The organism is Methylobacterium isbiliense (assembly GCF_022179325.1).
GTDB classification, from domain to species: Bacteria; Pseudomonadota; Alphaproteobacteria; order Rhizobiales; family Beijerinckiaceae; genus Methylobacterium; species Methylobacterium isbiliense.
Genome location: NZ_BPQQ01000016.1, coordinates 168,346 through 224,418 on the forward strand (window position 1 = coordinate 168,346; position 56,073 = coordinate 224,418).

The 56,073-nt window shown below is 73.0% G+C and carries 51 protein-coding genes and 1 riboswitch (1 of these 52 only partly in view); of the genes, 22 read left to right on the forward strand and 29 right to left on the reverse strand.

The genetic code is table 11. From position 1 onward, the window contains the following. The 5 genes from MFF61_RS07320 to MFF61_RS07340 all read left to right on the forward strand — a co-directional run. Positions 1-124 carry the end of a circularly permuted type 2 ATP-grasp protein gene (locus tag MFF61_RS07320; RefSeq protein WP_238234421.1) on the forward strand. 1,316 nt of this gene lie to the left of the window's left edge, so the window shows 124 of its 1,440 coding nt (coding positions 1,317-1,440); its start codon lies beyond the left edge, outside the window; the stop codon is at positions 122-124. A gap of 69 nt (positions 125-193) precedes the next feature. Next, positions 194-1,138: an alpha-E domain-containing protein gene (locus tag MFF61_RS07325; protein ID WP_238234422.1), complete on the forward strand. Its 945-nt coding sequence runs from the start codon at positions 194-196 to the stop codon at positions 1,136-1,138. Positions 1,139-1,195: 57 nt separating this feature from the next. Continuing rightward, on the forward strand, positions 1,196-2,059 hold the full coding sequence (locus tag MFF61_RS07330; RefSeq protein WP_238234423.1) for a transglutaminase family protein: 864 nt from the start codon (positions 1,196-1,198) through the stop codon (positions 2,057-2,059). A gap of 144 nt (positions 2,060-2,203) precedes the next feature. Next, the gene (locus MFF61_RS07335; protein ID WP_238234424.1) at positions 2,204-2,350 is read left to right on the forward strand and encodes a hypothetical protein; all 147 of its coding nucleotides are present in this window, start codon (positions 2,204-2,206) and stop codon (positions 2,348-2,350) included. Positions 2,351-2,462: 112 nt separating this feature from the next. After that, positions 2,463-3,215: a proteasome-type protease gene (locus MFF61_RS07340; RefSeq protein WP_238234425.1), complete on the forward strand. Its 753-nt coding sequence runs from the start codon at positions 2,463-2,465 to the stop codon at positions 3,213-3,215. On the opposite strand, the gene MFF61_RS07345 is transcribed toward MFF61_RS07340, so the two are convergent. The 9 genes from MFF61_RS07345 to MFF61_RS07385 all read right to left on the reverse strand — a co-directional run bounded on the left by MFF61_RS07345 (position 3,191) and on the right by MFF61_RS07385 (position 13,227). Next, on the reverse strand, positions 3,191-3,832 hold the full coding sequence (locus MFF61_RS07345; RefSeq protein WP_238234426.1) for a thiamine phosphate synthase: 642 nt from the start codon (positions 3,830-3,832) through the stop codon (positions 3,191-3,193). The two genes, MFF61_RS07340 and MFF61_RS07345, sit on opposite strands and share 25 nt — an antisense overlap. A gap of 10 nt (positions 3,833-3,842) precedes the next feature. Beyond that, positions 3,843-4,643, reverse strand: coding sequence for a thiazole synthase (locus MFF61_RS07350; RefSeq protein WP_238234427.1), 801 nt, complete (start codon positions 4,641-4,643; stop codon positions 3,843-3,845). 54 nt (positions 4,644-4,697) lie between these two features. Continuing rightward, the gene (gene thiS / locus MFF61_RS07355; RefSeq protein WP_238234428.1) at positions 4,698-4,910 is read right to left on the reverse strand and encodes a sulfur carrier protein ThiS; all 213 of its coding nucleotides are present in this window, start codon (positions 4,908-4,910) and stop codon (positions 4,698-4,700) included. After that, positions 4,907-6,121: a glycine oxidase ThiO gene (gene thiO, locus MFF61_RS07360; protein ID WP_373324649.1), complete on the reverse strand. Its 1,215-nt coding sequence runs from the start codon at positions 6,119-6,121 to the stop codon at positions 4,907-4,909. The genes thiS and thiO overlap by 4 nt, the downstream gene beginning before the upstream one ends. 65 nt (positions 6,122-6,186) lie before the next feature. After that, positions 6,187-6,315, reverse strand: a riboswitch (TPP riboswitch). 27 nt (positions 6,316-6,342) lie between these two features. Continuing rightward, positions 6,343-7,593 carry an adenylate/guanylate cyclase domain-containing protein gene (locus MFF61_RS07365; protein ID WP_238234429.1) on the reverse strand — a complete coding sequence of 417 codons (1,251 nt, stop codon included), beginning with the start codon at positions 7,591-7,593 and terminating at the stop codon, positions 6,343-6,345. A 172-nt stretch (positions 7,594-7,765) separates the two neighbouring features. Further along, complete coding sequence (rpoD, locus tag MFF61_RS07370) at positions 7,766-9,763, reverse strand: RNA polymerase sigma factor RpoD (protein WP_238234430.1); 1,998 nt, start codon at positions 9,761-9,763, stop codon at positions 7,766-7,768. 191 nt (positions 9,764-9,954) lie between these two features. After that, positions 9,955-11,856, reverse strand: a complete 1,902-nt coding sequence (gene dnaG / locus MFF61_RS07375; protein ID WP_238234431.1) for a DNA primase — start codon at positions 11,854-11,856, stop codon at positions 9,955-9,957. A 57-nt stretch (positions 11,857-11,913) separates the two neighbouring features. Continuing rightward, positions 11,914-12,765: a type 1 glutamine amidotransferase gene (locus MFF61_RS07380; protein WP_238234432.1), complete on the reverse strand. Its 852-nt coding sequence runs from the start codon at positions 12,763-12,765 to the stop codon at positions 11,914-11,916. 81 nt (positions 12,766-12,846) lie between these two features. After that, positions 12,847-13,227, reverse strand: a complete 381-nt coding sequence (locus MFF61_RS07385; protein ID WP_238234433.1) for a VOC family protein — start codon at positions 13,225-13,227, stop codon at positions 12,847-12,849. 210 nt (positions 13,228-13,437) lie between these two features. On the opposite strand from MFF61_RS07385, the gene MFF61_RS07390 reads away from it, so the two are divergent. The 4 genes from MFF61_RS07390 to MFF61_RS07405 all read left to right on the forward strand — a co-directional run bounded on the left by MFF61_RS07390 (position 13,438) and on the right by MFF61_RS07405 (position 20,725). Further along, positions 13,438-15,597 carry a transglycosylase domain-containing protein gene (locus MFF61_RS07390; protein ID WP_238234434.1) on the forward strand — a complete coding sequence of 720 codons (2,160 nt, stop codon included), beginning with the start codon at positions 13,438-13,440 and terminating at the stop codon, positions 15,595-15,597. 487 nt (positions 15,598-16,084) lie between these two features. Continuing rightward, positions 16,085-18,562, forward strand: a complete 2,478-nt coding sequence (locus tag MFF61_RS07395; RefSeq protein ID WP_238234435.1) for a TonB-dependent receptor — start codon at positions 16,085-16,087, stop codon at positions 18,560-18,562. A 94-nt stretch (positions 18,563-18,656) separates the two neighbouring features. Beyond that, positions 18,657-20,096 (forward strand): ATP-binding protein, encoded by a 1,440-nt coding sequence (locus tag MFF61_RS07400; protein ID WP_238234436.1) that lies wholly within the window; start codon positions 18,657-18,659, stop codon positions 20,094-20,096. Then, positions 20,093-20,725, forward strand: coding sequence for a response regulator transcription factor (locus MFF61_RS07405; protein ID WP_238234437.1), 633 nt, complete (start codon positions 20,093-20,095; stop codon positions 20,723-20,725). The genes MFF61_RS07400 and MFF61_RS07405 overlap by 4 nt, the downstream gene beginning before the upstream one ends. Positions 20,726-20,997: 272 nt before the next feature. Here MFF61_RS07405 and MFF61_RS07410 read toward each other — a convergent pair whose 3' ends face one another. Further along, positions 20,998-22,188 carry a PQQ-dependent sugar dehydrogenase gene (locus MFF61_RS07410; protein ID WP_373324652.1) on the reverse strand — a complete coding sequence of 397 codons (1,191 nt, stop codon included), beginning with the start codon at positions 22,186-22,188 and terminating at the stop codon, positions 20,998-21,000. A gap of 110 nt (positions 22,189-22,298) precedes the next feature. On the opposite strand from MFF61_RS07410, the gene MFF61_RS07415 reads away from it, so the two are divergent. The 6 genes from MFF61_RS07415 (at position 22,299) to kdsA (ending at position 28,619) form a co-directional block, all read left to right on the forward strand. Continuing rightward, on the forward strand, positions 22,299-22,994 hold the full coding sequence (locus MFF61_RS07415) for an alpha/beta hydrolase (protein WP_238234438.1): 696 nt from the start codon (positions 22,299-22,301) through the stop codon (positions 22,992-22,994). Between the two features lie 139 nt (positions 22,995-23,133). Then, entirely contained in the window at positions 23,134-23,382 is a 249-nt protein-coding gene (locus tag MFF61_RS07420; RefSeq protein WP_238234439.1) for a hypothetical protein, read from the forward strand. Positions 23,383-23,391: 9 nt separating this feature from the next. Then, positions 23,392-23,640, forward strand: coding sequence for a hypothetical protein (locus MFF61_RS07425; RefSeq protein WP_238234440.1), 249 nt, complete (start codon positions 23,392-23,394; stop codon positions 23,638-23,640). 52 nt (positions 23,641-23,692) lie between these two features. Then, complete coding sequence (locus MFF61_RS07430; RefSeq protein WP_238234441.1) at positions 23,693-26,038, forward strand: sensor histidine kinase; 2,346 nt, start codon at positions 23,693-23,695, stop codon at positions 26,036-26,038. After that, positions 26,035-27,651 carry an ABC transporter substrate-binding protein gene (locus MFF61_RS07435; RefSeq protein WP_238234442.1) on the forward strand — a complete coding sequence of 539 codons (1,617 nt, stop codon included), beginning with the start codon at positions 26,035-26,037 and terminating at the stop codon, positions 27,649-27,651. The genes MFF61_RS07430 and MFF61_RS07435 overlap by 4 nt, the downstream gene beginning before the upstream one ends. A 92-nt stretch (positions 27,652-27,743) precedes the next feature. After that, positions 27,744-28,619 carry a 3-deoxy-8-phosphooctulonate synthase gene (gene kdsA / locus MFF61_RS07440; protein WP_238234443.1) on the forward strand — a complete coding sequence of 292 codons (876 nt, stop codon included), beginning with the start codon at positions 27,744-27,746 and terminating at the stop codon, positions 28,617-28,619. On the opposite strand, the gene MFF61_RS07445 is transcribed toward kdsA, so the two are convergent. Together MFF61_RS07445 and MFF61_RS07450 are read right to left on the reverse strand one after the other, a co-directional pair. Further along, on the reverse strand, positions 28,620-28,820 hold the full coding sequence (locus MFF61_RS07445) for a DUF2256 domain-containing protein (RefSeq protein WP_238234444.1): 201 nt from the start codon (positions 28,818-28,820) through the stop codon (positions 28,620-28,622). 10 nt (positions 28,821-28,830) lie between these two features. Next, the gene (locus MFF61_RS07450) at positions 28,831-29,697 is read right to left on the reverse strand and encodes a formyltransferase family protein (RefSeq protein WP_238234445.1); all 867 of its coding nucleotides are present in this window, start codon (positions 29,695-29,697) and stop codon (positions 28,831-28,833) included. A 174-nt stretch (positions 29,698-29,871) separates the two neighbouring features. Between MFF61_RS07450 and MFF61_RS07455 the strand changes: the two genes are divergently transcribed. Continuing rightward, positions 29,872-30,606: an SDR family NAD(P)-dependent oxidoreductase gene (locus MFF61_RS07455; protein WP_238234446.1), complete on the forward strand. Its 735-nt coding sequence runs from the start codon at positions 29,872-29,874 to the stop codon at positions 30,604-30,606. A 12-nt stretch (positions 30,607-30,618) separates the two neighbouring features. Beyond that, complete coding sequence (locus MFF61_RS07460; RefSeq protein WP_238234447.1) at positions 30,619-32,226, forward strand: cryptochrome/photolyase family protein; 1,608 nt, start codon at positions 30,619-30,621, stop codon at positions 32,224-32,226. On the opposite strand, the gene bcsS is transcribed toward MFF61_RS07460, so the two are convergent. Further along, entirely contained in the window at positions 32,149-32,898 is a 750-nt protein-coding gene (bcsS, locus tag MFF61_RS07465; protein WP_238234448.1) for a cellulose biosynthesis protein BcsS, read from the reverse strand. The genes MFF61_RS07460 and bcsS overlap by 78 nt on opposite strands. 328 nt (positions 32,899-33,226) lie before the next feature. Between bcsS and MFF61_RS07470 the strand changes: the two genes are divergently transcribed. Together MFF61_RS07470 and MFF61_RS07475 are read left to right on the forward strand one after the other, a co-directional pair. Beyond that, positions 33,227-33,496: an usg protein gene (locus tag MFF61_RS07470; RefSeq protein WP_238234449.1), complete on the forward strand. Its 270-nt coding sequence runs from the start codon at positions 33,227-33,229 to the stop codon at positions 33,494-33,496. A gap of 242 nt (positions 33,497-33,738) precedes the next feature. Continuing rightward, a complete protein-coding gene (locus MFF61_RS07475) occupies positions 33,739-34,365 on the forward strand; it encodes an exopolysaccharide biosynthesis protein (protein ID WP_283205976.1) in 627 nt (208 codons plus the stop codon). A gap of 144 nt (positions 34,366-34,509) precedes the next feature. Here MFF61_RS07475 and MFF61_RS07480 read toward each other — a convergent pair whose 3' ends face one another. The 10 genes from MFF61_RS07480 to MFF61_RS07525 form a co-directional block, all read right to left on the reverse strand. Further along, positions 34,510-35,121, reverse strand: coding sequence for a nucleotidyltransferase family protein (locus MFF61_RS07480; RefSeq protein ID WP_238234451.1), 612 nt, complete (start codon positions 35,119-35,121; stop codon positions 34,510-34,512). After that, positions 35,118-36,140 carry a molybdopterin-binding protein gene (locus MFF61_RS07485; protein ID WP_238234452.1) on the reverse strand — a complete coding sequence of 341 codons (1,023 nt, stop codon included), beginning with the start codon at positions 36,138-36,140 and terminating at the stop codon, positions 35,118-35,120. Before MFF61_RS07485 ends, MFF61_RS07480 begins: the two co-directional genes overlap by 4 nt. Continuing rightward, complete coding sequence (locus MFF61_RS07490) at positions 36,137-36,817, reverse strand: XdhC family protein (RefSeq protein ID WP_238234453.1); 681 nt, start codon at positions 36,815-36,817, stop codon at positions 36,137-36,139. Before MFF61_RS07490 ends, MFF61_RS07485 begins: the two co-directional genes overlap by 4 nt. A 28-nt stretch (positions 36,818-36,845) precedes the next feature. After that, positions 36,846-37,169 carry an XdhC family protein gene (locus MFF61_RS07495; RefSeq protein ID WP_238234454.1) on the reverse strand — a complete coding sequence of 108 codons (324 nt, stop codon included), beginning with the start codon at positions 37,167-37,169 and terminating at the stop codon, positions 36,846-36,848. A gap of 47 nt (positions 37,170-37,216) precedes the next feature. After that, positions 37,217-38,404, reverse strand: a complete 1,188-nt coding sequence (locus tag MFF61_RS07500) for a vWA domain-containing protein (RefSeq protein WP_238234455.1) — start codon at positions 38,402-38,404, stop codon at positions 37,217-37,219. Beyond that, positions 38,401-39,303 carry an AAA family ATPase gene (locus MFF61_RS07505; protein ID WP_238234456.1) on the reverse strand — a complete coding sequence of 301 codons (903 nt, stop codon included), beginning with the start codon at positions 39,301-39,303 and terminating at the stop codon, positions 38,401-38,403. The genes MFF61_RS07500 and MFF61_RS07505 overlap by 4 nt, the downstream gene beginning before the upstream one ends. Positions 39,304-39,424: 121 nt before the next feature. Beyond that, on the reverse strand, positions 39,425-40,228 hold the full coding sequence (locus MFF61_RS07510; RefSeq protein WP_238234457.1) for an FAD binding domain-containing protein: 804 nt from the start codon (positions 40,226-40,228) through the stop codon (positions 39,425-39,427). Positions 40,229-40,244: 16 nt separating this feature from the next. Then, the gene (locus MFF61_RS07515; RefSeq protein ID WP_238234458.1) at positions 40,245-42,614 is read right to left on the reverse strand and encodes a xanthine dehydrogenase family protein molybdopterin-binding subunit; all 2,370 of its coding nucleotides are present in this window, start codon (positions 42,612-42,614) and stop codon (positions 40,245-40,247) included. Between the two features lie 68 nt (positions 42,615-42,682). Continuing rightward, positions 42,683-43,177: a (2Fe-2S)-binding protein gene (locus MFF61_RS07520; protein WP_238234459.1), complete on the reverse strand. Its 495-nt coding sequence runs from the start codon at positions 43,175-43,177 to the stop codon at positions 42,683-42,685. 308 nt (positions 43,178-43,485) lie between these two features. Beyond that, positions 43,486-44,871, reverse strand: coding sequence for a peptidoglycan-binding domain-containing protein (locus MFF61_RS07525; RefSeq protein ID WP_238234460.1), 1,386 nt, complete (start codon positions 44,869-44,871; stop codon positions 43,486-43,488). 192 nt (positions 44,872-45,063) lie between these two features. On the opposite strand from MFF61_RS07525, the gene MFF61_RS07530 reads away from it, so the two are divergent. Together MFF61_RS07530 and pbpC are read left to right on the forward strand one after the other, a co-directional pair. Further along, entirely contained in the window at positions 45,064-50,343 is a 5,280-nt protein-coding gene (locus MFF61_RS07530) for an alpha-2-macroglobulin family protein (RefSeq protein ID WP_238234514.1), read from the forward strand. A 293-nt stretch (positions 50,344-50,636) separates the two neighbouring features. Beyond that, positions 50,637-52,655 carry a penicillin-binding protein 1C gene (gene pbpC, locus MFF61_RS07535; protein ID WP_238234515.1) on the forward strand — a complete coding sequence of 673 codons (2,019 nt, stop codon included), beginning with the start codon at positions 50,637-50,639 and terminating at the stop codon, positions 52,653-52,655. 94 nt (positions 52,656-52,749) lie between these two features. Here pbpC and MFF61_RS07540 read toward each other — a convergent pair whose 3' ends face one another. The 5 genes from MFF61_RS07540 to MFF61_RS07560 form a co-directional block, all read right to left on the reverse strand. After that, positions 52,750-53,010 carry a BrnA antitoxin family protein gene (locus tag MFF61_RS07540; RefSeq protein WP_238234461.1) on the reverse strand — a complete coding sequence of 87 codons (261 nt, stop codon included), beginning with the start codon at positions 53,008-53,010 and terminating at the stop codon, positions 52,750-52,752. A 55-nt stretch (positions 53,011-53,065) separates the two neighbouring features. Further along, positions 53,066-53,233 (reverse strand): BrnT family toxin, encoded by a 168-nt coding sequence (locus MFF61_RS07545; protein WP_238234462.1) that lies wholly within the window; start codon positions 53,231-53,233, stop codon positions 53,066-53,068. Between the two features lie 78 nt (positions 53,234-53,311). After that, entirely contained in the window at positions 53,312-54,247 is a 936-nt protein-coding gene (gene hemC / locus MFF61_RS07550) for a hydroxymethylbilane synthase (RefSeq protein ID WP_238234463.1), read from the reverse strand. Positions 54,248-54,322: 75 nt separating this feature from the next. After that, complete coding sequence (locus MFF61_RS07555; RefSeq protein WP_238234464.1) at positions 54,323-54,496, reverse strand: hypothetical protein; 174 nt, start codon at positions 54,494-54,496, stop codon at positions 54,323-54,325. Positions 54,497-54,540: 44 nt separating this feature from the next. Then, positions 54,541-54,840 carry an antibiotic biosynthesis monooxygenase family protein gene (locus tag MFF61_RS07560; protein ID WP_238234465.1) on the reverse strand — a complete coding sequence of 100 codons (300 nt, stop codon included), beginning with the start codon at positions 54,838-54,840 and terminating at the stop codon, positions 54,541-54,543. A gap of 205 nt (positions 54,841-55,045) precedes the next feature. Between MFF61_RS07560 and MFF61_RS07565 the strand changes: the two genes are divergently transcribed. Then, a complete protein-coding gene (locus tag MFF61_RS07565) occupies positions 55,046-55,477 on the forward strand; it encodes an RNA polymerase subunit sigma-70 (protein WP_238234466.1) in 432 nt (143 codons plus the stop codon). Positions 55,478-55,545: 68 nt separating this feature from the next. On the opposite strand, the gene MFF61_RS07570 is transcribed toward MFF61_RS07565, so the two are convergent. Continuing rightward, a complete protein-coding gene (locus tag MFF61_RS07570; RefSeq protein ID WP_238234467.1) occupies positions 55,546-56,013 on the reverse strand; it encodes an Hsp20 family protein in 468 nt (155 codons plus the stop codon). Positions 56,014-56,073: the final 60 nt, after the last annotated feature.

Below are 56,073 nucleotides of genomic sequence, written 5' to 3' on the forward strand. Positions count from 1 at the left end.
GGGCGCCGACGAGATCCGGATCGTGCCGGGGGGACTCACGCGGGTCGCCCTCAAGGAGGGCTCCCTCGTGGTGAATTCGAGCCAGGGAGGCGGCACCAAGGACACCTGGGTGCTCGACGCCTGAGGGGTCGCCGGCACGCCGTCCGGTCCCTCGCCCGCCCTCCGCCCACCCTCCGTTCGAAGTCGCGTCAGCATGCTCTCCCGTACCGCCGACAACCTCTTCTGGCTCTCGCGCTACACCGAGCGGGCGGATTTCATCGCCCGCATCCTCGACGCGGCGCTGCGCCTCACCGCCCTGCCGGCCAGCTACGGCGGCGGGGAGACCAACGAGTGGGAATCGGCGCTGGCCTCCGCGGGCAGCGCCGAACTGTTCCGGCCGCTCTACGACAGCGTCAACGAGCACACGGTGCGGGACTTCCTCGCCTTCAGCCCGCACAATCCCTCCTCGATCCGCTGCTGCCTGCAGACCGCCCGCGAGAACGCCCGCAGCGTGCGCACCGCGCTCACCGTCGAGATGTGGGAGGCGATCAACGAGGCGTGGCTGACGCTGCGCTCCTACGAGGGCCGCGACTTCACGCGCGAGGAATTCGCCCGCTTCCTCGATTGGGTGAAGGGAGTGTCGCTGGCCTTCGACGGCTCGGCCTACCGCACCATGCTGCGCAACGACGCCTACTGGTTCACCCGGCTCGGCGTCGCGATCGAGCGGGCCGACAACACCGCCCGCATCCTCGACGTGAAGTACCACGTGCTGCTGCCCGAGACCGAGCGGGTGGGCGGCAGCCTCGACTACTTCCAGTGGACCACGATCCTGCGCGAGGTCTCGGCGCTCACCGCCTATCACTGGGTCTACCGCGAGAGCATCAAGCCCTGGCTGGTCGCCGACCTGCTGATCCTCAACCGCCAGATGCCGCGCTCGCTCGCCAATTGCTACGAGATGCTGGTGCGCCATCTCGACCTGATCGCCGACGCGTACGGGCGCCGCGGGCCGAGCCAGCGGCTGGCCAGCAACATGCTGAGCCGCCTCGACAGCGCCTCCGTGGAGGCGGTGTTCGCGGGCGGGCTGCACGAGTTCATCCAGGGCTTCATCCAGGACAACAACCGCCTGGGAGGGGCGATCGCCGAGCAGTACCTCGTCTGACCGCGCGCGCTCCGGCCGAGCGACACCCCCTCCCCCGCCCCATCCGCACGAGGCCCCATGCGCATCCGCGTCGTTCACGAGACGGCCTACGAGTACGAGTCGCCGGCCCGCGGCCTGATCCAGATGCTGCGCCTCACGCCGCGCGACCACGACGGCCAGCACGTGCGCGCGTGGCGCATCGAGCCGACCGCCGACGGGCGCCTGGCGCGGCGGGAGGACGGGTTCGGCAACGTCGTGCACGTGTTCAGCGCCGACGGGCCGGAGGTGGCGCTGGTGATGCGGGTGACTGGCGAGGTCGAGACCAGCGAGACCCACGGCGTGGTGCGGGGCGCGGTCGAGCGCCTGCCCGACCCGTTCTACCTGCGCGAGTCGCGCTTCGCCGTCGCCGACGAGGCGATCCGCACCTTCGCGGACGACGCGGTCGGCGGGGCCGGCCCGGATACGCTGGGCCGCCTGCACCGGCTGGTGGACGCGATCCACCGCGAGGTGCGCTACGCCCCCGGCGGGCCGACCGACGCGCACAGCACCGCCGCGGAGGCCTTCGCGCTGCGCGAGGGCGTCGGCCAGGACCTCGCCCACATCTTCATCGCGGCGGCCCGGCACCTGGAGATCCCGGTGCGCTACGTCTCGGGCTACTACTACCGGGAGACCACCACCGCGCAGGAGGCCGGACACGCCTGGGTGGAGGGGCTGGTGCCCGATCTCGGCTGGGTCGGCTTCGACCCCTGCTTCGGCATCTCGGCCACCGAGGCGCATCTGCGGGTCGCGGTCGGCCTCGACTACCTTGATGCCGCGCCGGTGCGCGGCAGCCGCATCGGCGGGGGCACCGAGACCATGCGGGTGCGGGTGACGGTCGACGACGCGCGCGCGCAGCCCCAGGCCGAGACGCAGGCCCAGGCCCAAGCCCAGTCGCAGACCTGAGCCGCGAGGCGCCGTGGCGTGAATGCGACGGCGGCGCCAAATCGATCGGCGCGGCCTTGAAGGCGGGGCGCCTTAACGTCAAGGACAGGGATGCGCCCCGACTCTTCGTGCGCAACGCCCATCCGACCGAACCCCCGCACGATCATGGCCATCCCGTTCGATTTCTCGTTCGCCCATCTGCTCACCATGACGGCCTCCGTCATCGCGGGCGCGGTCTTCGCCGATTCGGTCGAGACGTCGGGCCGCCGCATCGTGGAACGCGCGCTGCGCTTCCTCGGCCTCGGCCGCTGAGCCGCCCGGCAGGCCGGCGACCTGCCGCGCTTGCGTCTGGACCCGTCCCACCAGTTGCGCCAGGGTGAGCGGACGCGTCGTCCGGCGAGAGACTCCAGGGGAGCGCCACGCGATGACCTACTGCGTCGGGATCCTGGTCGAGGACGGCCTCGTGATGATCGCCGACACCCGCACCAATGCGGGTCTCGACGACATCTCGACCTTCCGCAAGCTGCACCTGTTCGAGGTGCCCGGCGAGCGCGTGATGGCGCTCGCCTCCGCCGGCAACCTCTCGCTGACGCAATCCGTGGTCGCGATGCTGGCGGAGGGCGTCGAGGATCCCGAGACGGGCACCCGGGAGACCCTCTACGAGGCACCGACGATGTTCCGCGCCGCCCAGCTTATCGGCCGGGCGATCCGCCGCGTGCGGGCGATCGAGCGCGAGGGCTTCGAGGCGGCGCAGCTGCGCTTCGAGGTGTCGTTCCTGTTCGGCGGCCAGATCGGCGACGGGCCGATGAGGCTCTACATGGTCTACTCGGCCGGCAACTTCATCGCCTGCACGCAGGACGCACCATTCCTGCAGATCGGCGAGCACAAGTACGGCAAGCCGATCCTCGACCGCGCGGTGACCTTCCGGACCGAGATCTATGACGCGCTCAAGGTCGGGCTGATCTCGATCGATTCGACCATGCGCTCGAATCTCGGCGTCGGCCTGCCGATCGACCTCGTGGTGGTCCGCCGCGGCACCGCCCGCACGGAGGTCGTGCACCGGATCGAGGCGGGCGAGCCCTATTTCCACGACCTGCGCGAGCGCTGGTCGGCGGCCCTGCGCGCCGCCCATCGGGCGATCCCGCGCCCGCCCTACGGGCCGCCGAGTTCGTCCTGAGCGTGGCCGCAGGCGGCGAGGAGGTCTCGCGCCGCCGCCGCGGGATCCTCCGCGCGCATCACCCCGCCCATCACGGCGATCCCGGCCGCGCCCGCGCGCAGGCAGGCGGGAGCGGTCGCCGGTGTGACCCCGGCGAGGGCCAGCACCGGCAGGCCGAGGCGGCAGGCCGCACGCAACCCCTCCAGGCCGAGCGCCGGGCCGTAGCCGGGCTTGCTCGCGCTGGCGAAGATCGGGCTCAGGGTGACGTAATCGGCGCCCACCTCGCGCGCGGCCGCGACCTCCGAGAGGGAATGGGCCGAGAGGCCGAGGAGCGCCCGGGCGCCGAGCCGCGCCCGCGCCGGCGCGACGGCGGCGGCCTCGCCGAGATGGACGCCGTCCGCGCCGATCCGCTCGGCGAGCGCGACGTCGCGTCCGATGGTCAGGCGGCCGCCCGCGGCCGCGACCTGCCCGATCAGGGCCGCCGCCAGGGCGGCGCGCTCGTCGTCGGGCAGGTCGCGGTCGCGCAGCCAGATCCAGCGGGCGCCGCCCGCGAGCGCCGCCCCGATGCGGTCGGGGAGCGGCATCGCCGCGCCGTGCCGGTCCGTGACGACGAGGAGCCGCGACGGCAGCGGGTTCATGCGCCGGGCATCACGAGCCGACGAGGCCGAGCTGCGGGCTCGACGGTTCGGCCCGGGCGCGCCGCGGGATGCGTCCGGCGCCATGGGCGAGGCGGCCGGCCTCGACGGCGTGGCGCATGGCGCGGGCCATGCGCACCGGATCGTCGGCCTTGGCCACCGCGGTGTTGAGCAGCACCGCCGCCGCCCCGAGCTCCATCGCGATCACCGCGTCGGAGGCCGTGCCGATGCCGGCATCCACGATCACCGGGACGGGCGAGCGGCGGCAGATCAGTTCGAGGTTGGCCGGATTCGCGACGCCCATGCCGGAGCCGATCAGCGAGCCCATCGGCATCACCGCGGCCGCGCCGAGATCGGCGAGCCGGCTGCACACCACCGGATCGTCGTTGCAGTAGGGCAGGACGACGAAGCCGGCATCGACGAGCTGGCGCGTGGCCTCGATCGTCTCGGCCGCGTCCGGATACAGGGTCTCCCGGTCGCCGATGACCTCGACCTTGATCCAGTTGGTGCCGAGCGCCTCGCGGGCGAGTTCGGCGGTCATCACGGCGTCGCGGGCGGTCTCGCAGCCGGCGGTGTTGGGCAGGAAGCGGAATCCGCCGAGCATCGAGACGGTGTCGGAGCCGTGGCCCTTCAGCGACACGCGCCGGATCGACACCGTCGCCACCTCGGCGCCGCTCGCCCGCACGGCTTCCGCCATGATGGCCTGGGTGGGGTAGCCGGCGGTGCCGATGAGCAGGCGGGAGCGCAGCCGCGTGCCGGCGATCACCAGCGCGTCGTCGGCCTCTCGGGCGATGGGGGTGACGGTGTCGGTCATGCTCGCAACTCCGAAAAACAGGCGCGCCATGCGCGATCGGGCTTGAGAGGGGCCTCACCCGCCCTGCATCGCCCGCACGATCTCGACCCGGTCGCCCTCCGCGAGCCGGGTCCGGGCCCAGTCGCCGCGCCGCACCACGGCGCCGTTGAGCGCGATGGCGAAGCCCTGCGGACCGGGCAGGTCGAGGTCGGCCGTCTCCTGGCGCCAGAGGGCGTCGAGGGTCTCGGCGTCGCACTCTCGGGGCTCGCCGTTGACGGTCAGCCTCATGAGTGCCCCCGCAGGCGGTCGGCGGCGGGACGGAACCGCCCGGGACCGAAGGGAGCGGCCACAGGCGGCAGCGCGCCGCGCAGGATCAGGCCGGCGATGGCGGCGGCGGTGACGGGCGCCAGGAGGTAGCCGTTGCGGTGGTGGCCGACCGCCAGGACGAGGCCCGGCAGCGCCTCGCCGAGGAGCGGCGCGTCGTCGTCGGAGGTCGGGCGGAAGCCGGTCCAGACGCCCTCGACCGGCATCTCCTCGATGCCCGGACAGGCCCGGCGCGCGCCTTCCAGCAGGGCGAACAGGCCGCCGGCCGTGAGCGTCGCGTCGAAGCCGCATTCCTCGACGGTCGCCCCGACGATGAGGTGGCCGTCGCCCTTCGGCGCCATGTGGATCTGCTCGGTCCAGACCACGTGATCGAGCCGCCCGCTGCGCGGCGTCATCCGCAGGGCCAGCGCCTGGCCCTTGAGCGGCCGCACCGGCAGGGCGAGGTCGGGCACCAAGCTCCCCTCCCCGGCCCAGGCGCCGGAGGCCAGCACGACGGTGCCGGCCCGCAGCACGCCCGCCGCGGTGCGCAGGCCGACGACGCGCCCGCCCGCGCGCTCCAGCGCCTCGACCGTGCATTCCTCCACGAGGCGCCCGCCCGCCGCGCGCAGGGCGCGCCGCAGGGCCGCCATGACGCGGGCGGGGTCGACCTGATGGTCCTCTGGGCAGAAGAGGCCGGCCGTGACGGTGGGGCGCAGGCCCGGCTCGCGGGCGCGCACCTGCGGACCGGAGAGCCATTCGGTCGCGAGCCCGGCCCGGCGCTGCAGGTCGTGGCGGAAGCGCAGGCGCTCCACCTCGTCGCGCCCGAGCGCGATCACCAGGGTGCCCTCCCGCCGGTAGTCGATGCCCTGGCCGGAGGCCGCTTCGAGATCGTCGCGGAAGCCGGCCCAGAGGCGCTGGCTCTCCAGCGCCAGGGGCAGCAGCCGATCGCCGCCGGGCTCGTGCTCCGCCGCCGCGGCCAGCATGCCGGTGGCCGCCAGGCTCGCACCGTCGCCCGCCCGGCCGCGCTCCAGCACGGCGACCGAGAGCCCGGCCTGCGCAAGGCGCCACGCGACCGACAGGCCGATCAGCCCGGCCCCGACCACCGCGACGTCGGCGCGCTCGGGCAATCGGTCGTTCGCCGGGGCGGCCTCCTCGCCGCGGCGCCGGCCGATCGGGGATGCAGGGGAGGAACGCAACCAAGGTCTCCACGGTGGCCCGTAGAGAGTGAACGCTGCGCCCGTTCTTCGCTGAAGCGCTAAGGTCCGCGGACCCCGTCCAATCCCTACGCCGGTATGAGCCGGATCAGGTTCGAAGGATTTCCGCGCCGAGCGGCCCGAAGGCGGCTCCAGCGGTGTCTCAGCCCCTTGCCGGGGATCTCCCTGGAACGGACGGAATGTGGGCGAGGGCCGGCCCGCCGTCAACCACCGGGCCGGGCCGGGCGGTAGATCGCGATCTCCTCCGGGATGCCGTCGAGGGGATGGCTGCCCAGCGGCTCAGGATCCCCCCAGAGAAAGTCCACGAAGGGCTTCGACATCAGCAGCGGTTCGCCGAGCTGCTTGTTGAGCTTGGCGAGCCGGCTCGCGAGGTTCACGTCGCGGCCGATCACCGTGAAGTCGAGCCGCGCGCCCGAGCCGACATTGCCGTAGGCCGCCTCGCCGTGGTGCAGGGCGATGCCGGCGCTGATGCGGGCAGGAAAGCGCGCCGCCGCGTTCGCCTCGTCGAGGCGCCGCAGCGCCGTCTGGGCGGCGGTGAGCGCGCTCTGGGCCGCGCCGCCGAGGCCGTCGCCGGTCTCGCGGAAGATCGCGAGCAGGCCGTCGCCCATGTATTTCAGCACCTCGCCGCCCTCGCTCTCGATCGGCGGCACGAGGCAGTCGAAGTAGGTGTTCAGCAGCTCCACCGACGCCTCCGGGGTCAGGGCCGCCGTGAGGTGGGTGTAGCTGCGCATGTCGGCGAACAGGATCGCCGAGCGGATGCGCTCCACCTGGCCCCGCCGGATCGAGCCGGACAGGATCGCGTGGTGCGGCCCGTCGCCGACATAGATCCGCAGCACCTGATCGAGGCGGGTGTTGAGGCCGCGCATCTCCATCACGGCCGAGAGCGTCGGCACGATGAAGCGCAGGATGGCAAGGTTCTCGGCCGAAAAACCCGCGGGCGACCGGGTCGCGAAGGTGACGCCGTTGTTGGTGCCGTTGGTGAAGAAGATCGGAATGGTGAGGTGGTGGCGGTAGCCGGCGGCCTTCAATTCCGCGACGATGCCGAAGCGGTCGTCGGGCGTCTTGTCGAGATCGAGCAGCAGCCACTCGCCGGTCGCGTAGACGACCGCGAAGGGGCTCTCGGCGAGCGCCCGGTCGGAGGCTTCGCCGTGCGGGAAGAGCCGCAGGGTGACCCCGCCCTCCCGGGTCCAGAACCGGCCGACGCCGGTGTATTCCGAATGCAGGGCGTCGATCGCCGTGGTGGCCCGGTCGACCGGAATGCCGAGGTCGTTGAGGCGCTGGGCCAGTCCGCCCAGCAGATCCCCGGATTCGGGCAGCCGCGCGCCCTCGCTGAGCAGCCAGTCCCGCAGGGCGACGCAGGCCCGGAAGAGCCCGATCGGAATGGCGCCGGCCTCCGATCCGTCCGCCTCCGCTGTCGGGTGCTGGGGGGGAGTGGGTGGAGCGGAACGGCGCATGGGCCGGAGATGGGTTGGCCTCACGGCCAAGGCAAGGCTGGCAGGCCCCGGCGGATGGGCGGGGCGATGCGGCCGCGGCGGGCCGATGTGAAAACGGCATCGCCTCTCCGGTGCCGGAGAGGCGATGCCGCGCGACGATTCCGGTCGGCTCGGAGGCGCGGTCTCCCGCGCCTCAGTTGTCGAGGAAGCTCCGCAGCTTGCGCGACCGGCTCGGGTGCTTGAGCTTGCGCAGCGCCTTCGCCTCGATCTGGCGGATGCGCTCGCGGGTGACGCTGAACTGCTGGCCGACCTCTTCGAGGGTGTGGTCGGTGTTCATGCCGATGCCGAAGCGCATGCGCAGCACGCGCTCCTCGCGCGGCGTGAGCGAGGCGAGCACCCGGGTGGTGGTCTCGCGCAGGTTCGACTGGATCGCCGCGTCGATCGGCAGAACGACGTTCTTGTCCTCGATGAAGTCGCCGAGGTGGGAATCCTCCTCGTCGCCGATCGGCGTTTCGAGGGAGATCGGCTCCTTGGCGATCTTGAGGACCTTGCGCACCTTCTCCAGCGGCATCGCCAGCTTCTCGGCCAGCTCCTCCGGGGTCGGCTCGCGGCCGATCTCGTGCAGCATCTGGCGCGAGGTGCGGACGATCTTGTTGATCGTCTCGATCATGTGCACGGGAATGCGGATCGTGCGGGCCTGGTCGGCAATCGAGCGGGTGATCGCCTGCCGGATCCACCACGTCGCGTAGGTCGAGAACTTGTAGCCGCGCCGGTACTCGAACTTGTCCACCGCCTTCATCAGGCCGATGTTGCCCTCCTGGATCAGGTCCAGGAACTGCAGGCCGCGGTTGGTGTACTTCTTGGCGATCGAGATCACGAGCCTGAGGTTCGCCTCGATCATCTCCTTCTTGGCCTGCCGGGCTTCGCGCTCGCCCTTCTGGACCATGTGGACGATCTTCCGGTACTCCTGGATCTCCAGGCCGGTCTCGGAGGCGAGCGAGGTGATCTGCTCGCGAAGCGTCCTGATGCCCTCGCTGCCGCGCTCGGTGAAGTTCTTCCAGCCCTTGCCGCCGAGCTTGCCCACGCGCTCGACCCAGTGCGGGTCGAGTTCGTAACCCTGGTAATGGCGCAGGAACTCGTCGCGGGCCACACCATGGCTCTCGGCGAGCCGCATCAGGCGGCCCTCCTGGGAGATGAGCCGCTTGTTGATGTCGTAGAGCTGCTCGACTAGCGCCTCGATGCGGTTGGCATTGAGCGAGAGCGACTTCACGTCGGCGACGATGCGGTTCTTGAGGTCCGCGTACTGGCGGCCCTGCTTCTCGCTCGCGTCGCCGCCCTGCAGGCGGGTCTCGGCCTGGTCGGCCTGGACCTTGCGCAGCTTGCGGTAATTGTCCGCGATGGCGTCGAAGGTCTCCAGCACCCGCGGCTTCAGCTCGGCTTCCATCGCCGAGAGCGAGACGTTGTTCTCGAGGTCGTCCTCGTCACCCTCGGGTTCGGGGGCCGGCCCGTCGCCGTCGGGCGCCTCGCCCTCGGCCTCCGGCTCGCCCTCGCCCTCCGCGGGACCGCCGCGGCCGTCCGGGCCGGCATAGGTCGCTTCGAGGTCGATGATGTCGCGCAGGAGCACCCGGCCGTCGACGAGCTCGTCGCGCCAGATGATGATGGCCTGGAAGGTCAGCGGGCTCTCGCAGAGGCCCGCGATCATCGCCTCGCGCCCGGCCTCGATGCGCTTGGCGATGGCGATCTCGCCCTCACGCGAGAGCAGCTCCACCGAGCCCATCTCGCGCAGGTACATGCGCACGGGGTCGTCCGTGCGGTCGGTCGGCTCCTTGGTGGTCTCGGTGCGCAGCACGGCCGGCCGGGTCTGGGCCACCTCGGCGACCTCGGTGCCCTCGGCGGGCTCCTCGTCCTCGCTCGCCTCGCCGCCCTCGGCCTGGTTCTCGTCGGCCTCCTCCGCCTCGACGACGTTCACGCCGAGTTCGGAGAGCTGCCCGAGCACGTCCTCGATCTGCTCGGAGGTGAATTCCTCCTGAGGCAGAACCTCGTTGAGCTCGTCGTAGGTGACGTAGCCGCGCTTCTTGGCGAGCTTGATCATCCGTTTGACGGAGGCATCCGTCAGGTCGAGGAGCGGTCCATCGGTCTGCTGCTCGGGAGCCGCTTCGGTCTCTTCTCGTTCCGTTGCCTTCGTCGCCATGTTCAGCCTATGGTTCCGGTGCCGGCCCGCCCGGAACGGGAGAGCGCCCCGCCTCGTCGGCACCGCGATGTACAGACGGGCAGCGGAGCCACCGGCCCTGCCGCCCTCGAATCTCCGTCGCAATCTGCAAGCGCTACGCTTGACTTACTGTTAACTATCCCGCCCCTGGCCCCGAAGTCACGCCTCGCGCGTCAGTGCGGATCGGAGCCCCCGTCCGGCACGTCCGTCTCCGCCTCGGCGGCGGCCACCCGTGCGAGGCGATCCTTCACGTCGCACAGCCATGCGAAATTGGCCTCGGTGTGATCTTCGGCAAGGGCCCGTTCGGCCGCCCGGAGTTCGCTATGTAGAGATCCGGCGTTGCGGTGCAAGATCACGGCCTGCCGGAGCGCGTCTTCGAGCCGCACCGGATCGGCGTGCGGATCGAGCGCCCAGCGGTCGCCCGGGCGCACCAGCGCGGCGATCCGCCCGGCCGCCGGGGTGAGCCCGGCCCGGGCAAGGCGACCGTCGAGCAGGGTCGCCTCGGCCTCGCCCTCCGCCGCATGGCCGATCAGCACGTCGCGCAGGGCCGTCGCGTCGGGGCTCGTCAGGTCGAGATCCGCCAGATCCTCGGCGAGGTCGGCGGCCGCCCCGGAGAGCAGGCCGGGATGGACCAGCAGCACCGCGATGATCAGCGCCTCGCGCGACGAGGAGCCGCCGGAGAACAGCGAGGAGCGCGCGAGCAGCGGACTCGCCCTCGCGGTGAGACGCGGCGAGGCGGCGCGCTCCGGCGCCCCGCGGGGTCGGGGCACGAAGGCGCCCGCCTCGCGGCGCCCCCGCGGTGCGGCGCCGGGCCCGAGCGTGCGCAGCCGCGCCTCGATCTCGTCGCGGTAGAAGCGCTTGAGCGTCTCGTCGCGGATCTGGCCCACCATCTCCCGCAGGCGCTGCGCGAGGCCGGCCCGGCGCTCGGGCGTGTCGACGGGGCTCATCTCGCTCTCGCGCGACCACAGCACGTCCACGAGGGGCCGCGCCCCGGCGAGCACCCGGTCGATCGCCGCCGCCCCGCCCGAGCGCAGCAGGTCGTCGGGGTCCTGGCCCTCGGGCAGCAGGGCGAAGCGCAGGGACTTGCCGGGCACAAGGCCGGGCAGCGCCACATCGAGGGCGCGATAGGCCGCGCGCCGCCCCGCCCCGTCGCCGTCGAAGCAGAGGATCGGCTCGTCGGCCATGCGCCAGAGGAGTGCGAGCTGCTCCTCCGTCAGCGCCGTGCCGAGTGGCGCCACCGTCTCGGGGTGGCCGGCCAGCGCCATGGCGATCACGTCGACGTAGCCCTCGACGGCGATCACCCGGCCGGTGTCGTGCGCGGCCTGTCGGGCGGCGTGGTGGTTGTAGAGCATCGCGCCCTTGTGGAAGAGCGGCGTCTCCGGGGAGTTGAGGTATTTGGGCTTGGCGTCCGGCGCGAGCGCCCGCCCGCCGAAGGCGATCACCCGGCCGCGCAGGTCGCGGATCGGGAAGATCACCCGGTCGCGGAAGCGGTCGTACGGGACTGCGATGTCCTCCCCGCCGATGAGCAGGCCGAGTTCGATCATGGCCTCGGCGGAGACGTCGCGGGCGGCGAGGTGGTCGCGCAGCGCGTAGCGCTCGGGCGGCGCGTAGCCGAGCCGGAAGTCCCGCACCACCGATTCGCCCAGGCCCCGCCGGGAGAGGTAGTCGCGGGCGCGGGCGCCGGTGCGGCCCGCGAGGTGGTCGGCGAAGAAGGCCGCGGCCAGTTCCATCACCTCCAGGGCGCCGCGCCGCCGCTCCTCGGTGTCGCGGCTCTCGCGGCTCGGCGCGGGCAGGGGCACGCCGGCCTCGCCCGCCAGCCGCTCCACGGCTTCCGGGAAGCTCAGGCCCTCGGTCTCCTGCAGGAACCGGAAATGGTCGCCGTGCTTGCCGGACGAGAAGCAGTGGTAGAATTGCTTCTGGTCGTTGACATAGAAGGACGGGGTCTTCTCGGCATTGAAGGGCGAGAGCCCGCGCCACTCGCGCCCGGCCTTCTTCAGGCGCACCTTGCGCCCGACCAGGTCCGAGAGCGGCAGCCGGGTCCGGATTTCGTCGAGGAGATGGGGCGGGTAGCGCACGCGGCGGTCCGGCGACTGAACGGACGGCCCTTATAGCGCGCCAGCCTCCGCAGAGTCCTAACGCCGCTGCGCCCGCACGGGCCGCACCAGCGCGTCGAGGAAGTTGCCGATCTCCCGGCGCCGCCGCACCGTCTCCAGCACCTCCGGGCCGAGGCCGAATCGCCACGCGAGGTCGGCATGGCCGGCCGGATCGTCGTGGAGGTCGCGCAGCGCCCGCGCATGGGCCTCCACCACCGCATCGTCGGCGCAGAACCCCGCGCCGACGATCTCGCGGGCGCTCAGCCGCAGCATCGCCGCGACCTCGTCGAGGTCGAGTTCGGGATGGTATTGCGTGCCCCAGAAGGTGCCGCCCTCGTAGTCGAGCGCGATGGCCTGCACGTCGAGGCGGCCGTTCCCGGCCAGCACGGTGCTGCCGGGCGGGGGCACGACCACCGCGTCGCTGTGGATCGCCGGCGCGTCGTAGGCCGGCGGGCGTCCCGCGAGAAGCGGGTGCTCGCGGCCCGCCGCACTCGGCGCGAGGTTGCGGGCGAACCCGTATTCCGGCCCGCGCGGGTTCTCCCGCGCCTCGCCGCCCGCGAGCGTCGCCGCGACCTGAACGCCCCAGCAGGAGCCGAAGACCGGTACGCCCTGCGCGAGGGCGGCGCGCATCAGCTCCACCTGCCGGATCACCGCGGGGCCGCCCTCGGCGACCCGCAGGGTCGAGCCGGTGAAGACGAGGCCGTCATAGGCCGCGAGCCCCGGCGGCAGCGCCGCGTCCGCGTCGGCGGGCGCCAGGAGGTCGCAGGCCGCGTCGGGGGCGAGCGCCCGCAGCACGCCCGCATAGGTCTCCGCGGAGGTCTTCCCGCACAGGCGGACGTGGCGGGCACGGCCCGCGCGCTCGTTCCCGTCCGCCACGAGCAGACGCAGCATCGATCCCGTTCCCCTCGTCGTTGCCAGGGCGCAACGTGGGGTGTCCGGGGCTGTTCCGGGGCCCGAGCGTCGCAGGCGCGGTCAGACCGGTCTTTGCGTGAAGTACCAGGGATGCCCCTCGGGATCGTGCGCGGTGTAGCTGCGGCCGTAGGGCAGGTCCGTCAGCGGCGAGACGATCGCGGCCCCGGCGGCCTCAGCCCGCGCGCAATGGGCGTCGATGTCGGCAAGGAAGATGAAGACGCCCTGGCTGGCGGGGCCCGACGCGCCCGGCGGGCGCAGGCGCGGATCGGCGGCCCCCTGCCCCATCATGATCCGGCCACCGTCGAGCGACATCTCGGCGTGGATACCGGAGGGCGTCGGCACGCGCAGCTCCTCGCGGAACCCGAAGGCGCGAGAGAGCCAGCCGAGGGCGGCCGGCACGTCGCGGTAGAACAGGTAGGGAATGATCTCGGTACGCGGCACGGCTCGCTCCGGGGCTTGACCCGCGACACCCGATCGCGGCGCTAAGGTTTTATGGAATATCGCTAATTTTTCGGTTAACGCCCCTTAAACCCGCCTCATTTAACGTCTCTCCCAGGACCCGCTCGAACCGATATCGCCGCGCGAGCGGGGCTCTGGAGGCTCCCCTCGCGGCTGCGGGCCGGTTCGCCCGGGATCACGAGGGTGGACGAGATGGCGAAGGGACGCGGTGGTCGGGTCGAGCCGAGATTCGACGCGCCGGAGGGGCGCCCGGATCCGGCCGCGCTCGACCTGCGCCTGACGCGGGGCGACCGGGCGGGGGCGGGCGTGGCACGATCGAAGACGACGGGGGCCAAGCGGGCCGGCGGGCGCCCGTCCGCCCCCGCCCCGCGGCGCAGGCGCTCGCTCCTGGGGCGCCTCGTCTACGGCCTCGTCATCCTGGGGGTCTGGGGCGTGGTCGCGCTCGCGGGCGTCGTCGCCTACCACGCCTCGCAGCTGCCGCCGATCGACCAGCTCGCCGTGCCCAAGCGCCCCCCGAACATCGCCATCCTGGCGAGCGACGGCTCGCTGCTCGCCAACCGCGGCGAGACCGGCGGGCGCACGGTGGCGATCCGCGAGTTGCCGCCTCATCTGCCGCGGGCCTTCGTGGCGATCGAGGACCGGCGCTTCTACAACCATCTCGGCATCGATCCCATCGGTATCGCCCGGGCGCTGTTCCGCAACCTGACCTCGCGGGGCGTGGCGCAGGGCGGCTCGACCCTGACGCAGCAGCTCGCCAAGAACCTGTTCCTCACCCAGGAGCGCACCGCCTCGCGCAAGATCCAGGAGGCGATCCTCGCCCTCTGGCTGGAGCACCGCTACTCCAAGGACGAGATCCTCGAACTCTACCTCAACCGGGTCTATTTCGGCGCGGGCGCCTACGGGGTCGAGGCGGCGGCACAGCGCTACTTCGCCAAGCCCGCCAAGGACGTGACGCTCGCGGAAGCCGCCATGCTGGGCGGCCTGGTGCAGGCGCCCTCGCGGCTCGCGCCCAACCGCAACCTGCCGGCCGCGCAGGCCCGCGCCGCCCAGGTGCTCGCCGCGATGCAGGATCTCGGCTTCGCCAAGCCCAGCGAGGCCAAGGCCGCGCTCGACAAGCCGGCCAAGCCCGCCCGCGCCCCGGGCGGCGGCTCGGCCAACTACGTCGCCGACCTCGTGATGGACGTGCTCGACGACTTCGTCGGCACCATCGAGACCGACGTGACGGTCTCGACCACCGTCGATCCGGTGCTCCAGGCGGCGGCCGAGAAGGCGCTGGTGGACGAACTCAACCAGAAGGGTGCGCGCTTCAACGTCGGCCAGGGCGCGGTCGTGGCGATGCGCCCGGACGGAGCGATCCGCGCGCTGGTGGGCGGGCGCGACTACGCGCAGAGCCAGTTCAACCGCGCCACCACCGCCAAGCGCCAGCCCGGCTCGGCCTTCAAGCCGTTCGTCTACCTCGCGGCGATCGAGCGCGGCCTCACCCCCGACACGGTGCGCGAGGACAGCCCCGTGAGCGTGAAGGGCTGGAGCCCGGAGAACTACACCCGCAGCTACGCCGGGGCGGTGACGCTGCGCGAGGCGCTCGCCCACTCGCTCAACACGGTGGCGGTGAAGCTCGGGCTGGAGGTGGGGCCGAAGGCCGTGGTGCAGACCGCGCAGCGCCTCGGCATCACCTCGCCGCTCCAGGCCAACGCCTCGATCGCGCTCGGCACCTCGGAGGTGACGCCGCTCGAACTCGTGGGCGCCTACGCGGTCTTCGCCAACGGGGGCACCGGGGTGATCCCGTACGTGATCGCCAGCGTGAAGACGGTGGGCGGCAAGGTGGTCTACAAGCGCAGCCCCGCCGGGCTCGGGCGGGTGGTCGATCCCGCCGCGGTCGGCATGATGAACGCGATGCTGCACGAGGTCTTCGTCAGCGGCACCGCCAAGAAGGGCGACATCCCGGGCTACGACCTCGCGGGCAAGACCGGCACCAGCCAGGATTTTCGCGATGCCTGGGTGGTCGGCTACTCGAACACCCTGGTGACGGGCGTGTGGCTCGGCAACGACGACGGCGAATCGACCAAGCGCGTCTCGGGCGGCAATCTGCCGGTGGAGGTCTGGAACCGCTTCATGACGACGGCGCTGCGGGCCGACAAGGTCGCGGCGCTGCCCGGCGCGGGACGCTGGCGGCGGGGCGGCAACGCGGTCGCGGCGGCGGGGTCCGACACCGGGCTGGGCGGCCTGATCGGCGAGCTCATCGGCGACTCGCCCGCGCCCGCCCCGGCCCGGCCGGTGCCCCAGCAGGGCCGCGGCGGCCCGAGCCGCGAGGACCGCAACTTCCTGGAGCGGCTGTTCGGCATCGGCGAGTAGCGCGGGCTCCGGTGCGCCGCCTCGCCCGCGGACCTGTCCCGGGCGACCGGCGCGTCTCGGTCGTGGGCGCCAAAGGAGGCGCCGCGCGGCTGCTCACCGCCGCTCGGCGCCCCACCCGGAACCAGACCAGGCTGCCGACTTGCAGTCTCGGCTTCAAGGGCCGCCCGGTTTCGTGAGCCGCGGGCCGTGCCAGTGCCGGCAACTCAGCTTCCCGAGGGTCCGATCCAGCCCCTGCGAAATCCAGCACCAGGATAATCAAGCAATTCCGATTGCCGAATTATCCCGATTGCCCATTCTCCCGGTCTTCAGCTTGTTGCAGAAAGGGCACGAGGCGTCTCATCCTTCGACCGATCATGCCTTATCTACCATCTCCGACGCAAGTACCAGGGAGGCGGGATTGCGGCGGAACTGAGAAAGTCGCTATCTCCCTGGCCAACGGCGCAGCTGTGCCGATGAGCGAGCAATCGCCTGGGTCTGGAGGGGTCCGATGTCTGCGTTTCGCCGTGGCCTGCTGCTCACGACGATCCTGGTTCCCTGTGCGATCGCGAGCCTGGGCGGACGCGCCGCGGCGCAGGGCGATACGATCGCGCTCGACACCATCGACGTAGTGCCGGTCACGCCGGTCGGCGGGGCGGGCGGCATCGGCCGCTCCGAGACCGGCGCGCGGGTGCCGACAGGGGGCAGCCTGCCCCTGAGCAAGGTCCCGTTCACCGTCGAGACCGTGACCGCGCGCCAGTTCGAGCAGGACCGCGCGACGCTCGACCCGACCTTCACGCTCGCCCGCACCACGCCGGGCGTGAACGTCTCGGACGGCCAGGGCAACAGCTTCCGCCAGACGGTGACCTATCGCGGCTTCGACGCCTCGCCGCTCCAGGGCGCCCCGCAGGGCCTCGCCGTCTACCAGAACGGCGTGCGGATCAACGAGGCGTTCGGCGACGTGGTGAACTGGGACCTGATCCCGCAGGTCGCCATCAACCGCCTCGACATCGTCACCGGCAACCCGATCTTCGGCCTCAACGCGCTCGGCGGCGCGGTCAACATCGAGATGAAGAACGGCTTCACGTGGCAGGGCAAGGAGGTGTCCGTGATGGGCGGCTCCGACGGCCGCATCCTCGGCACCCTGCAATACGGCGAGGTGATCGGGCCCTGGAGCTTCTACTTCGCGGGCGAGGGCCTGCGCGACCGCGGCTGGCGCTTCCAGTCGCCCTCCGAGATCGGACGGGTCTACGCCGATCTCGGCCACCGCACGCCCGATTCCGAGTTCCATCTGATCGCCTCGGGCGCCAAGACCTTCTTCGGCGCCGCCGCCGCCGCGCCGGTCGACTTCACCCGCCTCAACGAGCGGGCGATCTTCACCTCGCCGCAGACCATCGACACCGAGGTCGGCCAGATCCAGGTCACCGGCAAGGTCAACCTCTCGCCGACCTGGGACATGTCGGGCGTGGCCTATGTCCGCCGCTTCAGCCAGTTCGTGGTCGACGGCAACGACGGCAATTTCGAGAATTGCAGCACGCGCTCGTCCTTCCGCGGCTTCCTGTGCTTCGAGGATGACGGCTTCGAGCGCGCGCCCGGCCAGTCGGACCAGGCGTTCCGCAACCAGTTCCTGATCGTGGGGCCGCAGAACCAGCGCATCCCGTTCCGGGCCGGCATCCCGTACGGCACCCTCGACACCGTGCGCACCGAGGCGACGAGCTACGGCGGCACGCTGCAGGCGACGAACCGCGACCAGCTCTTCGAGCGGCCCAACACCTTCATCGTCGGCGGCAGCATCGACGCGGCCTCTTACAGCTTCAAGTCCGCGAGCACGCTCGGGGTCATCAACCCCGATCTGAGCGTCACGACCGACCCGAACAACCCGGTCTACGGCACCATCCCGGGCCTCGGCACCGGGCCGATCCGCACCGCGGCGGCGCTCGGCATCGCCCCGAGCCAGGTCTTCGGCTCGAACCTCTACATGGGCCTCTACGCCCTCGACACGCTCGACGTCACCGACCGGCTGTCGCTCACGGCGGGCGCGCGCCTGAACTTCGCGCGCATCTCGACCCAGGATCAGACCGGCTTCTCGCCCGACGTGACGGGCACCCACTACTTCACCCGCATCAACCCGGTGGCGGGCCTCACCTACCGGTTCTATCCCTGGCTCAGCCTCTACGGCGGCTACTCGGAGTCGAACCGGGCGCCCACCCCGCTCGAACTCGCCTGCGCCAATCCCGACCGGCCCTGCCTGCTGCCGAACTCCCTCGTCGCCGACCCGCCGCTCAAGCAGGTCGAGGCGCGCACCTACGAGGCGGGCTTCCGCGGCACGGTGGCGGACGTCTACGAGGGCGGGCTCGTCAACTACAAGCTCGGCTTCTTCCGCACCGACCTCTCCAACGACATCCTGCAGGTCGCGGTGCCGGGCAATGCCGCCCGCGGCTACTTCGTGAACGTGCCGGCCACCCAGCGCCAGGGCATCGAGGTGTCGGCCGAGTACGTGGGCGAGCGGCTGCGCCTCTATGCCAACTACGCGCTCGTCGACGCCACCTTCCAGTTCCGCGGCGACCTCTCCTCGCCCAACAACCCGCTGGCGGATGACGGCCTCATCACGGTGCGGCCGGGCAACAAGCTGCCGCTGATCCCCGAGCACCAGATCAAGGCCGGGTTCGACTACGCGATCACGCCGCAGTGGCGCTTCGGCTTCAACGTCGCGGCCTTCTCGTCCTCGTACTTCCGCGGCGACGAGTCGAACCTCAACCGCAAGCTGCCCGCCTACGCGCTCGCCAACCTCAACACGAGTTTCCAGATCACGAAGAACGTCGAGATATTCGGGCTGGTGACGAACCTGTTCAACACCCGCGTGCCGAGTTTCGGCACCTTTCTGGGGACGTCGGCGAACTTCGCCAACCGCTACACCTTGGCCGATCCGCGCACCACCACGCTAATCCAGCCGCTCTCGGTCTACGGGGGCATGCGGGTGACGTGGTGACGGGATGCGGGCCGGATTTGACAAGCCCCGCCCGCCTCCCCTTCTGGTGAGGGGCCGGACCGCCGCGCGGCCCGGCCAGCCGCGTGAGCGCCCCATGATCGTCGAGGCCGGATTGCACGACAGCCCTCCCGCACCGCGGACGGGCGGGTGGTCTGCCCTGTGGTCCGGCCGCCCCATGCGGGCGCGCCTGATGGTGGTGGCGGTGATCATCAATGCGGTGGCGGCCCTGGTCTCGGGTGCCGTGATCATCCTCAAGGCCCGCACGGCGACCCAGGTCGAGACGGCCGCCTCCCTGGCGGTCGCCGAGCCGCTGGTCGCCGAGACCCTGCAGGTGCTGCAGGACGCGCCCGTCTCCGGCCTGTTTCCGATCCTCGACCTTCGCTTCCGCACCGTGCGGCACGTGCGCGTGTCGCTCCTCGATGCCGCTGGCGCGCCGGTCGTCACGGGCGACGAGGCCCGGCGCCGCTCCGGCGAGGTCAAGCCGAGGGCACCGGCGTGGTTCGCCCGGATGATCGCCCCGCCGGTGCAGCGCCACGAGGTGCCCCTGGTGCTGCGCGGCACGCGCATAGGCACCGCGCTGGTCACCACCGAGCCGGGGGACGAGATCGATGAGATCTGGGGCTACGCGCTCGCCCTCGGCCTCACCGGCGCGGCGCTGAGCCTCGCCATGCTGGCGACGCTCTACCTCGCCTTCGGGCGGCTGCTCAGCCCGCTCGCCCGCCTCGCGGACGGCCTGACGCGGCTGGAGCAGCAGGATTACAGCCCGCGCCTGGACCGGCCCGACACCCGCGAACTCGCGGTGATCGCCGCGCGGTTCAACCGGCTGGCGGAGGCGCTGGAGGCGGCCCGCGCGGCCAACCGCGACCTCAACCGCCGGCTTCTGACCGCCCAGGACGACGAGCGCCGCCGGACCGCGCTCGAACTGCACGACGAGTTCGGCCCCTGCCTGTTCGCGCTCGAAGCCAATTCCTCCTCGATCGCCCGGATCGGCGCGACCCTCGACGAGCCCGCCCGCGGGCGGCTGCGGCAGCGCACCGACGACATCGCGGCGATCGTCAGGCGCGTGCAGGTGATCAACCGGGGGCTGCTCAGCCGGCTGCGGCCGGCCGGCCTCGGCCAGGCGCCCCTGGCGCAATGCCTCGACCTGCTGCTGCGCGACCTCGCGCGGCACAATCCGGGCGTGACGATCGAGGGCCGCTTCGCGCCGCTGCGCCGGGGCTACGGCGACCTCGTCGACCTCACCGTCTATCGCTGCGTGCAGGAGGGCGTCACCAACGCGCTGCGGCATGCGCGGGCGGCGGCGATCCGGGTCGAGGTCGCGGAAGCGGCGGACGGCACCCGGCTCGACCTCTCGGTCTCCGACGACGGAATCGGGCTCGCGCCCGAGCCGGCCCTCGGCCACGGGCTGCCGGGCATGCGCGAGCGCGTCGCCGCGCTGGGCGGGCGCCTCGCCATCGCGGGTGCGGCGGCCGGCACGGTCCTGTCGGTGGCGATCCCGATCGAGCCGCCGGGCGCGGGCGAGGCGGCGGCGTGAGCGCGATCCTGCTCGTCGACGACCACCCGATCGTCCTGCAGGGGTGCCGCACCCTTCTGGAGGCGACCGGCGCCAGCGTGCTGACCGCCGCGACGCTTCCGGCGGGCTACCGGACCGCCCTGCGGCACAAGCCGGCCGTGGCGGTGATCGATCTCGCCTTCCCGGGGCGCGATCTCGCGGGCCTCACGCTGCTGCGCCGCCTTCAGGCGCGCTTGCCGCGCACGCGCTGCCTCGTGTTCAGCATGCACGCGGATCCCGGCCTCGTCGCACGCGCCCTTGAGGCCGGTGCGCTCGGCTACGTGCTCAAGGATGCGCCCGCCTCGGACCTGATCCAGGCGGTGGAGCGGGTGCGGGCCGGGCGACCCTATCTCGACGGCACGCTGGCGGCCGAGGTGGCGCTCCTGAGGAGCGACCCGCGCCGCCAGATGCTGGGCCGGATGAGCCCGCGCGAGCGGCGCATCCTCGTGCTGCTCGCCGAGGGCCGCAGCTACACGGCGATCGCGGGCGACCTGTCGGTGAGCTACAAGACCGTGACCAACGCCTGCGCGGCCCTGCGCCAGCGCCTGGGGCTCGGCACGCTGACCGAACTCACGCATTTCGCGGTCCAGCACGCACGCGATCTCGCCTGAACCGCGGACAGGATCTTCCGTTGCGTCAAGACGGCTTCTGCGCCGTGACCGGTCCGTCAGGTGCATCCGTCTGTCGACCGGAAGGAGGTGAATCGCTTGAAACGTCCGAGGCTGGTCCTGGAGATCAAGTTCTTGGGGTGGCACCTGGTCTTGATCGTCAGGTGTGGCTCCCGGCACCGGGGTTCACACCCCGGTTCCCACGGATGAGAAGAGCGGCTCACCTCCGCTGGGGAAGCCAGCACGAAGGCGGCGCCGTTCAAAGCACAGCGCGCTCACCGGCCCGGCGTGAGGCGCAGGATGCGGGCGTCGCTGCGGGAATCGGTGGCGACGTAGACGGCGCCGTCCGGCCCCACCTTGACGTCGCGGATGCGGGCATCGAGGGGCACGCGCTCTTCGCTCACCACCTTGTCGCCGTCGAGCTTGAGCACGACGAGGCCCTTCGACACGAGGCCGCCCACCAGCATCGCGTCGCGCCAGGTGTCGAACAGGGCGCCGTCGTAGCGCGCCATCCCGGAGGGGCCGATGACCGGATCCCAGTAGTAGACCGGCTGCTCGGTGCCCGCGCGCTGGGTGAGACCCCGGCCGACCTTCGCGCCGCTGTACTCGATGCCGTAGGTCACCTCCGGCCAGCCGTAGTTCCGGCCGGGCTCCGGGCGGTTCAGTTCGTCGCCCCCGCGCGGCCCGTGCTCCACCGTCCAGAGGCGTCCCTGCGCATCGAGGGCCGCCGACTGGATGTTGCGGTGCCCGTAGGACCAGATCTGGGGAATGGCCTTCTCCTTGCCGACGAACGGGTTGTCGCTCGGCGCCTGCCCGTCGGCCTTGATGCGGAAGACCTTGCCGAGCCCGCTCGACAGGTCCTGCGCCTGCCCGCGGGTCTGCATGTCGGAGCGCTCGCCCACCGTCACGTAGAGGGTGCCGTCGCCGGAGAAGACCAGGCGCGAGCCGTAATGCTTGTCGCCGTCGTAGGTCGGCGTCTGGCGGAAGATCACCGCGAGATCGTCGAGCCGCGCCCGGCCGCCCTCCTCCACCAGCCTGGCCCGCGCGACGCTGGTGCCGTTGCCGCCCTGGCGCGGCTCGCTGAAGCTGACGTAGACCGTCCGGTCGGACGCGAAGCCCGGGCTCAGCGCCACACCGAGGAGTCCGCCTTGACCGCGCGCGTCGACCTTCGGCACGCCCGTCACCTCCACGCCGGCCCCGCCATCCGGCGCGACGAGCCGCATCCGGCCCTCCTTCTCGGTGACGAGGAGGCGGTCGCCGGGCAGGAACTCGAAGGCCCAGATGCCCTTCAGGCCCTGGACCACCGGTGTGACCGAGACGGGCGTCGTCCGCTCCGGCTGGGGCGCGCGCGTCTGGCCGGGAAAGGCGGGCTTCTGGTCGGGGGCGTTCGCCGCCTGGGTCTCGGCCGGCGGCCGTGCCCCTTGCGCCAGGGCGCTCTGGATGAGGGCGGCGGACAGCATCAGCATCGCGGCGAGGCGCATGGCGGGTCTCCGGAGGGCAGCGCCCTCGACATAGATTGGGCTCCGGCCGCGGCAACGGCGCGGGATCCCCGGCCCCCTGCGGTCCGTTGTCCGCCGTGACCCTCGACCTCTCCGCCCTGCCGCCCCGCCGCGGGCGCCTCGCCGCCCGTCCGCCGGCATTCCTGCCGGAGCCCTCCGTCGCGTCCGGGGCGCACCCCCTCGGCCTCGAACCGGGGCGCGACGGCCTCCTCGTCGTGCCTGCTGGACCCGGTCCCCACCCGCTCGTCGTGATGCTGCACGGCGCGGGCGGCTTCGCGGACGGCGCCGTGCGACTCATCGCGGACGCGGCCGAGCGGCACGGCGCGGCGATCCTCGCGCCCGAATCCCGCGACCCGCGCAGCTGGGACCTCGTGCGCGGCGGCCGCTGCGGCCCCGACGTGGCCTTCCTCGACCGGGCGCTCGTCGCGACCTTCGCGCGGCTGCCGTTACGGGCCGACCGGATCGCGCTCGCGGGCTTCTCGGACGGCGGCTCCTACGCCCTCTCGCTCGGCCTCGCCAACGGCGACCTGTTCTCGGCGGTCCTGGGCTTCTCGCCAGGCTTCGTCGCGCCGCCGGACTACGTCGGCAGCCCGATGGTGATGGTCACGCATGGCAGCGAGGACGCGGTGCTGCCCGTGGCGGCCTGCGGACGGCGCGTGGCGGCGAGCCTCGACCATGCGGGTTACCGCATCGCCTACCGCGAGTTCGCGGGCGGCCACGTGGTGCCGCCGGACCTCGCCGAGGCGGCGATCGCGGCCTTCCTGGCCGGGTGAACGACCGATTGTTGCGTCCCGGCCTCCGGACGCAACAGATCGGCGCCCGATCGGCCCGCGCGACGCAAAACGCCGGACACCCGCCGCTCCTATACCCTCGGCCCACGACAAGCCCCGCACGGGGGCGGGGGAGGCGAGGATGGGTCCGGCGCGCGCGATGCTGATGGGGGCGATGCTGGCGGCCGCCGCGGTGGCGGCGGTGGCGGCGGACGGGCGTCTCGCGCCCGCCTCCGCTCCGTCCGTGCAGGCGCCCTCGCCCGCCGATCCCTGCACGCGCGCCGCGTGGCCCTACCGGCCGCAGGTTTGCGCCGCGGGCCTGGAGCGCCGGCCGGTCCGGGTGATCGGCGCCGCCCCCCTCCGCACGACCGCCCACTTGGCCGAGCGCTGAGCCCCGCCCATGCCCCACTTCAGCGCCGAGATCCTCGATGACGACCCGGAGGGGGCACTGCTGCTGCGCGACGTGCTCGGACCCGCACGCGGCCGCGCCGGCAAGCCTTCCGGGCTCAAGCCCACCGCACCGATCGAGACGCCGCCCGCCCCCGTGCGGGGCGGACGCGGCGCCGGTCCCGCCCGCCCGGCCCGGTCCCTCGCGGCCCGGGCGCTGGCGGCGCCGGGCAGCGTCACCGCTTCTTGCCCCCGCTCCTGATCGGGCTCTACTCTGGCGCGAGGATCCGCTCGGGTCCGCGGTCGGGGCGAGGATGCGGGTCGGCCAAAAGATCGTTCTGGTCGGTGGTCTGCCCATCGCGATCGCCGCCCTCATCGCGCTCGCCGGCTGGCTTCTCCTCGCGGAAGCCGAGCGTGCCCGCGGCGGCGCCGTCATGGCCGGCACGATCTACCGCACGCTCACCACCGCCACGACCGTGCGCGACGAATTCCTCGCCGCGCGGGCGGACGAGCGCACCGACCATGCCGAGCGCTTCGCCCGCCTCACCGCCGAGGCGAGCCGCCAGCTCGACGACCTGCACCGCCTCGCCCGCACCCCCGACCAGGACGCCCGCATCGAGTCCGCCCGCACGGCGCTGACGGAGTCGATCGACCGGATGCAGGGCCTCGTGCGGATCACCCGCGAGAACGACGGCCTCATCGCCGAGATGGCGACCCGGGCCGACACGCTGGTGCGCCTCGCCGATCAGGCCCGCGAGCGCCAGCGGGCGGCGAATCTCGACCTCGTCGCCTCCCTCACCGACAAGGCGAACCACCTGCGCCAGGTGCGCGACGTCGTCGGCGCGGTGAACGCGCTGCGCACCGTGGTGGCGGCCCAGGAGATCGAGGTGCTGCGGGACGGGCCGGCGCGCGGCGCCCCCCTGGTCACGCAGGTGCGCAACGCCGCCCGCGACCTCGCCGAGGCCCTCCGGGCCGACGGCCGCGCCCGCGAGGCGGAGGAGATCCTGATCCTGGCCGCCGCCTACGAGGGATCGCGTGCGGCCGAGGAGCCGCAGACGCTCGCCGCGACGGGCATCCCGGCCCCGGCGATCTCGCCCGCCGGCGTGCTCGCCGAATGGTGTGAGCGGGTGCTCAAGATCGACGGCTCCGCCCAGCGCTCGCTCCACGACGAGGTGTCCCAGCTCCTCGCCTACGCGGTGCGGGCCAACGAGACCGAGCAGGCGGCCCAGAACATCGCGCTCGCCACCCTCAAGCTCGGGCAGCGCACCGCCGAGGCCCTGCGGCGGCGCGATCCCGGCACGGCGATGGCGGCCCTGGACGAGGGCGCCACGCTGTCGGAGACCGCGGCGGCGCTGCCGATCTCGCCACTCATCCAGGGCGAGATGCTCGACGCGATCGACGGCTGGCGGGCGCGGCTCGGCACCACCGTCGAGGGCCTGCGGCGCCAGAATGCCGGCATCGCCGAGATGGACCGGCTCGCCGCCGCGATCGGCGAGAGCGCCCGCAGCCTCAACCAGATCTTCATCGACGATGCGGACCGGTTCGGCCGCTCGATCCGGCACCTGCTGCTGGTGGGCGCCACGGCGGGCCTCGTCTTCGGCTCGGCGGCGGCGCTCGCGGTGGCGCGCTCGATCACCGCGCCCCTGCGCCGCCTCCAGCGCGGGATGCTGGCGCTGGCCGCCGATCCGTCGCGGCACGATGTCGGCGACACCGATCGCCGGGACGAACTCGGCGACATGGCGCGGGCCACCAACGTGTTCGTGAGCGAGATCGGCCGGCGCGAGCGGGCGCTGCGCCGCGCCAAGGAGGAGGCGGACCGCACCCTGAGCGAGCTGCGCCAGACCCAGGCCGACCTGATCCAGGCCGAGAAGCTCGCCTCGCTGGGCCAGCTCGTGGCGGGCGTCGCCCACGAGATCAACACGCCGCTCGGCATCGCCCTCACCACCGCGACGCTGGTGCGCGACGAGGCGCGCGAGTTCCGGGCCGTCGCCGCGGGCGGCCAGCTCTCGCGCTCGAAGCTCGTCGGCTTCGTCGACCGCGTCCAGGAGGGCGCGCATCTCCTGACGGCCAATCTCGGCCGCGCCGCGGACCTCGTGCACAGCTTCAAGCAGGTGGCAGTCGACCGCGTCAGCGACGAAGGCCGCCGGATCGCCGTGCGCGCCTGGCTCGGCGAGCTCCTGCACAGCCTGGGGCCGCTGCTCCGCAAGGGCGGCCACGGCCTCGATCTCGTCTGCCCCGAGGAGTTCGAGATCGAGACCTATCCGGGGGCCCTGGCGCAGGTCGTCACCAACCTCGTGAAGAACGCCGTGGTGCACGCCTTCCGGGAAGGCCAACCGGGGCGCATCACCGTGACGCTCGTGCGCGAGGGCGGGTTCGTGCGCCTCGACGTCGCCGACGACGGCCGGGGCATCGCCGGCCCCGACCGCGAGCGGATCTTCGACCCCTTCTTCACCACCGCCCGCCACCGGGGCAGTTCGGGTCTGGGCATGCACATCGTCTACAATCTCGTCACCGGCCGTCTCCAGGGCCGGATCGCCGTGGAGAGCCGGGAGGGCCAGGGCACGCGGGTGCGCGTGGAATTCCCGGCCGTGCCCGCGCCGGAGGCTGCGGGTGCCGGCCGCGAGGTCCGGGCCGGCACCACCGAGGGAGCCCGGACATGATCCGGCGGCGCAACCTCATCGGCGCGACCCTTCTGGGCGCCGCCCTCCTCACGCTGGGCCTTGCCGGGCCGGCGGCGGCCAGGACCCTGGTGTTCTGCTCGGAGGGCAATCCCGAGTCGCTCAACCCCCAGCTCGTCACCACCACGACCGGCATGGACGCCACTTGGCCGGTCTACAACACGCTGGTGGAGTTCGCGCCCGGCACCACGACGATCCAGCCCGCGCTCGCCGAGTCCTGGACCGTCTCGGAGGATGGGCGGACCTACGTCTTCCGCCTGCGCCCGAACGTGGCGTTCCATGCCAGCGCGCGCTTCCGGCCGAGCCGGTCGCTCACCGCCGAGGACGTGGTGTTCTCCTTCGAGCGCCAGTGGCGGCCCGACCATCCCTTCCACCGCGTCTCGGGGGGCGGGTACTCCTACTTCCGCGATCTCGGCCTGCCCGCCCTCCTCGACGCGATCGAGGCGCCCGACCCGCTCACCGTGCGCATCCGCCTCAAGCAGCCGGACGCCACCTTCCTGGCCAACGTCGCGATGGCGCTGGGCGGCATCCTCTCGGCCGAGTACGCCGCGGCGCTGCAGGCGGCCGGCGAGCCGGAGCGGATCGACCGCGAGCCGATCGGCACCGGCCCCTTCTCCTTCGCGGGCTTCCAGCCCGACGTGGTCCTGCGCTACCGCGCCTTCCCGGGCTACTGGGGCGGGCGCCAGCCGGTGGACAGCCTCGTCTTCTCGATCACCCCCAACGCCGCCGTGCGCCTCGCCAAGGTGCGGGTCGGGGAGTGCCACCTGACGGCCTTCCCCAATCCGGGCGACCTCGATGCCATCGCGGCCGATCCCGCCCTGGTGCTGATGCGCCAGGAGGAGCTCAACATCGGCTATCTCGCGCTCAACACCCGCACCCCTCCCCTGAACGACGTCCGGGTGCGGCGCGCGATCAACATGGCGATCGACAAGGACGCGATCGTGCAGGGCGTCTACGGCCCGGGCGGCACCGCCGCCAGGACTCCGATCCCGCCGAACCTGTGGTCGCACGATCCGGCGATCCGCGACGAGCCCCTCGACCGCGAGGCGGCCCTGCGCCTCCTCGCCGAGGCCGGGCTGCCGCAGGGCTTCGAGGCCGAGCTGTGGTATCCGCCGGTGAGCCGGCCCTACAACCCCAACGGCCGCCGGGTCGCCGACCTGATCCAGGCCGACCTCGCCCGGATCAACATCCGGGTCCGGCCGATGACCGAGGAGTGGAGCGCATATCGGGGCCGGATGCTGGCCGGCGAGACGGCACTGGCCCTGTTCGGCTGGACGGCCGACAACGGCGATCCCGACAACTTCCTGGGCGTCCTGCTCGGCTGCACGGCGGCCCGCCCGGGTGGCAGCAACATCGCGCGCTGGTGCGAGCCCCGCTTCGACGCCCTCGTCACCGAGGCGCGGCGCACCGGCGACCAGACGCGCCGGGCCGCGCTCTATCGCGAGGCGCAAGGGGTCTTCAAGCGCGAGTCACCCTGGGTGCCGATCGCCCACTCGGCCGTCTTCGTCGTCGCGCGCCGGGAGGTGACCGGCTACCGGATGGACCCGCTCGGCCGCCACCTCTTCCGCGGCGTCGGCCTTGCCGGCTCGCGCTGACGGGGCTTGGCGGCCGGGAGGCCGGATTTCCGACACGGTTGTGCGGCAGCGAGCGGGTCTGCGATCAGCCCACACGTTTTCCGGACACGTCCATGCCGCTCGACCCCGCCTCTCCGCCGACCGTGGTCCCGGTCGGACCGGTCCGCTTCGGCAACCACCTGCCGCTCAGCCTGATCGCCGGTCCGTGCGCCCTGGAGAGCCGCGCCCATGCCCTCGAGGTGGCGGCCGCCCTCAAGGAGATGACCGCGCCGCTCGGCCTCGGGCTCGTGTTCAAGTCCTCCTTCGACAAGGCCAATCGCACCTCGGCCGGGTCGGCGCGCGGCCTCGGCCTGCGCGAGGCGCTGCCGATCTTCGCGGAGATCCGCGAAGGCCTGGGCCTGCCGGTGCTCACCGACGTCCACGAGGCCGACCAATGCGCCGCCGCCGCCGAGGCGGTGGACGTGCTGCAGATCCCCGCCTTCCTCTGCCGCCAGACCGACCTCCTGCTCGCGGCCGCCGCTACCGGCCGGGCCGTCAACGTCAAGAAGGGCCAGTTCCTGGCCCCCTGGGACATGGCGCACGTCGCCGCGAAGGTCACGGGAGCCGGCAATCCCAACGTCATCGTCACCGAGCGCGGCGCCTCGTTCGGCTACAACACCCTGGTCTCCGACCTGCGCGCCCTGCCGATCATGGCGCGGGTGACCGGGGGGGCGCCGGTGGTGTTCGACGCCACCCACTCGGTGCAGCAGCCCGGCGGGCAGGGCGCGACCTCCGGCGGGCAGCGCGAGTTCGTGCCTGTCCTCGCCCGCGCGGCCGTGGCGGTGGGGGTCGCGGGCGTGTTCATCGAGACGCATCCCGATCCCGACCGGGCACCGTCGGACGGACCGAACATGGTGCCGCTCAGCGCGATGCCGGACCTGCTGGCCACCCTGGTGGCCTTCGACCGGCTCGCCAAGGACCGGTCGAATGCAGGTTCGACGCGGCCCTGATCACGAGCGCCTGGTCCGGGGAAGGCCCAGGTCCGGCTGCGCCGGCCCGTCGACGCGGCGCTTCGCTTCCCCGCGGCAGCGGTCGGAGCAGTAGCGCACCTCGTCCCAGACTCGCTCCCATTTGCGGCGCCACGCGAAGGGCCGGCCGCACTGGGCGCAGGTCTTCTGGGGCAGGTCGCCCTTGCGGCGCATCCGCGGCACGGGCGGCCCCTCAGCGCCCGGTCTGGGCCGCGTCCGCGAGGGACAGGGTGCTCCAGCGCGTGATCTGCACGTAGCCGTCCCGCGCCGCCACCACGACGTGGCGGCGGTGGCGGTGGACGATGCTGCCGGGCGCGTGGCGGTGGGGCTCGGTCCAGCCCCTCGCCTCCGAGACATAGACCCGCGCCTCGCCGAGCCGCGCCACCGTCTCGATCGCCCCGAAGGCCCGGACCCGCCGCAGCACGTCGCCGACGCCCTGCCGGAAATCGAGGGTGCGCTCGGCATCGGTGATCCGCGGCCAGTAGGCGCCGTCCCCCTGCGGCTCGGCCGACCGCCAGCGGGCCGGGAGGTCGCGGGCGATCGGCCCGGACGCGAGCCGCATCGCCGCCATCTGGCAGCGGGCGAGCAGGGTCTCGTGGGTCTCGTCGGGCGAGAGCCGGAAGATCTCCTGGGCCAGGATGTCGCCGGTGTCGAAGCCCTCCTCGGCAAGCACATGCGCGGTGACGCCCCAGCTCTCGTAGGCGTCGAGGATCGCCTTGAACAGCGGATACGGCCCGCGCCCGTTGGGCAGCGGCGAGGGATGCAGGTTGAGGGCGTAGCGCACCCGGCCCGGCCAGCCCGTGATCAGCCAGGGATAGCCCGCGACGACGAGCGCCCAGTCGCGGCCGTGCTCGGCGGTGAGCGCGTCGAGATCGGCGGTGCGCAGGCGCGAGAGCTGGATCGGGATGCGGTGGCGGCGGGCCTGGGCCACCACGGTCTCGTTGTGGTCGTAGATGCCGTCGCAGGGCCGCGTGAACAGCTTGATCGGCCGCCAGCCCGCCCCCGTCAGGGCCTCGAAGACGCCCCCGAGAAAGTCGATCCCCGCGAAGGCGAACTTCATGCCCTCATCCCCTCTCCCGTCCGGCCGCCGCAGGGCGTTCCCCCTGCGGCAGTTCAGCCCGGCTGTCGCGCGCCCGTCCCGCCATACCTAGGCATCCACGCGCGCACTGTCCCGTCCAAACCGTGCCTCGGTGATGTGGGGCCGTGCGTGGCGCAGGCGAGCGGGGGAGACGGCATGGCGCGGGTCCTGATCTACGGCGGCACGGGCGGCATCGGTCTCGCCACGGCCCGCGCCCTGCGGGCGCGCGACGTCGCGCTCCACCTCGTCGCGCGCGATGCGGCGGGCCTGGAGCGGGCCGCCTCCGACCTCGGCGAGACGACCGTCACGGCCGGGGACGTCACCGATCCGTCGCTGTTCGCCCTGGCGACCGCGGCGGCAGGCGAGGCGCTGGCGGGCCTCGTCTTCGCGGTGGGCAGCATCACCCTGAAGCCGATCGGACGCCTGAGCGCGCAGGAGATCGAGGCCGATTTCCGCCTCAACGCGCTCGGCGCCTTCCTGGCCGTGCAGGCGGCCGCCCCGGCCCTCAAGGCGGGGGCGGGCGAGAGCACGAGCGGCATCGTGCTGTTCTCGACCGTGGCGGCGGCGCAGGGCTTCTCGGCGCATGTCTCGGTGGCGATGGCCAAGGGCGCGGTGGAGGGCCTCGCCCTGTCGCTCGCCGCCGAACTCTCCCCCAGCGTGCGGGTGAACGTCATCGCCCCCTCCCTCACCCGCACCAACCTCGCCCGCCCGCTCACCGCCAACGAGACCGTGGCGAACGGCATCGCCGGCATGCACGCCGTGCCCCGGCTCGGCACGCCGGAGGATGCGGGCGCACTCGCGGCCTTCCTGGTCTCGGACGACGCGGGCTGGATCACCGGTCAGGTGATCGGCGTCGACGGCGGGCGCTCCTCCGTGCGCACCAAGGGCTGAGGCGGCGGGACGATGGGCACAGCGACGGGTACCTTGCGCCTCGTCCTCGGCGACCAGCTCCATCCGCGGCTCGCGGCCCTGACCGACCTCGACCCCGGGACCGACACGGTGCTGATGGTGGAGGTCGCCGACGAGACCACCTACGTCCGCCACCACAAGCAGAAGATCGCCCTGGTCCTCTCCGCCATGCGCCATTTCGCGCAGGAGCTGCGCGCGGGCGGCGTCGCGGTCGACTACGTGGCGCTGGAGGATGCGGGCAACACCGGGTCGTTCACGGGCGAACTCGCCCGTGCGGTCGCCCGTCACCGGCCCGGCCGCGTGGTCGTCACCGAACCCGGCGAGTGGCGCGTCTGGACCATGATGCAGGGCTGGCGCGACGAGTTCGGCGTGCCGGTGGAGATTCGGACCGACACCCGCTTCCTGTGCCCGCGCGACACCTTCGCGCGCTGGGCGGAGGGACGCGAGAGCCTGCGCATGGAGACGTTCTACCGCGCGATGCGCCGCCGCACCGGCCTGCTCATGCGGGACGGAGCGCCGGTGGGCGGGCGCTGGAACTTCGACCACGACAACCGCCGCCGCCTGCCCGCCGATCACCGGCCGCCGGAGCGGCTGCGCTTCCCGCCCGACGCCGTCACGCGCGAGGTGATCGCGCTCGTCGCGCGGCGCTTCCCCGACCATTTCGGCGACCTCGACGCCTTCGGCTGGCCGGTGACCCGCCGCGACGCGCTGCGGGCGCTCGCCCACTTCGTCGAGGCCTGCCTGCCCCAGTTCGGCGACTACCAGGACGCCATGCGGGCCGATGCTCCGTTCCTCTACCACGCCCTGATCGCGCCGGCCCTCAACCTCGGGCTGCTCGATGCCGAGGAGGTCTGCCGGGAGGCCGAGCGGGCCTACGAGGAGGGGCACGCACCGCTCAACGCGGCCGAGGGCTTCATCCGGCAGATCCTGGGCTGGCGCGAATACGTGCGCGGGCTCTACTGGGCGCGGATGCCGGACTACGCCGCCACCAACGCGCTCGGCGCGGAGCGCGACCTGCCCTGGTTCTACTGGTCGGGGGAGACGGCGATGCGCTGCCTCGCCGACAGCGTGCGCGCCACCCGCCGCCACGCCCACGCCCATCACATCCAGCGCCTGATGGTGCTCGGCAACTTCGCGCTGCTCGCCGGGGTGCGGCCCGCCGCGCTGGAGGAATGGTTCCTCGCCGTCTACGCGGATGCCTACGAGTGGGTGGAACTGCCGAACGTGCACGGCATGGCGCTGTGGGCAGACGGCGGCATCCTCGGCTCCAAGCCCTACGCGGCGTCGGGCGCCTATATCGACCGGATGTCGGATTACTGCCGCGGCTGCGCCTACGACGTGCGCCTCAAGGAAGGCCCGGCCGCCTGCCCGTTCAACGCGCTCTACTGGAGCTTCCTCATCCATCATGCGGACCGGCTCCGGCCGAACCCGCGCCTCGCCATGCCCTACCGCACGCTGGACCGGATGAGCGCCGAGCGCCGCCGCGCGATCGTGCGCGACGCCGCGCGGTTCCTGGATGGCCTGTCAGAGCGGCCGCCAGAGGGTGAGGGCCGCGTAGAGACCGGGACGCCGGATCTGTTCCTCGAACAGCCAGCCGGCTGACAGCCGCGCGCGCAGGCCCATGATGCCGGCATCGGTGGCGTGGAGGCCGAGGCTCCACTTCCGGTAGCCGGTGCGATCGGCGTAGAGCGACGCTTCCGGCCCGAGATAGGCGCCGAGCGCGTGCCGGCCCCAGGACAGGCGCCCCCACAGATCCGCTCGCGCGCTGCCCGCGATCAGCGTCGCGGTGGCGAGCGTCCCGGCGGTCGGATGCGCCCAGATCTCCCCGTGCAGGCGCAGGCCGACGCGCAGCGGCCGTCCGGCCCCGGCGCCGCCCACGGCCTCGGCCCCCGCCTCGGGACCGGCGAACAGCGCCGCGATGCCCCAATCCTGCACCCATTGCCACCCCGCCACCGCGTAGCCGGCGGCCGTATGACGCATCACCCGGCTCGGGCGCGAGGACGGCTGCGCCTGCGGGCTTCGGTCGCGTTCGGTCCGCGCCCCGTAGCCGAGGCCGGCCAGCAGCGTGAAGCCGCTCGCCGTCAGGCCGGCCGGGGCATGCTTGAGGCCCGCTTGGAGGAAGGAGGAGCGGCCCGCATCGAGGCTCCCGAACAGGACCGTGCGGGCCTCGCTGCGCTCGTCGGCCAGCGCCGGCTGCCCCGCGCACGCGGCTGCCGCGGCCCCGACGAGGGCCGCACGACGCCGATGTGAGCGGGTCGAAGCCGTGGTGCGCACGCCGGCCCTGCAAGCAGGAAGCGAAAGATGGAAAAGTGTATTCCATCTCTCCTTGCGTCACCACAGCCGTTCACAGAAAATTAACTGGCCCGCGATGCGAAGCGGACCAGCCGCCACCCGGCTTGCAGACGGTCCGCACGCGCGGTAACGGAGCAAGCCGAGGCCGCGCACCGTGCTAGCAATCCCCGCGAAGTGCTGCCAACGCCTTGTTATTGAACACGAAAGCTGAAAAATACGCTTGAGGTTAACCGGTCGTTCATTCCATCATCGGAGCCTTGTCTCGTTCACGGCGGCAACCGCCCTGTACTTGGGCGGGAAAGGAGGTCCGATGGTGTCGAAGGAGTTCCTGCGTCAGATCGAAGGGTATGGTCTGACCACGGCCCAGATCCTCTACCGGATCCCCGATCATCCGGGCGTGCTGCAGACTTATCTCTGGCAGGAATACGACCTCGCGCCGCGCTTTCCGGTGCTGCACGACTTCCTGGCGTTCTGGGAGCGCGAACTGGACGGACCCCTTCACTCCGTGCGCGTGTCGCATTCGTGCCTGATCAAGCCGGCGGAGTTCCGCGCGGTGAACGGAGTTCTGACGCTGCACTAGCCGCCTCGTTTACGCCTGTTTGCTCAGCTTGAATGCCGCCATCGCCCCGCACGGGGCACCGGATGGCACAGCGGATGACGATCAGGCGAGCAAGGATGGCGGCGCGCGAGAGCGTCCGGACGGTGCCGGCGCCTCGCACAACGCCGTCCGCGGTGGGCGGCGTGGCCCAACTCGGCTTGGCGCACACGGCAGATCAGGATAGAGCGGACGCCGCCCCAGAGGCAGCGGACGGCCGGATCCCCTTGAACTCGACTGCGCGAACCTCGGAAGTGCTCACCGTGCTGGCCGCTCAGGACACGGACCGGCTGACCGTGCGCGACATCGTGTCGGTGCTGCGCGACCGGGCCTTCGCGCTCCTCGTGGTGCTGCTCGGCCTGCCCAACTGCCTGCCGATGCCGCCGCCGATTCCGCTGATCTGCGGCCTGCTGCTCGCGCTGGTGGCGGCGCAGATCGCCGCCGGCATGTCGGCGCCCTGGCTGCCGCGGGCGCTGCTGAGCCGCTCGATCGCCCGCGCCGACCTGCAGCGGGCGGTGAACCGCGCGGTCCCGCTCCTGCGCCGCCTGGAGCGCTGGTCGCGTCCCCGCATGCGGGTGTTCGAGAACGATCTCGGCATGCGGGCGATGGGGCTGCTGCTGCTGGCGCTCGCCCTCGTTCTGATCGTGGCGGCTCCGATCGTCGGCCAGATCCCGCTCGGCCTCGCCGTGTCGCTGGTCGGCCTGGGCCTCGTCGAACGCGACGGCGTGCTGGTCATGGCCGGCCTCGGCGTCGGCGTGCTCGGGGTGCTGCTCAATCTCGGCTTCGTCTACGCGGTGTTCAGCGCCGTCGTCGGCCTGCTCAACCTCGGCGCCGCCTCGACCGGCATGGTCTGACGCCCGGCCGCCTTCCCCGATGCGGTGGCCGGTTCGCCGGCGACACCGATGCCGGGCGAGAGCGGGAGCCTCGTCCGACGACGGGGATGCCGGTTCGTCGACGACGATGCGGAGACATCAAAGCCCGAGAGCAGGGTTGTGCGCTTAAGCGGAATCGCCGCGGGCGAGCCCCTTCAGCATCTCGGGCGTGTCGACGTCGATGAGCACGCCGGAACCGTCCGCCGGCCATTCGAGCACGTCCGTCCGCCCCGCGAGGAGCGGCCCCGCGCCGCGGTCGCCGGTCAGGCGCGCGAGATCGTCCGCGAGGATCCGGCGGTTGAGGAGCACCGGATTGCCCCGGCGCCCGCCGCAGACCGGGACGATGGCGGCGGGCTTCGGCGCGGCGGCCCGGAACGCGTCGGCGAGGGACCGGATCAGGCCGGGCGGGACGCACGGCATGTCGCCGAGCAGGATGATGGCGCCGCCGGCGGCCTCCGGCAGGGCCGCGAGCCCGACCTGCAGCGACGTCGCCAAGCCGTCCGCATAGCGGGGGTTCGGGACGAGGCGGAGGTCGAGGCCGGCGAGCGCCGCCCTCACGGAATCCTGCGCGTGGCCGAGGACGGCGACGACCGGCCCGGCCTCGGCCGCGAGCGCCGCCTCCGCCGCGTGGCGCACCAGCGGCTTGCCGTCGAGATCGGCCAGGAGCTTCGGGGCATCCCCGAACCGCGTGCCGCGCCCCGCCGCCAGCAGCACGAGGCCGACCGGATCCGGGGTCACTCCCCCTCCTCCGGCGCGCCGCCGGAGCGCGGCTGCGGCCGGGAGACGATCTCCATCAAGAGGCCGCCGACCCCCAGGCGCACGATGTCGGCGCGCCCGACCGGCAGATCGGCGAGCAGGCGGTGGAGCACCCAGTCGAAGCCGTTCTCCTTGGGCGAGCGCGCGCAGCCGGGCGCCCCGATCACCGGCCTCCCGTCGAGGTCGCCGATCAGCAGCAGGTTGCCCGGATCGACCGGCATGCCGAAATGCGCGACGCCCCCCCCCGCCGCCTCGATCCCCGCCGGGATCACGTCGCGCCGGTCGGCGATGGCGGAGGCGCCGAACACCACCGCCAGATCCGCAGCCCTCTCCGACACGGCGTCGCGCAGCGCGGTGGCCACCGCCTCCGCCGCATGCGGCACGCGCGTCTCGCCGACGATCCCCGCCCCGGTCGGCGCGAGGCGGTCGGCGAAGACCCGCAGCGTCTTGTCCACCACGCTCGGCTTCAGGCCCGGCAGCAGGGTCGAGATCACGGCGACGCGCCGCCGCCGGTAGGGCGCTACCGCGAGGGCCGGGTGCGGCACCGCCGCCAACGCGCGGTCGAGCGTCCTGCCCGGCACCGCGTACGGGATGATCTTGACGGTGGCCACCATCTCGCCGGCCACGACCGGCTTGAAGGGCGGAAGCGTCGCGAGGGTCACGGCTTCGTCGACGGCGTTGACCGCATCGATCGCGCCGATGTCGAGGCGCAGCACGCCCGCCTGCGTCGCGTGCAGGTTGGAGCGTCCGGTGAAGGGCGCGGCGACCTCCAGCCCCTCGCCCGCCACGGCCTCGGCGATCGCCCGCGCCGCCTCGTCCTCGCCGATGTCGTCGGCGTCGAGGGCGACCGCGATCACCTGCGCGACGCCCGCGGCGGCGAGGCGCGCGGCGTCCTCGGCGCCGATCCTGCTGCCCTTGCGCAGCACCACGTCGCCCGCCCGCACCGAGTGGGCCGAGACGAGCCCGACCGAGGCCGCGACCGGAACCGGGCCGAACCTCACGGGGCGGCCTTGCGCAGGGCGGCGATGATCTCGGCCAGCACTGAGACCGCGATCTCGGTCGGGCTGACGGCCCCGATATCGAGGCCGATCGGGGCGCGCAGGCGGCCAATCGCCGCCTCGTCGAGCCCGGCCTGCGCCAGCCGCTCGACCCGCTTGGCGTGGGTCTTCCGGGAGCCCAGCGCACCGACGTAGAAGCACTCCGCCCGCAGGGCCGCGACCAGGGCGGGATCGTCGATCTTGGGGTCGTGGGTCAGGGCCGCCACCGCCGTGTAGCGGTCGAGGGGCGGCAGCGCGGCCAGCGCCTCCTCGGGCCACTGCGCGAGGAGCGGCACGTCGGGGAAGCGCTCGGGCGTCGCGAAGGCGGTGCGCGGGTCGATGATGGTGACGTCGAGGTCGGTCAGCGCCGCCATCGGGGCGAGCGCCTGGCTGATGTGGACCGCGCCGATCACCACGAGGCGCGGCGGCGGCACGTGGACGGTCAGGAAGACGTTGCCCCCTTCGGCGAGCCCGCTCTTGCCCGCGCGCAGGCGCGCCGCGAGTTCGCCGGCCAGCGGATCGGCGCCGATCCCGGCCTCGCGCACGAGGCGCTGCGCGCTGCCGTCGAGCGCCGTGACCAGGATCGCGGCGCGGCGCGCGGCGCGCTCGGCGTTGAGCGCCTGGAGGAGATCGAGCCTCATCGCGGGCCCCGCAGGTGCCGGTTCTCCATCACGCCACCCGCTCGACCAGGACCCGGATCCGCCCGCCGCAGGACAGCCCGACCCGCCACGCCGTCTCGTCCGCGACGCCGAATTCGAGCACGCGGGGCCGCCCGTCCTCGATCACCTCCATCGCCTCGGTGATGACCGCGCCCTCGACGCAGCCGCCCGAGACCGAGCCCAGGAAGTTGCCCTCCTGGTCGATGGCGAGGTGGCTGCCCACCGGGCGCGGGGCCGAGCCCCAGGTCTCGATCACGGTGGCGAGCGCCACGCCGCGCCCGGCCTCGCGCCAGCCCTGCGCGGCCGTGAGGATGTCGGTGTCGGTTGTGAGCATCGGTCGAACTCCCGCGCCCGGCGAGGAACATCGCCACAAGGTAGGTGTCAGCCCGCGCGGCGCAACCAAGCGCGCGGGTCCTGCGCGCGGGTCGGCCCTGCGCCGATCGCGCGGCAGAGATCCTCCATCGCCGCGAGGCTGTGGATCGGCCGGAAATCGTGGACGTGCGGCAGCATCGCCCGGATGCCGCCGGCCCGCGCCTCGAAGCGGTCGAAGCGCAGGAGCGGGTTGAGCCAGACCAGCCGGCGGCAGGAGCGCTTGAGCCGGTCCATCTCGAAGGTGAGGTCCGGCGTCACCTCCCGCTCCAGCCCGTCGGTGAACAGCAGCACCACCGCGCCGCCGCCCAGCACCCGGCGCGACCAGTGCCGGTTGAAGGCGTGCAGCGCCTCGGCGATGCGCGTGCCGCCTTCCCAGTCCCGCGCCCGGGCGCTCGCCCGCGCCAGCGCCTCGTCGGGATCGCGGCGGGCGAGTTCGCGGGTGATGTTGGTGAGCCGCGTCGCGAAGACGAAGCTGTGCACGCGCCGCCGCTCGCTCAGGGCGTGCAGGAAGTGCAGGAACAGGCGGGAATACTCGGCCATCGAGCCCGAGATGTCGGCGAGCGCCACGACCGGGGGCGGGCGCTCCCGCGGCGCCCGGAAGGCGAGGTCGATGCCGCCATAGGCCCGGATCGTGCGCTGGAAGCTGCGCCGCGGGTCGATGCGCCCGCGCGCCCGGGCCTCGAAGCGGCGGGTGCGGGTCGCGTCGTCGGGCAGCCGCAGGGCCGCGATCTGCCGGCGGGCCTCGGCCACCTCGTCGGCGCTCATCTGGGCGAAGTCCTTCGCCTTCAGCACCTCGCGCTCGGAGACCGAGAGGGTCGCGCGCACCACCGTCTCGTCGCGCTGGACCTTGGGCTTCGGCGCCTGCTTGGGGCTCAGCGCCTCGCGCACGCGCAGCGCCCCGGCCTTCGGCGGCTGCGGCCCGCGCTCGGGGGCCACAGGCGACATCTGGGCGATCAGCTTCTCGATCAGGTCGCGCCGCCGCCAGAAGAGGCGAAAGGCCTCGTCGAACAGGACCGAGTGCTCGTGCTTGCGCACCAGCACCGCGTGAAGGGTCCAGTAAAAATCCTCGCGCGTGCTGAGGCCCGCCGCCTGCACGGCCTCGACCGCGTCGATGACGTCGCCGGGTCCGACCGGAAGACCCGCGGCGCGCAAGGCCCGGGCGAAATAGGCGATGTTGTCCGGCAGCCGCCCGGTCATCGCGTGCCCGCGCGCACCTCGTCGAGCAGCGCCTTGGCCCGCCCGCCCTGCATCGCCTGGATGTCGTCCTGGTACTTCAGCAGCACGCCGAGCGTGTCGGAGACGAGGGCCGGGTCGAGGGCCACCGCGTCGAGTTCGACGAGCGCGGTGGCCCAGTCGAGCGTCTCGGCCACGCCGGGCGCCTTGAACAGGTCCTCCTTGCGGATCGCCTGCACGAAGGCGACGACGTCGCGGGCGAGCGCGGCCGGCGCTCCGGGCACGCGCCGCTTCAGGATCGCGAGTTCGCGCTCCGCATCCGGATAATCGACCCAGTGGTAGAGGCAGCGGCGCTTGAGGGCGTCGTGGATCTCGCGGGTGCGGTTGGAGGTCAGGACGACGATGGGCGGCTCGGGCGCGCGGATGGTGCCGAGTTCGGGAATCGTGACCTGGAAGTCCGACAGCACTTCGAGCAGGAAGGCCTCGAACGCCTCGTCGGTGCGGTCGAGTTCGTCCACGAGCAGCACGGGCGCGCCGCCCTCCCCCGGCTCCAGCGCCCGCAGCAGCGGGCGGCGGATCAGGTAGCGCTCCGAGAAGAGGTCGGATTCGAGCCGCTCGCGGTCGACGCTGCCGCCGGCTTCGGCGAGGCGGATCGCCATCATCTGCCCGGCATAATTCCACTCGTAGACCGCGGCCGCGACGTCCAGGCCCTCGTAGCATTGCAGCCGGATCAGCGGGCGCCCGAGCGCGGCGGCCAGCACCTTGGCGATCTCGGTCTTGCCGACCCCCGCCTCCCCTTCGAGGAAGAGCGGGCGGCGCAGCTTCAGGGACAGAAAGGCGACGGTGGCGAGCGCCCTGTCGGCGACGTAGCCGGCGGAGGCGAGGAGCGCTTGGGTCGCGTCGATCGAGGCGGGCAGGGTCATGCAGGATCCTGAGGACCGCCCGCGGGTTCGGGCGAGCGCGGCGGCCATCCTCCCGACATAACCGGTTCCCGCGGGAGGAAAAGGCTCGCGCCCGGGGGCGATGGCCTCCGGGCGCGCCGCGTCACCGTTCGGTCGCCGCCTGCACGGCCCGGCGCGCCATCACGCCGATGAGGTGCGCGCGGTACTCCGCATCCGCGTGCAGGTCGCCGATGAGGTCGTCCGCCGGGGCCTTGAGGCCGTCGAGGGACTTCGCCGAGAAGCGCTTGGCCAGCGCCTCCTCGGCCTCCGCCCAGCGGAAGACACCGTTCGAGCCCGCCCCCGTCACGGCGACCCGGATGTCGCTCGGGCGCTTGGCCACGAAGACGCCGACGAGCGCGTAGCGCGAGGCGGGGTTGCGGAATTTCTCGTAGGCCGCCTTGTGCGGGATCGGGAAGGAGACCCCGGTGACGATCTCGCCGTCCTCCAGGGCGGTCTCGAACAGCCCGCGGAAATACTCCTCGGCCGGGATGCGGCGCTTGCTGGTGATGATCGTGGCGCCGAGCGCGAGGCAGGCGGCGGGATAATCCGCCGAGGGGTCGTTGTTCGCCACCGAGCCGCCGATGGTGCCGCGGTGCCGCACCGCCGGGTCGCCGATCAGGGCGGCGAGTTCGGACAGGGCGGGGATCGCCTCCTTCACGTCCGCCGACTCCGCCACCGCCCCGTGGGTGGTCATGGCGCCGATGGTGACGGCGCGCGGCGTGCGCTCGATCCCGACGAGGTCGGGGATGCGGCCGAGGTCGATCAGGTGCCCGGGCGCCGCGAGGCGCTGCTTCATGGTCGGGATCAGGGTGTGTCCCCCGGCCACGATCTTGGCGTCCTCCTGCTTGGCGACGAGGCTGAGCGCCTCCTTGAGGGTGGCGGGGCGGTGATAGTCGAAGGCGTACATCGCGGGTCCTCCCCGTTCACTCGGCGGCGATGGGCTGGGGCTGGCGCGCGCGCTGGGCGGCGCGCCAGACGGCGAGCGGCGTGGCCGGCATGGCGATGTTCTCGTGGCCGAGCGCGTCGGTCAGCGCATTCATCACCGCGGCGGGCGCCGCGATGGCGCCGGCCTCGCCGCAGCCCTTGATGCCGAGCGGGTTCGACGGGCAGGGCGTCACCGTCATGCCGACCTCGAAGGACGGCAGGTCGGCCGCCCGCGGCATGCGGTAATCCATGAAGCTCGCCGTCACGAGCTGGCCCTCCGCGTCGTAGACCGCGCCCTCGAACAGGGCCTGGCCCACGCCCTGCGCGATGCCGCCATGGACCTGCCCCTCGACGATCATCGGGTTGATGATAGTGCCGAAATCGTCCACCGCCGTGAACCGCTCGATGGTGACGTGGCCGGTGTCGGGATCGACCTCCAGCTCGCAGATGTGCATCCCGGCCGGGAAGGTGAAGTTAGTGGGATCGTAGAACGCCCCCTCCTTCAGCCCCGGCTCCAGCTCGGCGCCCGTGAACTTGTGGGCGATGTAGGCCTGGAGCGCGACCTCCCCGAAGGCGAGCGAGCGGTCGGTGCCGGCCACCGAGAAGCGGCCGTCCTTGAACTCGATGTCGCCCTCGCCCGCTTCGAGCGCGTAGGCCGCGACCTTGCGGCCCTTGGCGATCACCTTGTCGAGGGCCTTGGCGATGGCCGACATGCCGACCGCGCCCGAGCGCGAGCCGTAGGTGCCCATGCCGAATTGCACCTTGTCGGTGTCGCCGTGCACGATGTTCACGCTCTCGATCGGCACGCCGAGCCGATCGGCGACGAGCTGCGCGAAGGTGGTCTCGTGACCCTGGCCGTGGCTGTGCGAGCCCGTCAGCACCTCGATGGAGCCGGTCGGGTTGACGCGCACCTCGGCCGATTCCCACAGGCCGACGCCCGCGCCGAGCGCCCCCACCGCCTGCGAGGGGGCGATGCCGCAGGCCTCGATGTAGGATGAGAAGCCGATGCCGCGCAGTTTGCCCCGCCGCGCGCTCTCGCGCCGGCGCTTGGGGAAGTGCTTGTAGTCGGCCGCCTCCAGCGCCTTGTCGAGCGAGGCCCCGTAGTCGCCGACGTCGTAGTTCATGATGACGGGCGTCTGGTGCGGGAAGCTCTTGATGTAGTTGCGCCGCCGGAACCGGGCCGGATCCTGCCCGGTCTGGCGCGCCGCCACCTCCACCAGCCGCTCGATCACGAAGGTCGCCTCGGGGCGCCCGGCGCCGCGATAGGCATCGACCGGAGCGGTGTTGGTGTAGACCCCGTCCACCTCGCAGTAGATCGCCGGGATGTTGTACTGCCCCGAGAGCAGCGGCGCGTAGAGGTAGGTCGGCACAGAGGAGGCGAAGGTCGACAGGTAGGCCCCGAGATTGGCCACCGTGTGGACCCGCAAGCCCAGGATGCGGCCGTTCTCGTCCAGCGCCATCTCGGCATGGGTGACGTGGTCGCGCCCGTGCGCGTCGGCCAGGAAGGCCTCGGTGCGGTCGCTCGTCCACTTCACCGGCCGGCCGACCTTCTTGGCCGCCCAGACGCAGACCGTCTCCTCGGCGTAGATGAAGATCTTCGAGCCGAAGCCGCCACCCACGTCGGGCGCCACCACCCGGAGCTTGTTCTCGGGCGCGATGCCGATGAAGGCCGACAGCACGAGGCGGGCGACGTGCGGGTTCTGGCTCGTGGTGTAGAGGGTGAACTGCTCCTCGGCCTCGTCGTACTCGCCGATCGCGGCGCGCGGCTCGATCGGGTTGGGCACCAGACGGTTGTTGACGAGGTCGAGGGTGGTGACGTGCTTGGCCCGCGCGAAGGCCGAATCCACCGCGCCCTTGTCGCCCAGGTGCCAGTTGAACACCACGTTGTCGGGCGCGACCTCGTGCACCGCGGTCGCGGCGCCCTGCGCCTTCGCGGTCTCGACCACGGCGGGGAGCAGGTCGTACTCGACCGTGATCGCCTCGGCTGCGTCGCGGGCCTTGGCGAGGCTCTCGGCCACCACCACGGCGACGTGGTCGCCGACGTAGCGCACCTTGCCCTGCGCCAGCGCCGGATGCGGGCCGGCCTTCATCGGGCTGCCGTCCTTGGAATGGATCATCCAGCCGCAGATGAGATTGCCGACCTTGTCGGCCGCCAGATCCTCGCCCGTGAACACGCCGAGCACGCCCGGCATGGCCCGGGCGGCGGCGGCGTCGATGCTCCGGATCGTCGCGTGGGCGTGCGGCGAGCGCAGGAAGTAGGCGTGGGCCTGCCCCGGCCGGTTGAAGTCGTCGACATACCGGCCCTTGCCGGTGATGAAGCGCTGGTCCTCCTTGCGGCGCACGGGGGCGCCGATGCCGCTCGCGGTCATGTTCCTCTCCCGTCACTCGTCGATTCAGGCATCGCTCCGGCCTCTGGCGGGCCGGTGGAGTCTCGGCGCTACTCGGCCGCCTGCCGGGCCGGCGCCTGGCCCATGGCGGTGGCCCCGGCGGCGATGGCCTTCACGATGTTGTGGTAGCCGGTGCAGCGGCAGAGGTTGCCCTCCAGCTCGTGCCGGATCGTCGTCTCGTCGAGGGCGTGGCCCTTGCGGCGCACGAGGTCGACGGCGGTCATGATCATGCCGGGCGTGCAGTAGCCGCATTGCAGGCCGTGATGCTCGCGGAAGGCCGCCTGCATCGGGTGCAGGTCGCCGCCCGCGGCCAGCCCCTCGATGGTGGTCACCTGCCGGCCGTCCGCCTGGACGGCGAGCACGGTGCAGGCCTTCACGGCCTCGCCGTCAAGATGCACCACGCAGGCGCCGCACTGGCTGGTGTCGCAGCCTACATGCGTGCCGGTGAGGCGCAGGTGCTCCCGCAGGAACTGCACGAGCAGCGTGCGCGGCTCGATCTCGGCGGTCACGGCCTTGCCGTTCACCGTCAGGCTGACGGAGCTCATGGATGATTCCTCCTCTCGCCGGCCCCCTGGACCCGTGGCTACGGGTCCCGTTCTTGCGCGTTCGGGGCGGACGCCCGCTTCGTTGAGAATTGGACGAAATCGAGTGTCAACCGGCCGCGCCGGCCGGTCAAGCCGGTTCCGGCTGGACCTTTGGCCGCCGATGCGTGCGGTTTCGCGGCTGCGAAGGGGGCGATCCGATTGCGCGCCGCACGGACCGCGCCCGGCAGCCAGAGCGGGAATGAGAGCGAACCTGCTATTTATGGATGTACGGGTGCCGGCTCAGGCCGCCGCGGGCGGCCGGCCGCGGATCACGGCCGGCAGGTCACGGGAAGCACCAGGGGAGCGATCGGTCCCGCGGCCGCCCCGACGCTCCTCGGCGCGGCATCCGGCCCCAGCGCAAGTCCGGTGTCCTCGGCGCCCAGAAGGCCGCGCAGGGCCTCGATGCCGGCGAGCGGGTGGGTCATCGGCGGCATCACGCCCGCCACGAGCCGCGGCTGCGCCGGCATGCGGGCGACGAGGCCGACGAGCCGTCCGGCCCGGTCGAGCACCGGGGCGCCCGCCGCGCCCGGCTGGAGCGGCGCGGCGATGCCGCCCGGGCCGGTGCTGCCGGTCGTCACCGAGGCCCCGCCCTCCCGGGAGGCGGCGACCACCACGACCTCGCCGTCCGGTGCGCCGGGCGCGGCGGCGATCGCGCCGGCCCGCGCCGCAGGCCCGGCTTCGAGCAGGGCGAGCCCCGCCTCCTGGCGGATCAGGCGGGCCGGCACGCCGCCCACGAGCGGGGTCGCGCACGCGCCGAGCGCGGCCGCAGCGGTGACCACCCGCCGCGGCGCGACGACGAGCGCCGTCGCGGCGACCGAAGTCTGGGCGGCCGAGGCTGGGGCGGCCGCGGGCGCCGCATCGGCGGGGCGGGGGCCCGCGGCCATCGGCGCATCGGCCGGGAAGGGCGCGAAGCTGTTCGCCGCGGCGATCACCAAGCGGTCGACCTCGCGCGCCAGCGCCTTGTCGTACGCGACGGTGAAGCCGCGGATGCCCTGGCTCGCGGCGGCGTAGCGGATGTAGAACTTCCCCGCCGCCGTCTCGCCCGTCACCACCACGAAGTCAGGCTTCTTGAGCTTGTAGGTCACCTTGCGCTCGGGGGTGACCTGGGTGGCCCGCTCGAACAGGGCGTCGAGGTCGCTCTCGCCGGGGGCGTACGCCTTGGTGTCGAGGGTGACGCGCCCGTCCGCGCTCTGCCAGCGCGTGCCGTTCGGGATGCGCGTCCGCTTCGCGAGCAGGCGCTCGGGCACGCCGAGCACGATCCCGGTATTGGCATCCGTCTCCACCGAGAACTTCGCCGCCTGCCGCGCGGCCTGTCCGGCGGCCAGCAGCCGTGCCCGTGCCCTGTCGTCGAGGATGCCGGTCGGCTCGGCGCCGGCCTGCGCCTGCCACGCGACGATGCCCTCGAAGGTGCGCCGGCCGAAGGCGCCGCTCGTCACGCTGTTGTAGTCGCTGACCCAGACGAGGGCGTCCTGCACCGCCTTGCGCTCGGCCTCGGGCCGCGCCTCGAAGGCGGCGCGCGCCGCTTCGAACACCGGATCGACCGCGGCGGGCGGGCGCTGGGGCGCGGCGGGCCGCGGCGCGGGGGCCTGAGCCGACGCCGCCGCGGCCCCGAGCAGGATGGCGCAGGCCGGAAGCAGGCGGACGGGGCGCAGCATCGAGGGGGGTCTCCGGAAGCGGACCGCGGTCGCGGCATCCAGCTTGGCAGAGGCCGGCCCCAACATCCAGCGGCAGGGCGCGCGGGGCGTCGCGGCGGCGCCCGGTCAAGGATCCGGCGAACAGCCGAGAGCCGTTCTCAATGCCTCCCGGTATGCTACCTTGCGGGCAGGGAGAACAGCGCGGGGCCGATGATGTCGACAGCCACCCGGACGGGGCGCCTCGCGGCGGCCCTCGCTTTGGTGCTCAGCCTCGCGGTGCCCGCGGCCGGGCAGGCGCCTGCCCCGTCCCGCGCGGCGCCCTCGGCACTGGCCCCGGTCCCGAAGAGCTTCGTGCGCCAGAACCTCGCCAGCGAGGCGGTGCGCCTGGAGGCCCAGATCAAGGGCGAGACCGCCCCCAACGTGCAGAAGCCCGCTGCCCAGTGGCGGCGGGAGGCCGAGGCCCTGTCGAAGAACGACGACAACGACGGCGCGCTGGCCGCCTATGCGGGCGCGGTGGCAGCCGAGCCGGGCGACTGGCGCAACTGGTACGCGCTGGCCGAGACGGCGAACGGCGTCGAGAACGACGATTACGACGAGAACCAGAAGCTGCGCCTGCGTGCCCGCGCGGCCGCCTACATGGCCTACCAGCGCGCCGCCGCCCGCGCCGACGAGGCCAAGGCGCTGGCGCTCCTCGGCCAAGTGCTGGCCGAGCAGGAATCCTGGCGTCCCGCGCTCGACGCCTACCGGGCAAGCCTCGCGCTCGCCGACACGGCCGACACCCGCAGGACCTACGAGGACCTGCGCGAGAAGCACGGGTTCCGCATCACCGGCTACACGGTGGATTCGGACGCCGCGGCGCCGCGGGCCTGCTTCACGCTCTCGGAGCCGCTCTCGGCCAGGACCGATTTCACGCCCTACGTCGCGGTCTCGGGCGCGGCCAACGCCGCCGTGACGGCGCAGGAGCAGCAGGTCTGCGTCGACGGCCTGCGGCACGGCGAGCGCTACGCCGTGGTGCTGCGCCAGGGCCTGCCCTCCGCCACGCCCGGCGAGAGCCTGCTGAAATCCGCCGATTACGAGATCTACGTCCGCGATCGCCAGCCCCAGGTGCGCTTCACCGGGCGCAACTACGTCCTGCCCCGCACCGGGCAGGCGGGCGTGCCGCTCGTCTCGGTCAACGCCCCGAAGCTCGACGTCGAGGTGCTGCGCATCGGCGACCGCGGTCTCCTGCCGGCCCTGCGCTCCGAGGAGTTCCTGTCGCAGCTCTCCGGCGCCACGGCCCGCACCATCGCCCGCGAGAAGGGCGTGCAGGTCTGGAAGGGCACGCTCGACACCGCCCGGGCCGAGCCCAATCAGGAGGCGGTGACGGCCTTTCCGGTCCTCCAGGCGGTCGGCAAGGTCGAGCCCGGCCTCTACGTGATGCTGGCCCGGCCGAGCGGGACGACCGCGCTCGCCGACGAGGAGGGCGGCTACGAGACCCAGGCGACGCAGTGGTTCGTGGTCTCGGACCTCGGGCTCACCGCCTTCAAGGGACGCGACGGCATCCACGTCTTCGCCCGCTCGCTCGCCTCGGCCGCCACGGTGCCGGACGCCGAGATCCGGCTCGTGGCGCGCAACAACGAGGTGCTGGGCACGAAGACCACCGACCGCCAGGGGCACGTCGCCTTCGATCCCGGCCTCGCGCGGGCCGAAGGCGGGCTCGCCCCGGGCCTCGTCGTGGCGCGGCTCGGCGACGATTACGGCTTCCTCGACCTCCAGCTCGGCGCCTTCGATCTCGCCGACCGCGGCGTGAAGGGACGGCCCGCCGCGGGCGCGGCCGAGGCCTACGTCTTCCCCGAGCGCGGCGTCTACCGGTCGGGCGAGACGGTGCAGATCACCGCGCTCCTGCGCGACGCCAAGGGCACGGCGATCACCGGGCTGCCCCTGACCCTCGTCGCCAAGCGGCCGGACGGCGTGGAGTACCGCCGGGTGCTGGTGGCCGATGCGGGGCTCGGCGGACGGGCCTTCTCCCTGCCGCTCCTGCCGGGCGCCCAGGCCGGCACGTGGCGGGTCGCCGCCTATACCGATCCCAAGGGCGCACCGGTCGGCGAGACGAGCTTCCTCGTCGAGGATTACGTGCCCGAGCGGCTGGAGGTGACACTGGCCCCGCAGGGCGCGGCACTGCGGCCGGGCCAGCCGGCCGTGATCGACGTGGCGGCGCGCTATCTCTACGGGGCACCGGGCGCGAACCTGCAGGTCGGCGGCAGCGTGGCGGTGCAGGCCGCGGCCGGGAGCGGCATCGCGGGCCTCGACGGCTACGCGATCGGCCTCGACGACGAGAGCGTGGTGCCCACGAGCAGCGAGCTCGACGAGCGGGCGACCACCGACGCGCAGGGCAAGGCCGTGGTGCGCGCACCCGTCCCGGTCCTGTCGGCGCCCCGCCCGCTCGAAGCCCGGATCTCGCTGCAGGTGGGCGAGCCGGGCGGCCGGGCCGTGCAGCGCAGCGTCACCCTGCCGATCCTGCCCGCCGGCCCCGTGGTGGCGGTGCGTAAGACCTTCGGCGATCTGCGCGAGGGCGCCACCGCGACCTTCGACGTCGTCGCGGTCACGCCGGAGGGCACGCGCCTGCCGGCCGGGTCTGCGTCGTGGAGCCTCCTGCGGGTGGAGCGGACCTACCAGTGGTACCGCGCGGACGGGCGCTGGTCCTACGAGCCGGTGAAGACGACGCGCCGGCTGGCGAACGGCACCCTGGATCTCTCGCCGACGGCGCCGGCGCGCGTCGCCGTGCCGGTCGATCTCGGCACCTACCGGCTGGAGGTGCAGGCCGCGGGCGCGGCGAGCGCCGCCGTGACCTTCGGCGTCGGCTGGAGCGGCGCCGAGAGCGCCGACGCGCCCGACCTCCTCGACCTCACCCTCGACAAGGCGGCCTACGCCGCGGGCGAAACCCTGAAGGCGCGGCTGAGCCCGCGCTTTTCCGGCACCGCCACCGTGGCGGTGGTGAGCGACCGGGTGCACGAGATCCGCACCCTCGACGTGGCGGCCGGCGGCGCGGCCGTCGAGATCCCGGTCAAGGCGGAGTGGGGCGCGGGGGCCTATCTCGTCGCCACCGCCTACCGGCCCCTCGACCAGGCGGCCAAGCGGCTGCCGGGCCGGGCGCTCGGTCTGGCGTGGTTCTCGGTGGACCGCGCGGCGCGCGGCCTCGACGTCGCGGTGGAGGCTCCCGCCAAGGTCCGCCCGCGCGGCGAGCTGCGCCTGCCGATCCGGCTTGCGAACCTCAAGCCCGGCGAGGAGGCGCGGGTGACGGTGGCGGCGGTCGATGTCGGCATCCTCAACCTCACCCGCTACGCGACCCCGGACCCGTTCGGCTTCTTCTTCGGGCAGAAGGCGCTCTCGGCCGAGATCCGCGACCTCTACGGCTACCTCATCGACGGGATGCAGGGCACGCTCGGCGCCATCCGCTCGGGCGGCGACGGCGGCTCGGCGGAGCTCGCCGACGCGCCGCCGACCCAGGAGCCGCTGGTGCGCTTCTCCGGCGTCGTCACGGTGGGGCCGGACGGGCGGGCCGAGGTGAGCTTCCCCCTGCCGGCTTTCAACGGCACCGCCCGCGTCATGGTGACGGCCTGGACGGCGAACCGGGTGGGGGCAGCCTCCGCCGACGTGCTGGTGCGTGATGCGGTGGTGGTCGCCGGCACGCTGCCGCGCTTCCTCAACGTCGGCGACCGCTCGCGCCTGCACGTCGCCCTCGACAACGTCGAGGGGCCGGCGGGCGACTACGCCGTCGACCTCGACCTCGCCGGGCCGGTGGTGGTCGCGGCCGACGCGCTCGGCCGCACGCTGCGTCTCGGCCCCGGGCAGAAGGGCGCGATCGAGATCCCCGTCACGGCGGCCGGTCCGGGGCTTGCCCGGATCGACCTGCGGCTGACCGGGCCGGGCCTCGACGCGCCGGCGAGCCAGAGCTTCGCCCTGCGCATCCAGCCGGGCACCGGGGCGCTGGTGCGCCGCACGGTGCGCCCGCTCGATCCGGGGGCGAGCCTCACCGTGTCGGGCGACCTCTTCGCCGAGATCCTGCCGGGCACCGGCTCGCTCTCGGTCTCGGCCTCGCCGCTCTCGGGCCTCGACGTGCCGGCCCTGCTCCAGGCGCTCGACCGCTACCCCTACGGCTGCACCGAGCAGATCGTCAGCCGGGCGATGCCGCTCCTGGCGGTCAACCGGCTCTCGGCGATCGAGCGGCTCGCCCTCGACGCGACCATCGACGAGCGGGTGCGGGGCGCGATCGAGCGCGTGCTCGCGCGCCAGGATTCGGGCGGCAATTTCGGCCTGTGGTCGGCCAACGGCGCGGAGGACATCTGGCTCAACGCCTACGTGGCCGACTTCCTCACCCGGGCGCGCGAGCGCGGCTTCGCGGTGCCCCAGACCGCCTTCACCCTCGCGCTCGACCGCCTGCGCAACGCCGTGGCGAACACCAGCGAGGTCGGCGGCGGGGGCATGGACCTCGCCTACGCGGCCTACGTGCTGGCGCGCAACGGACGGCCGGTGATGGGCGACCTGCGCTACCTCGCCGACACGAAGCTGTCCGAATTCGCCACGCCGCTCGCGCGCGGCCAGATCGCGGCGGCGCTGGCGCTGCTGGGCGACCGGGGGCGGGCCGCGCGGGCCTTCGACTCGGCCGTCGCGGCGCTGCGGACCGAGCGGGACAAGTCCGAATACCGGGCCGATTACGGCTCGCGCCTGCGCGACGGGGCCGGCCTGATCGCCCTCGCGGCCGAGACGGGTCTCGCCCGCGACAGCATCGCGCCGCTCGGCGCGATCGTCGGCGAGGAGCGGGGAGCGAACCGCCTCACCAGCACGCAGGAGAATGCCTGGATGGTGCTGGCCGCGGCGGGCCTCGCCAAGGACGCCGAGGCGATGGCCTTCGCGGTGGACGGCGAAGCCCGCTCCGGTCCGCTCTACCGCAGCTTTACGGCGTCCGCCCTCGATGCCAGATCGGTGACGATCACCAACCGCGGCACCAGCACCGCCCAGGTGGTGCTCGGCATCGCGGGCAGCCCGATCGCCCCCGAGCCGGCGGAATCGCGAGGCTTCACGCTGGAGCGCAGCTATCACCGGCTCGACGGCGCTCCGGTCGACCTCGCCCAGGTGCGCCAGAACGACCGGCTCGTCGTGGTGCTGAAAGTGACGGAGGCGCAGGCCCGCGCCGGCCGCCTCCTCCTCGTCGACCGCCTGCCCGCGGGCCTCGAGATCGACAACCCGAAGCTCCTGGACGCCGACGCGGTCTCGACCCTCGCCTGGGTCAAGTCGGAGGTGCAGCCGACCCACACCGAGTTCCGCGACGACCGCTTCGTCGCCGCCTACGAGCGCGACCCGAACCAGTCGGCCTTCTTCACCATCGCCTACACGGTGCGCGCCGTGACGCCCGGCCGCTACGTCCACCCGGCCGCCAGCATCGAGGACATGTACCGGCCCGAACGCTACGGCCGCACCGCCTTCGGCGCCCTGGAGGTGGGGGCGAGCCGGTGAATGCCGGGTTGCTGCCCCTCACCGCACGAAGCCCGACCCGGGGGATCCCCTCTCCCGTGCCGGAAAGGGGGTCCTCGCGATGATTCCGAACATCCTGGCCGCCGCTGCCGGTGCCGCGCCGCGGAACCGCACCGATGACGTGGCGGCCTAGAGCATTGTCCGACGAAGTGGATACCGCTTCGTCGAAGAAAATGCGGCAAAATCAAAGACCTAGAGAGCTTCGCGATGGCAACGCGATCGTGAAGTGCTCTAGGCGCCTCGCCGCCGCCTGTCTCGGCCTCCTCCTCGCCGGAATGGCGGCGCTGGGCCTCACATGGCATCGGCTCCCGCCCCTCGACCTCGCCGCCGCCGCAATCCGCTCGCCCGTGGTGCTCGACCGGAACGGCACGCTGCTGCGTCCCTTCGCAACGGCGGACGGGCGCTGGCGGCTGCCGCTCGCGCCGCAGGCCGTCGATCCGCGCTACGTGGCGATGCTGCTGGCCTACGAGGACCGGCGCTTCCGCGATCATCCGGGCCTCGACCCGTCCGCCCTGCTGCGCGCGGCCGGCCAATGGATCGCGGCCGGGCGGATCGTGTCGGGCGGCTCGACGCTCTCGATGCAGGTCGCCCGCCTCGTCGAGCCGCGGGCCGAGCGGTCGCTCGCGGCGAAGCTGCGCCAGATGGCGCGTGCGGTGGAGCTGGAGCGGCGGCTCGGCAAGGACGGGATCCTGCGCCTCTACCTCGCGCTCGCGCCCTATGGCGGCCCCGTCGAGGGGGTGCGGGCCGCGAGCCTCGCGTATTTCGGGCACGAGCCGGGGCGGCTCTCGCTCGCGGAGGCCGCGCTCCTCGTCGCCCTGCCGCAATCGCCCGAGGCGCGCCGGCCCGACCGCTTCCCCGAGGCGGCGCGGCGGGCGCGCGACCGCGTGCTCGACCGCGTGGCGGAGCGCGGCGTGGTGCGTCGCGACGAGGCCGAGGCCGCGAAGGCCGAGCCCGTGCCGCACCAGCGCCGTCCCTTCCCGATGCTCGCCGCGCACGCCGCCGAGGCGGCGCTGGCGCAGCGCCCCACGCAGCCCGTCCACCGCCTCGCCCTCGACGCGAAGCTCCAGGCGAGTCTGGAGGTGCTGGCCGGCGAGCGCGTCGGCGCGCTCGGCCCCGGCCTGTCCGCGGCGATCCTGGTGATCGACAACCCGACCGGCCAGGTGCGCGCCCATGTGGGCAGCGCGGGCTACCTCGACGCGTCCCGCGCGGGCGCGATCGACATGGCGGCGGCGCTGCGCTCGCCGGGCTCCGCGCTCAAGCCGTTCGTCTACGCGCTCGCCTTCGAGAGCGGGCTCGCTCACCCGGAGACGCTGCTCGACGACCGGCCCTCGCGCTTCGGCGCCGCCTACGCGCCCGAGAACTTCGACCAGACCTTCCAGGGCACGGTGACGGCGCGGCGCGCGCTGCAGCAATCGCTCAACGTGCCGGCGGTGGAGCTGCTGGAGGCGGTCGGCCCGGCCCGTTTCATCGCCCGGCTGCGGGCGGGCGGGGCCGGCATCGCGCTGCCGCGGGACGCGGCCCCCGGCCTGCCGGTGGCGCTCGGGGGGCTCGGCATCACACTCGCCGACCTCGCGCGGCTCTACGCGGGGCTGGCCCGCGGTGGGAGCGTGCCGGACCTCGTGCGGCGCCTCGACGGCGACCCATCCCCTCCCCGCGACCTGCCCCGCATCGCCGAGCCGGTGGCCGCATGGTACGTCGCCGACACCTTGCGCGGCACGCCCCCGCCCGAGAATGCCCTGCCGAACCGCCTCGCCTACAAGACCGGCACCTCGTACGGCTACCGCGACGCCTGGGCGGTGGGGTTCGACCGGCGCGTCACGGTCGCGGTCTGGGTCGGGCGGCCGGACGGGGCGGGCGTGCCGGGCCTCGTCGGGCGCCTCGCCGCCGCCCCGATCCTGTTCGACGCCTTCGCCCGGGTCGGCGGCGAGCCGGAGCCTTTGGCGATGGCGCGCGATGCCCTCGTCGCCACGACGGCCGGCCTGCCCCCGCCCCTGCGCCACATCCGCCGCGACGCCCCGAAGGTCGCCGGCGAGGCGGCCGGCGCGGCCCTGCGCATCGCCTACCCGCCGGACGGCGCACGGGTCGATCTCGGCCTCGCGGAGGGGCCGGGCAGCGGCCTCGCCCTGAAGGCGCTCGGCGGCACCCTGCCGCTCACCTGGATGGTCAACAGCCTGCCGCTGCCCGAGGCCGCGCGCCGGCAGGCCGAGTGGCAACCGGACGGGGCCGGCTTCGCCCGCATCTCGGTGATGGATGCGACGGGCGCGAGCGACAGCGTGGTGGTGCGGCTGGAGTAGACGCCCGAGACCGGCGCCGTCGATGCATCGCCCGGCCTCTTGCCGGCATGGGCCCGCCTGAAGCCGGAAGCCCGGCGCGCGATCAGGCGAGCCGTCAGGCGACCGTCAACTTGCTGGCCGCTTCGGCCGGTGCCTCGTTCATGCGGGTCTGCCAGCCCGGCCCTGTCGCCTCGAACGCGTCCACGATGTGTGGATCCAGCCTGATGGTGACCGGCACTTTCCTGACCTCGGCCTTCGGCCGCCCGCCGCGATTGACCAAGGCCGCGTCGAGCGCCGGGGCCGGAACTTCGCGGGCCGGCCGCATCTCGGCCAGTTCCGCGTCGGCAGCCTCCGGGTTGTCGGGATCCTGGGCCATCCGAGCCTGTAGGCGGGCCTCCTCCTCCTCGGTGAGGTAGCGGACCGGCCGGCGGTCAGCCCTTGTCGTCATAGGCGTGCCTTTCCTTGTTGCTCGCGGGACGGAAGCTGATGAGCGAGATCGCTTCGGTGCCGAGAGGCCGGACGACCAGGGTATGCAGATCGCCGTCGAAGTCGCCGACTGCGACTAAACTGGGACGGTCGAGCTGTTGGAGGCGGCGCACGCCGCCCGAAGCGCCCGCTGATGCGGCCGGCGTCGACGGCCGCTCGCGGGTCGGGCGCCGCAAGCGGAACGGCGAGCGCTATTGCAGATGCTGCCGGTAGGTCTCGCCGGCTTGCGCCTTCAGGTCCGCCCCGGCCTCGCGGCCGATCGCGGCGGCGTCCGCGGCCGCGCCGGTGCGGGTGGTGGCCCAATGGGCGCTGCCGTCCGGCAGGAAGAGGAGGCCGTTGAGCGTCAGGCGCTCGCCGTCGATCTCGGCCAGCGCGGCGATCGGCGTGCGGCAGGAGCCGTCGAGTTCGGCGAGCAGCCCGCGTTCGGCCGCGAGCGACGTGGTGGTGCGCGGGCAGGCCACGGCCTGGAGGAGGTCGATGATCTCCCGGTCGCCCTCCCGGCACTCGATGCCGAGTGCGCCCTGCGCCACTGCCGGCAGCATCTCGTTCACCGACAGCACGTCCTGCGCCAGATGCGCGAGGCCGAGGCGCTCCAGCCCCGCGATGGCGAGCAGCGTCGCGTCGCAGGCCCCCTCCTCCAGCTTGCGGATGCGGGTGTTGGCGTTGCCGCGCAGGGGCACGATCTGCAGGTCGGGCCGGCGCATCAGCACCTGCGCGCCCCGGCGCAGGGACGAGGTGCCGACCCGGCTGCCCGCCGGCAGATCGGCGAGGCGCTGCGCCTTCAGCGACAGGAAAGCATCGCGCGGATCGTCGCGCGCCAGGATCGCCGCGATGACGAGACCGTCCGGCAGCCACGTCTCCACGTCCTTCATGGAGTGGACGGCGACGTCGATCTGGTCGGCGAACAGGGCCTGTTCGAGTTCCTTGGTGAACAGACCCTTGCCGCCGATGGCCGAGAGCGGCCGGTCGAGAACGCGGTCCGCCACCGTGTTGATGACGACGAGTTCCATCGCGCCGGGCTCGGCGAGATGCGGATGGGCCGCGGCGATGCGGTCGCGGACCATGCCGGTCTGGGCGAGCGCCATCGGGCTGCCGCGGGTGCCGATGCGCAGGGGGCGGTGGGCCATGACGCGTGCTTCGCCGTTGAGGAAGTGTCCTCTCGGCGAGTAGCCGCTCGGCCGCGGCCTGTCACCTGCCGCCGGCTAATCCTTGGGGATCTGCTCGTTCGCGACCGGCTTGCCCTGCGGCGTGCCGGCCGAGGGCGGCCGGTCCTGGCCGGCTGGCTGGCCCGCGGGCCGCCGGCTGGTTCCGGCGCTGACATCGGCCAAGCCCTCGGACGAGCCGGCCGGTCGGGGAGCGGTGCGGTCTGGGGTCATGATGGCGCCTCCGGCCGGGTCAACGGCCGGGGGCGCGCGGTGTTTCAGAATCCGGCCACCGCGACCGCGGTGTGCTCGACCTCGGGCGGGGCCGCGAAGTGGTCGGCCACGCAGGAGCGCCATTCCTGAAAATCCGGCGACTGGCGGAAATCCACCGTGTGGTTCTCCAGGGTGTCCCACTTCACCATCAGCCGGTAGCGGGTCGGGTGCTCGATCGAGCGGTGCAGGTCCAGGCCGCGGCAGCCCTTGGCGCGCCGGAAGACCGCCGTCGCCCTGCCGACGCCCTCCTCGAACGCCGCCTCGTGGCCGGGCTTCACCTCTATCTGCGCGATTTCCAGAATCATGCCTGTCCTCCCTTGAGCGGCCCCGCATGCGCGATCCGGCCCGCGAAGTCACGCCCGCAGACGATGCCGAGACCGGTGGATGACGTTCGCGCGCGGTTGCATCGCCGCGGCGCGACGCGCACAAACCGTGAATAGATCCCGTGAAGCGGGAAACCTGCGTCAAGCGGGACCGTTGCCTCGGGGCCGAGGTGTGAGGACTGCGCCGATGACGACGCTGAAGGAATTCGAGGAGGCGCTGCGCGAGCACGGCATGCTCATGGCGCTCGCGATCCTGGAGCGCCTGCGCGAACGCGACCGCGCCAACCGCACGGTGAAGCCCGGCCGGCGCATCGTCGGCAAGAAGATGACGCCGGATCTCGCCCGCGCCATTCTGGACCTGCACGGCTCGACGGAGATGACCCAGCAGGAGATCGCCTTCAAGCTCGGCGTCAACCAGGGCCGGGTGAACGAGGTGATCAAGCGCGGCAAGTGGCTCTCGGGCGACCAGAGCGCACCGGAGGCGGTGGCCCGCGACAAGGGCAAGGCGCGCATCCGCGGCACCGAGACGAAGCGCCCGGCCCGCAAGGCGAAGGACGCCAAGACGGCGGCGCGCAGACCGCCTAAGGCCCAGGCGCAGCTCGCCTTCGGGGACCTCTGAATCCGCATGCGAAAACGCCCCGGCCGAGATGGCCGGGGCGCGCCCTGTCCGGGATCAGGCGAGGCCGGTTACGCGGCCTGCTGCACGCTGCCCTCGATCGACCGCGGGGCGCTGCCCGTGGCGATCTGGATCTGGCGGGGCTTCTTCGCCTCCGGGATCTCGCGGACGAGATCGACGTGGAGGAGGCCGTTCTCCAGGGCGGCACCCGTCACCTGGACGTGGTCCGCGAGCTGGAACCGACGCTCGAAGCTGCGCGCCGCGATGCCCTGATGCAGGAACTCACCCTTCCGGGCCTCGGCCGCCTTGCGCTCGCCCTTGATCGTCAGCGCGTTCTCACGGACCTCGATCGACAGATCCTGGTCGGTGAAGCCGGCGACCGCCACGGTGATCCGGTAGGCGGTCTCGCCGGTGCGCTCGATGTTGTAGGGCGGGTAGGTCGGGGCCGACTCGGCGCTCACGAACTGGTCGAGAGCCGAGAACAGACGATCGAAGCCGACGGTCGAGCGATACAGGGGAGCAAGGTCGAACTGACGCATGACATATTCTCCGTGCGAAGCAATATGTGGTCTTCGGATCCGCCGCGATGGGCCGGATCC

Excerpts from the sequence above, each read along its gene's own strand:
- MFF61_RS07425 (WP_238234440.1), top strand. The coding sequence starts at position 23,392 with ATGCCCCACTTCAGCGCCGAGATCCTCGATGACGACCCGGAGGGGGCA.
- MFF61_RS07450 (WP_238234445.1), bottom strand. The coding sequence starts at position 29,697 with ATGAAGTTCGCCTTCGCGGGGATCGACTTTCTCGGGGGCGTCTTCGAG.
- MFF61_RS07430 (WP_238234441.1), top strand. The coding sequence starts at position 23,693 with ATGCGGGTCGGCCAAAAGATCGTTCTGGTCGGTGGTCTGCCCATCGCG.
- MFF61_RS07500 (WP_238234455.1), bottom strand. The coding sequence starts at position 38,404 with ATGACCGGGCGGCTGCCGGACAACATCGCCTATTTCGCCCGGGCCTTG.
- kdsA (WP_238234443.1), top strand. The coding sequence starts at position 27,744 with ATGCCGCTCGACCCCGCCTCTCCGCCGACCGTGGTCCCGGTCGGACCG.
- MFF61_RS07330 (WP_238234423.1), top strand. The coding sequence starts at position 1,196 with ATGCGCATCCGCGTCGTTCACGAGACGGCCTACGAGTACGAGTCGCCG.
- pbpC (WP_238234515.1), top strand. The coding sequence starts at position 50,637 with ATGGCGGCGCTGGGCCTCACATGGCATCGGCTCCCGCCCCTCGACCTC.
- MFF61_RS07525 (WP_238234460.1), bottom strand. The coding sequence starts at position 44,871 with ATGCTGCGCCCCGTCCGCCTGCTTCCGGCCTGCGCCATCCTGCTCGGG.
- MFF61_RS07410 (WP_373324652.1), bottom strand. The coding sequence starts at position 22,188 with ATGCTGATGCTGTCCGCCGCCCTCATCCAGAGCGCCCTGGCGCAAGGG.
- MFF61_RS07570 (WP_238234467.1), bottom strand. The coding sequence starts at position 56,013 with ATGCGTCAGTTCGACCTTGCTCCCCTGTATCGCTCGACCGTCGGCTTC.
- MFF61_RS07530 (WP_238234514.1), top strand. The coding sequence starts at position 45,064 with ATGTCGACAGCCACCCGGACGGGGCGCCTCGCGGCGGCCCTCGCTTTG.
- MFF61_RS07335 (WP_238234424.1), top strand. The coding sequence starts at position 2,204 with ATGGCCATCCCGTTCGATTTCTCGTTCGCCCATCTGCTCACCATGACG.
- MFF61_RS07395 (WP_238234435.1), top strand. The coding sequence starts at position 16,085 with ATGTCTGCGTTTCGCCGTGGCCTGCTGCTCACGACGATCCTGGTTCCC.
- MFF61_RS07490 (WP_238234453.1), bottom strand. The coding sequence starts at position 36,817 with ATGAGGCTCGATCTCCTCCAGGCGCTCAACGCCGAGCGCGCCGCGCGC.
- MFF61_RS07565 (WP_238234466.1), top strand. The coding sequence starts at position 55,046 with ATGACGACGCTGAAGGAATTCGAGGAGGCGCTGCGCGAGCACGGCATG.
- MFF61_RS07510 (WP_238234457.1), bottom strand. The coding sequence starts at position 40,228 with ATGTACGCCTTCGACTATCACCGCCCCGCCACCCTCAAGGAGGCGCTC.
- MFF61_RS07515 (WP_238234458.1), bottom strand. The coding sequence starts at position 42,614 with ATGACCGCGAGCGGCATCGGCGCCCCCGTGCGCCGCAAGGAGGACCAG.
- MFF61_RS07390 (WP_238234434.1), top strand. The coding sequence starts at position 13,438 with ATGGCGAAGGGACGCGGTGGTCGGGTCGAGCCGAGATTCGACGCGCCG.
- thiS (WP_238234428.1), bottom strand. The coding sequence starts at position 4,910 with ATGAGGCTGACCGTCAACGGCGAGCCCCGAGAGTGCGACGCCGAGACC.
- MFF61_RS07520 (WP_238234459.1), bottom strand. The coding sequence starts at position 43,177 with ATGAGCTCCGTCAGCCTGACGGTGAACGGCAAGGCCGTGACCGCCGAG.
- MFF61_RS07340 (WP_238234425.1), top strand. The coding sequence starts at position 2,463 with ATGACCTACTGCGTCGGGATCCTGGTCGAGGACGGCCTCGTGATGATC.
- MFF61_RS07435 (WP_238234442.1), top strand. The coding sequence starts at position 26,035 with ATGATCCGGCGGCGCAACCTCATCGGCGCGACCCTTCTGGGCGCCGCC.
- MFF61_RS07560 (WP_238234465.1), bottom strand. The coding sequence starts at position 54,840 with ATGATTCTGGAAATCGCGCAGATAGAGGTGAAGCCCGGCCACGAGGCG.
- MFF61_RS07345 (WP_238234426.1), bottom strand. The coding sequence starts at position 3,832 with ATGAACCCGCTGCCGTCGCGGCTCCTCGTCGTCACGGACCGGCACGGC.
- hemC (WP_238234463.1), bottom strand. The coding sequence starts at position 54,247 with ATGGCCCACCGCCCCCTGCGCATCGGCACCCGCGGCAGCCCGATGGCG.
- MFF61_RS07380 (WP_238234432.1), bottom strand. The coding sequence starts at position 12,765 with ATGCTGCGTCTGCTCGTGGCGGACGGGAACGAGCGCGCGGGCCGTGCC.
- MFF61_RS07540 (WP_238234461.1), bottom strand. The coding sequence starts at position 53,010 with ATGGCCCAGGATCCCGACAACCCGGAGGCTGCCGACGCGGAACTGGCC.
- MFF61_RS07555 (WP_238234464.1), bottom strand. The coding sequence starts at position 54,496 with ATGACCCCAGACCGCACCGCTCCCCGACCGGCCGGCTCGTCCGAGGGC.
- MFF61_RS07325 (WP_238234422.1), top strand. The coding sequence starts at position 194 with ATGCTCTCCCGTACCGCCGACAACCTCTTCTGGCTCTCGCGCTACACC.
- MFF61_RS07460 (WP_238234447.1), top strand. The coding sequence starts at position 30,619 with ATGGGCACAGCGACGGGTACCTTGCGCCTCGTCCTCGGCGACCAGCTC.
- MFF61_RS07420 (WP_238234439.1), top strand. The coding sequence starts at position 23,134 with ATGGGTCCGGCGCGCGCGATGCTGATGGGGGCGATGCTGGCGGCCGCC.
- MFF61_RS07495 (WP_238234454.1), bottom strand. The coding sequence starts at position 37,169 with ATGCTCACAACCGACACCGACATCCTCACGGCCGCGCAGGGCTGGCGC.
- MFF61_RS07505 (WP_238234456.1), bottom strand. The coding sequence starts at position 39,303 with ATGACCCTGCCCGCCTCGATCGACGCGACCCAAGCGCTCCTCGCCTCC.
- MFF61_RS07455 (WP_238234446.1), top strand. The coding sequence starts at position 29,872 with ATGGCGCGGGTCCTGATCTACGGCGGCACGGGCGGCATCGGTCTCGCC.
- MFF61_RS07400 (WP_238234436.1), top strand. The coding sequence starts at position 18,657 with ATGATCGTCGAGGCCGGATTGCACGACAGCCCTCCCGCACCGCGGACG.
- rpoD (WP_238234430.1), bottom strand. The coding sequence starts at position 9,763 with ATGGCGACGAAGGCAACGGAACGAGAAGAGACCGAAGCGGCTCCCGAG.
- MFF61_RS07470 (WP_238234449.1), top strand. The coding sequence starts at position 33,227 with ATGGTGTCGAAGGAGTTCCTGCGTCAGATCGAAGGGTATGGTCTGACC.
- MFF61_RS07365 (WP_238234429.1), bottom strand. The coding sequence starts at position 7,593 with ATGCGCCGTTCCGCTCCACCCACTCCCCCCCAGCACCCGACAGCGGAG.
- MFF61_RS07350 (WP_238234427.1), bottom strand. The coding sequence starts at position 4,643 with ATGACCGACACCGTCACCCCCATCGCCCGAGAGGCCGACGACGCGCTG.